The organism is Nocardia vaccinii NBRC 15922 (genome assembly GCF_001613305.1).
Lineage (GTDB): Bacteria > Actinomycetota > Actinomycetes > Mycobacteriales > Mycobacteriaceae > Nocardia > Nocardia vaccinii.
Window position 1 is genome coordinate 1 of record NZ_BDCC01000064.1, and the last position, 57,671, is coordinate 57,671.

The 57,671-nt window shown below is 66.8% G+C and carries 56 protein-coding genes and 1 pseudogene (1 of these 57 running past the window's edge); 30 read left to right on the top strand and 27 right to left on the bottom strand.

The window, feature by feature from the left end; genetic code table 11:
- A partial coding sequence (locus tag NV1_RS33235; protein ID WP_169813470.1) for an FAD-dependent oxidoreductase occupies positions 1-598 on the bottom strand: 598 nt, incomplete at its 3' end.
- Between the two features lie 237 nt (positions 599-835).
- Positions 836-2,125, bottom strand: a complete 1,290-nt coding sequence (locus NV1_RS33240; RefSeq protein ID WP_067900894.1) for an MFS transporter — start codon at positions 2,123-2,125, stop codon at positions 836-838.
- 119 nt (positions 2,126-2,244) lie between these two features.
- Here NV1_RS33240 and NV1_RS33245 point away from each other — a divergent pair, with 119 nt between their 5' ends.
- On the top strand, positions 2,245-2,913 hold the full coding sequence (locus NV1_RS33245; RefSeq protein ID WP_067900696.1) for a FadR/GntR family transcriptional regulator: 669 nt from the start codon (positions 2,245-2,247) through the stop codon (positions 2,911-2,913).
- A 110-nt stretch (positions 2,914-3,023) separates the two neighbouring features.
- Here NV1_RS33245 and NV1_RS33250 read toward each other — a convergent pair whose 3' ends face one another.
- From NV1_RS33250 to NV1_RS33260, 3 genes are all read right to left on the bottom strand, one after another.
- Positions 3,024-3,875 carry a TIGR02569 family protein gene (locus NV1_RS33250; protein WP_067900699.1) on the bottom strand — a complete coding sequence of 284 codons (852 nt, stop codon included), beginning with the start codon at positions 3,873-3,875 and terminating at the stop codon, positions 3,024-3,026.
- Between the two features lie 376 nt (positions 3,876-4,251).
- Positions 4,252-5,436 carry an adenylyltransferase/sulfurtransferase MoeZ gene (gene moeZ, locus NV1_RS33255; RefSeq protein WP_067900704.1) on the bottom strand — a complete coding sequence of 395 codons (1,185 nt, stop codon included), beginning with the start codon at positions 5,434-5,436 and terminating at the stop codon, positions 4,252-4,254.
- 88 nt (positions 5,437-5,524) lie between these two features.
- The gene (locus NV1_RS33260) at positions 5,525-6,559 is read right to left on the bottom strand and encodes a DUF3152 domain-containing protein (protein ID WP_157117535.1); all 1,035 of its coding nucleotides are present in this window, start codon (positions 6,557-6,559) and stop codon (positions 5,525-5,527) included.
- A gap of 314 nt (positions 6,560-6,873) precedes the next feature.
- Between NV1_RS33260 and fasR the strand changes: the two genes are divergently transcribed.
- The gene (fasR, locus tag NV1_RS33265) at positions 6,874-7,533 is read left to right on the top strand and encodes an HTH-type transcriptional activator FasR (RefSeq protein ID WP_067900707.1); all 660 of its coding nucleotides are present in this window, start codon (positions 6,874-6,876) and stop codon (positions 7,531-7,533) included.
- A gap of 95 nt (positions 7,534-7,628) precedes the next feature.
- Here the strand turns inward: fasR and NV1_RS33270 are convergent, their stop codons facing one another.
- From NV1_RS33270 to NV1_RS33280, 3 genes are all read right to left on the bottom strand, one after another.
- On the bottom strand, positions 7,629-7,856 hold the full coding sequence (locus NV1_RS33270) for a DUF3107 domain-containing protein (RefSeq protein ID WP_067900709.1): 228 nt from the start codon (positions 7,854-7,856) through the stop codon (positions 7,629-7,631).
- 168 nt (positions 7,857-8,024) lie between these two features.
- Entirely contained in the window at positions 8,025-8,723 is a 699-nt protein-coding gene (locus tag NV1_RS33275; RefSeq protein ID WP_067900714.1) for a ferritin-like fold-containing protein, read from the bottom strand.
- 74 nt (positions 8,724-8,797) lie between these two features.
- Positions 8,798-9,859, bottom strand: a complete 1,062-nt coding sequence (locus tag NV1_RS33280; protein ID WP_067900899.1) for a polyhydroxyalkanoate synthase family protein — start codon at positions 9,857-9,859, stop codon at positions 8,798-8,800.
- Positions 9,860-10,308: 449 nt separating this feature from the next.
- Between NV1_RS33280 and NV1_RS33285 the strand changes: the two genes are divergently transcribed.
- Together NV1_RS33285 and NV1_RS33290 are read left to right on the top strand one after the other, a co-directional pair.
- Positions 10,309-12,048 carry a DEAD/DEAH box helicase gene (locus NV1_RS33285; protein WP_067900903.1) on the top strand — a complete coding sequence of 580 codons (1,740 nt, stop codon included), beginning with the start codon at positions 10,309-10,311 and terminating at the stop codon, positions 12,046-12,048.
- 414 nt (positions 12,049-12,462) lie between these two features.
- Positions 12,463-13,683, top strand: coding sequence for an Rv3212 family protein (locus NV1_RS33290; RefSeq protein ID WP_067900717.1), 1,221 nt, complete (start codon positions 12,463-12,465; stop codon positions 13,681-13,683).
- A gap of 195 nt (positions 13,684-13,878) precedes the next feature.
- On the opposite strand, the gene NV1_RS33295 is transcribed toward NV1_RS33290, so the two are convergent.
- Positions 13,879-14,568 (bottom strand): class I SAM-dependent methyltransferase, encoded by a 690-nt coding sequence (locus tag NV1_RS33295; RefSeq protein WP_174557507.1) that lies wholly within the window; start codon positions 14,566-14,568, stop codon positions 13,879-13,881.
- A gap of 38 nt (positions 14,569-14,606) precedes the next feature.
- On the opposite strand from NV1_RS33295, the gene NV1_RS33300 reads away from it, so the two are divergent.
- Together NV1_RS33300 and NV1_RS33305 are read left to right on the top strand one after the other, a co-directional pair.
- The gene (locus tag NV1_RS33300) at positions 14,607-15,032 is read left to right on the top strand and encodes a MarR family winged helix-turn-helix transcriptional regulator (protein WP_373864681.1); all 426 of its coding nucleotides are present in this window, start codon (positions 14,607-14,609) and stop codon (positions 15,030-15,032) included.
- Positions 15,033-15,193: 161 nt separating this feature from the next.
- Positions 15,194-15,457 (top strand): hypothetical protein, encoded by a 264-nt coding sequence (locus tag NV1_RS33305; protein WP_067900727.1) that lies wholly within the window; start codon positions 15,194-15,196, stop codon positions 15,455-15,457.
- Between the two features lie 49 nt (positions 15,458-15,506).
- Here the strand turns inward: NV1_RS33305 and NV1_RS44065 are convergent, their stop codons facing one another.
- The gene (locus NV1_RS44065; RefSeq protein ID WP_157117528.1) at positions 15,507-15,698 is read right to left on the bottom strand and encodes a hypothetical protein; all 192 of its coding nucleotides are present in this window, start codon (positions 15,696-15,698) and stop codon (positions 15,507-15,509) included.
- 220 nt (positions 15,699-15,918) lie between these two features.
- Here NV1_RS44065 and NV1_RS33310 point away from each other — a divergent pair, with 220 nt between their 5' ends.
- Positions 15,919-16,566 (top strand): nucleotidyltransferase domain-containing protein, encoded by a 648-nt coding sequence (locus NV1_RS33310; protein WP_084526148.1) that lies wholly within the window; start codon positions 15,919-15,921, stop codon positions 16,564-16,566.
- Positions 16,567-16,693: 127 nt separating this feature from the next.
- Here the strand turns inward: NV1_RS33310 and NV1_RS33315 are convergent, their stop codons facing one another.
- Positions 16,694-17,140, bottom strand: coding sequence for a hypothetical protein (locus NV1_RS33315; protein WP_067900730.1), 447 nt, complete (start codon positions 17,138-17,140; stop codon positions 16,694-16,696).
- A gap of 378 nt (positions 17,141-17,518) precedes the next feature.
- Between NV1_RS33315 and cutA the strand changes: the two genes are divergently transcribed.
- From cutA to NV1_RS33350, 6 genes are all read left to right on the top strand, one after another.
- Complete coding sequence (gene cutA, locus NV1_RS33325) at positions 17,519-17,842, top strand: divalent-cation tolerance protein CutA (RefSeq protein ID WP_067900737.1); 324 nt, start codon at positions 17,519-17,521, stop codon at positions 17,840-17,842.
- A gap of 114 nt (positions 17,843-17,956) precedes the next feature.
- A complete protein-coding gene (locus tag NV1_RS33330) occupies positions 17,957-18,568 on the top strand; it encodes an acid phosphatase (protein ID WP_245714061.1) in 612 nt (203 codons plus the stop codon).
- The gene (locus NV1_RS33335) at positions 18,565-19,041 is read left to right on the top strand and encodes a GNAT family N-acetyltransferase (RefSeq protein WP_067900743.1); all 477 of its coding nucleotides are present in this window, start codon (positions 18,565-18,567) and stop codon (positions 19,039-19,041) included. Before NV1_RS33330 ends, NV1_RS33335 begins: the two co-directional genes overlap by 4 nt.
- A gap of 109 nt (positions 19,042-19,150) precedes the next feature.
- On the top strand, positions 19,151-19,492 hold the full coding sequence (locus tag NV1_RS33340; RefSeq protein WP_067900746.1) for a YciI family protein: 342 nt from the start codon (positions 19,151-19,153) through the stop codon (positions 19,490-19,492).
- A 69-nt stretch (positions 19,493-19,561) separates the two neighbouring features.
- Positions 19,562-20,848: an RNA polymerase sigma factor gene (locus tag NV1_RS33345; RefSeq protein ID WP_067900748.1), complete on the top strand. Its 1,287-nt coding sequence runs from the start codon at positions 19,562-19,564 to the stop codon at positions 20,846-20,848.
- Between the two features lie 72 nt (positions 20,849-20,920).
- A complete protein-coding gene (locus NV1_RS33350; RefSeq protein WP_067900752.1) occupies positions 20,921-21,529 on the top strand; it encodes a GNAT family N-acetyltransferase in 609 nt (202 codons plus the stop codon).
- 3 nt (positions 21,530-21,532) lie between these two features.
- Here NV1_RS33350 and NV1_RS33355 read toward each other — a convergent pair whose 3' ends face one another.
- Positions 21,533-21,916 (bottom strand): hypothetical protein, encoded by a 384-nt coding sequence (locus NV1_RS33355; protein ID WP_067900909.1) that lies wholly within the window; start codon positions 21,914-21,916, stop codon positions 21,533-21,535.
- A 184-nt stretch (positions 21,917-22,100) separates the two neighbouring features.
- Here NV1_RS33355 and NV1_RS33360 point away from each other — a divergent pair, with 184 nt between their 5' ends.
- Both NV1_RS33360 and NV1_RS33365 read left to right on the top strand, forming a co-directional pair.
- Positions 22,101-23,060: a diacylglycerol/lipid kinase family protein gene (locus tag NV1_RS33360; protein ID WP_067900756.1), complete on the top strand. Its 960-nt coding sequence runs from the start codon at positions 22,101-22,103 to the stop codon at positions 23,058-23,060.
- Positions 23,061-23,291: 231 nt separating this feature from the next.
- Positions 23,292-23,546 (top strand): WhiB family transcriptional regulator, encoded by a 255-nt coding sequence (locus tag NV1_RS33365; RefSeq protein ID WP_040827274.1) that lies wholly within the window; start codon positions 23,292-23,294, stop codon positions 23,544-23,546.
- A gap of 1,300 nt (positions 23,547-24,846) precedes the next feature.
- On the opposite strand, the gene NV1_RS33370 is transcribed toward NV1_RS33365, so the two are convergent.
- Both NV1_RS33370 and NV1_RS33375 read right to left on the bottom strand, forming a co-directional pair.
- Entirely contained in the window at positions 24,847-26,358 is a 1,512-nt protein-coding gene (locus NV1_RS33370; RefSeq protein ID WP_067900759.1) for a sensor histidine kinase, read from the bottom strand.
- A gap of 179 nt (positions 26,359-26,537) precedes the next feature.
- Positions 26,538-26,753: a biotin/lipoyl-binding carrier protein gene (locus tag NV1_RS33375; protein ID WP_067900912.1), complete on the bottom strand. Its 216-nt coding sequence runs from the start codon at positions 26,751-26,753 to the stop codon at positions 26,538-26,540.
- Positions 26,754-26,843: 90 nt separating this feature from the next.
- On the opposite strand from NV1_RS33375, the gene NV1_RS47025 reads away from it, so the two are divergent.
- Entirely contained in the window at positions 26,844-26,918 is a 75-nt protein-coding gene (locus NV1_RS47025; RefSeq protein ID WP_110293457.1) for a 50S ribosomal protein bL37, read from the top strand.
- Between the two features lie 146 nt (positions 26,919-27,064).
- On the opposite strand, the gene rsrA is transcribed toward NV1_RS47025, so the two are convergent.
- A complete protein-coding gene (gene rsrA / locus NV1_RS33380; RefSeq protein WP_067900761.1) occupies positions 27,065-27,325 on the bottom strand; it encodes a mycothiol system anti-sigma-R factor in 261 nt (86 codons plus the stop codon).
- 44 nt (positions 27,326-27,369) lie between these two features.
- Positions 27,370-28,077 (bottom strand): sigma-70 family RNA polymerase sigma factor, encoded by a 708-nt coding sequence (locus NV1_RS33385; RefSeq protein ID WP_084526161.1) that lies wholly within the window; start codon positions 28,075-28,077, stop codon positions 27,370-27,372.
- 267 nt (positions 28,078-28,344) lie between these two features.
- On the opposite strand from NV1_RS33385, the gene ybaK reads away from it, so the two are divergent.
- The 3 genes from ybaK (at position 28,345) to NV1_RS33400 (ending at position 29,967) form a co-directional block, all read left to right on the top strand.
- A complete protein-coding gene (gene ybaK / locus NV1_RS33390) occupies positions 28,345-28,848 on the top strand; it encodes a Cys-tRNA(Pro) deacylase (RefSeq protein WP_067900764.1) in 504 nt (167 codons plus the stop codon).
- A gap of 179 nt (positions 28,849-29,027) precedes the next feature.
- A complete protein-coding gene (locus tag NV1_RS33395; protein ID WP_067900766.1) occupies positions 29,028-29,543 on the top strand; it encodes a MarR family winged helix-turn-helix transcriptional regulator in 516 nt (171 codons plus the stop codon).
- A 136-nt stretch (positions 29,544-29,679) separates the two neighbouring features.
- Entirely contained in the window at positions 29,680-29,967 is a 288-nt protein-coding gene (locus NV1_RS33400; RefSeq protein ID WP_157117529.1) for a hypothetical protein, read from the top strand.
- A 19-nt stretch (positions 29,968-29,986) separates the two neighbouring features.
- Here NV1_RS33400 and NV1_RS33405 read toward each other — a convergent pair whose 3' ends face one another.
- Positions 29,987-30,757, bottom strand: coding sequence for an SOS response-associated peptidase (locus NV1_RS33405; RefSeq protein ID WP_067900772.1), 771 nt, complete (start codon positions 30,755-30,757; stop codon positions 29,987-29,989).
- Positions 30,758-30,919: 162 nt separating this feature from the next.
- On the opposite strand from NV1_RS33405, the gene NV1_RS33410 reads away from it, so the two are divergent.
- The 4 genes from NV1_RS33410 to rsgA all read left to right on the top strand — a co-directional run bounded on the left by NV1_RS33410 (position 30,920) and on the right by rsgA (position 35,564).
- Positions 30,920-32,425, top strand: a complete 1,506-nt coding sequence (locus NV1_RS33410; RefSeq protein WP_067900776.1) for an aldehyde dehydrogenase family protein — start codon at positions 30,920-30,922, stop codon at positions 32,423-32,425.
- A 60-nt stretch (positions 32,426-32,485) separates the two neighbouring features.
- Complete coding sequence (locus tag NV1_RS33415; protein WP_067900778.1) at positions 32,486-33,136, top strand: Uma2 family endonuclease; 651 nt, start codon at positions 32,486-32,488, stop codon at positions 33,134-33,136.
- Positions 33,137-33,225: 89 nt separating this feature from the next.
- The gene (aroA, locus tag NV1_RS33420; RefSeq protein ID WP_067900918.1) at positions 33,226-34,566 is read left to right on the top strand and encodes a 3-phosphoshikimate 1-carboxyvinyltransferase; all 1,341 of its coding nucleotides are present in this window, start codon (positions 33,226-33,228) and stop codon (positions 34,564-34,566) included.
- Positions 34,563-35,564, top strand: coding sequence for a ribosome small subunit-dependent GTPase A (gene rsgA / locus NV1_RS33425; protein ID WP_067900781.1), 1,002 nt, complete (start codon positions 34,563-34,565; stop codon positions 35,562-35,564). Before aroA ends, rsgA begins: the two co-directional genes overlap by 4 nt.
- Before the next feature lie 188 nt (positions 35,565-35,752).
- Here the strand turns inward: rsgA and NV1_RS33430 are convergent, their stop codons facing one another.
- From NV1_RS33430 to NV1_RS44075, 3 genes are all read right to left on the bottom strand, one after another.
- Positions 35,753-37,324, bottom strand: a complete 1,572-nt coding sequence (locus NV1_RS33430) for an alpha/beta hydrolase (RefSeq protein WP_157117530.1) — start codon at positions 37,322-37,324, stop codon at positions 35,753-35,755.
- A gap of 190 nt (positions 37,325-37,514) precedes the next feature.
- Positions 37,515-40,472, bottom strand: a complete 2,958-nt coding sequence (gene secA, locus NV1_RS33435) for a preprotein translocase subunit SecA (RefSeq protein WP_067900786.1) — start codon at positions 40,470-40,472, stop codon at positions 37,515-37,517.
- Positions 40,473-40,681: 209 nt separating this feature from the next.
- Complete coding sequence (locus NV1_RS44075) at positions 40,682-41,011, bottom strand: Rv3235 family protein (RefSeq protein ID WP_157117531.1); 330 nt, start codon at positions 41,009-41,011, stop codon at positions 40,682-40,684.
- A gap of 388 nt (positions 41,012-41,399) precedes the next feature.
- Here NV1_RS44075 and NV1_RS33445 point away from each other — a divergent pair, with 388 nt between their 5' ends.
- The 6 genes from NV1_RS33445 (at position 41,400) to bluB (ending at position 48,422) form a co-directional block, all read left to right on the top strand.
- A complete protein-coding gene (locus NV1_RS33445) occupies positions 41,400-42,812 on the top strand; it encodes a WS/DGAT/MGAT family O-acyltransferase (RefSeq protein WP_157117532.1) in 1,413 nt (470 codons plus the stop codon).
- Positions 42,813-42,864: 52 nt separating this feature from the next.
- Positions 42,865-43,425 carry a DUF6912 family protein gene (locus NV1_RS33450; protein ID WP_174557510.1) on the top strand — a complete coding sequence of 187 codons (561 nt, stop codon included), beginning with the start codon at positions 42,865-42,867 and terminating at the stop codon, positions 43,423-43,425.
- A 134-nt stretch (positions 43,426-43,559) separates the two neighbouring features.
- On the top strand, positions 43,560-44,726 hold the full coding sequence (locus NV1_RS33455; RefSeq protein ID WP_373864683.1) for a ferredoxin reductase: 1,167 nt from the start codon (positions 43,560-43,562) through the stop codon (positions 44,724-44,726).
- Positions 44,727-44,834: 108 nt separating this feature from the next.
- Complete coding sequence (locus tag NV1_RS33460) at positions 44,835-46,277, top strand: fatty acid desaturase (protein ID WP_067900794.1); 1,443 nt, start codon at positions 44,835-44,837, stop codon at positions 46,275-46,277.
- Between the two features lie 97 nt (positions 46,278-46,374).
- Positions 46,375-47,628 carry a fatty acid desaturase family protein gene (locus NV1_RS33465; protein WP_067900796.1) on the top strand — a complete coding sequence of 418 codons (1,254 nt, stop codon included), beginning with the start codon at positions 46,375-46,377 and terminating at the stop codon, positions 47,626-47,628.
- Between the two features lie 161 nt (positions 47,629-47,789).
- Positions 47,790-48,422 carry a 5,6-dimethylbenzimidazole synthase gene (gene bluB, locus NV1_RS33470; RefSeq protein WP_067900927.1) on the top strand — a complete coding sequence of 211 codons (633 nt, stop codon included), beginning with the start codon at positions 47,790-47,792 and terminating at the stop codon, positions 48,420-48,422.
- A gap of 90 nt (positions 48,423-48,512) precedes the next feature.
- On the opposite strand, the gene hpf is transcribed toward bluB, so the two are convergent.
- Positions 48,513-49,112 carry a ribosome hibernation-promoting factor, HPF/YfiA family gene (gene hpf, locus NV1_RS33475; RefSeq protein WP_373864686.1) on the bottom strand — a complete coding sequence of 200 codons (600 nt, stop codon included), beginning with the start codon at positions 49,110-49,112 and terminating at the stop codon, positions 48,513-48,515.
- A 379-nt stretch (positions 49,113-49,491) separates the two neighbouring features.
- Positions 49,492-50,136: a ComF family protein gene (locus tag NV1_RS33480; RefSeq protein ID WP_067900801.1), complete on the bottom strand. Its 645-nt coding sequence runs from the start codon at positions 50,134-50,136 to the stop codon at positions 49,492-49,494.
- A 386-nt stretch (positions 50,137-50,522) separates the two neighbouring features.
- Here NV1_RS33480 and NV1_RS33485 point away from each other — a divergent pair, with 386 nt between their 5' ends.
- Positions 50,523-50,771: a hypothetical protein gene (locus tag NV1_RS33485; protein ID WP_157117533.1), complete on the top strand. Its 249-nt coding sequence runs from the start codon at positions 50,523-50,525 to the stop codon at positions 50,769-50,771.
- Between the two features lie 171 nt (positions 50,772-50,942).
- On the opposite strand, the gene lpqB is transcribed toward NV1_RS33485, so the two are convergent.
- The 5 genes and pseudogenes from lpqB to ahcY form a co-directional block, all read right to left on the bottom strand.
- Entirely contained in the window at positions 50,943-52,784 is a 1,842-nt protein-coding gene (lpqB, locus tag NV1_RS33490; protein ID WP_174557508.1) for an MtrAB system accessory lipoprotein LpqB, read from the bottom strand.
- Between the two features lie 455 nt (positions 52,785-53,239).
- Positions 53,240-54,988, bottom strand: a pseudogene (mtrB, locus tag NV1_RS33495) (MtrAB system histidine kinase MtrB); the annotation flags it as partial.
- Positions 54,985-55,662 carry an MtrAB system response regulator MtrA gene (mtrA, locus tag NV1_RS33500; protein ID WP_067675951.1) on the bottom strand — a complete coding sequence of 226 codons (678 nt, stop codon included), beginning with the start codon at positions 55,660-55,662 and terminating at the stop codon, positions 54,985-54,987. The pseudogene mtrB and the gene mtrA, both read right to left, overlap by 4 nt.
- Positions 55,663-55,740: 78 nt before the next feature.
- The gene (locus NV1_RS33505; RefSeq protein ID WP_067900810.1) at positions 55,741-56,388 is read right to left on the bottom strand and encodes a dTMP kinase; all 648 of its coding nucleotides are present in this window, start codon (positions 56,386-56,388) and stop codon (positions 55,741-55,743) included.
- A gap of 570 nt (positions 56,389-56,958) precedes the next feature.
- Positions 56,959-57,671, bottom strand: the final stretch of a protein-coding gene (gene ahcY / locus NV1_RS33510; protein ID WP_067900814.1) for an adenosylhomocysteinase. The gene runs 778 nt beyond the window's last position; the window shows 713 of its 1,491 coding nt (coding positions 779-1,491); its start codon lies off the right edge, out of view; its stop codon occupies positions 56,959-56,961.

Sequence of the window (57,671 nt, forward strand, 5' to 3'; positions counted from 1 at the left end):
GGATCGCGCCACCACCCTGATCGACCTGCACCGGCATCAGCCGAGGCGCGAACTCGACCACATGCGGGGTCACACCCATCAGACGCAGCGCGTTGGCCGCCTCGAGGCCCAGCAGGCCGCCGCCGACCACGACACCGACGGCCCCCGGCCCGGCCCCCTGCGCCGCCGCCCGGATGCCGTCGAGATCCTCGATGGTGCGATACACGAAACATTCCGGCCGATCGTGTCCCGGCACCGGCGGGACGAAGGCGTACGAGCCGGTCGCCAGCACCACCGCGTCGTAGGCGATGGCATCGCCGTCGGAGGTGAAGACCTTGCCCGCGCCGCGATCGATCGACTCGGCACGCACGCCCAGCCGCAGATCCACCTGCTCGTCACCGGCGTACTCGTTACCGGGCAACGCCAGTGCCGCCGGATCCCATACGCCCACGTAGGAGGACAGGGCCACGCGATCGTACGCGGCACGCGACTCCTCGCTCAGCACGACGATCTGCCACCGGTTCTCGGTATCACGCGACCGCAGCGCCTCGACGAAGCGGTGGCCGACCATGCCATGGCCGACGACCACAACGGTGCGCTGGGCAGAGATGCGCGGCATGCTCACGGGGGAACCTCCTGAATTCCGGATGACCCCACGGTAGGAAACGGGTATTGCGGCGATGCTGCGCGAAATGACCGTCAAATCAACGGTTGCTCACGTGCGTGGCGATCATCCCGTGAGATACCGGCCCGCGCCCTGCTTACCGGGCGTGCCGCCGCGAATGCGTTCGGGCCGAGGTGTTCCCGGCCACAGCGTCATCGAAACGCATGTGCCCCGCCGGCGCAACCGGCCCGATCAGCTCCAGGTGTCCTCGAGCATCCGCGGCCTGCACGCCTGCCAGGCGCCGGCCAGCATCACCAGCACCGCCACGTCCAGCAGGGCGAACGGCACGGTCCAGCCGCCGGTCACGGTGTGCAGGACGCCGAACAACAGCGGCCCCACGCAGGCGGCGGTATATCCGACGCCCTGGCTGAATCCGGACAACGCCGCCGAACCGGCCTGGGTGCGACTGCGCAGATTGATCAACGTCAGCGACATCGGGAACGTGCTGGGCCCGAGCCCGAGCAGCAGCACCCACAGCACCGGCGCGCTCATCGGCGCCCACAGCAAACCCTCGAACGCCACGAAATAGCAGATGGCACAACCGATCACGATCGGGAACGGATTGCGCACCCGAGCGGTCACACTCGGTGCGGCCAGCGCCGCACCCAGCCCGATGAAGGAGAACACCGCGACCATGGTGCCGCCGAAGGCCGGACTCGCCCCGGCCTCGGTGAAGATCTTCGGCAGCCAGGTGAACATGGCATAGGTGGTCAGCGAGGTCATGCCGAACATTCCGGCCATCCCCCACGCCACCGGCGACTTCCACGCTTTGCCCGCCGCCGCCCGGTCGGGCAGGGCGGTCCGGGCAGCGTTGACCGGCCGTGCTTCCGAGGGCCCTACGTGGTAACGCTCCGCTGCCGTCTCCGGGCCCGCCGGGCGCACAGCGACATCGCGACCACGGCGATCGAGCAGCACCCACAGCCACGGCAACGCCGCGACCAGGGGAAGCAACGCCCACACGCCCAGCGAGACGCGCCAACCGTCGGCGTCGGCGAGCGGCACCGCGATCAGTGCGGGCAGCACGGTACCCAACTGCACCATCGTGATGTAGAGCGCGCTGAGCGTCGCGAGGCGGTCGGCGAAATACCGTTTCACCAGCGGCGGCACGACGACGTTGCCGATACCCATGCCGACCAGCGCCAGCGCCGAGAACACCAGCAGCTCCCAGGTCGCCGGAACCAGCGCGCGCACCACCTGCCCGATCGCGGCCGCCAGCATGGCCAGCAGCGCCGTGCGCTCGAGCCCGAGCCGCCGCACCAGAAGCGGGGTGAGCACGCCGGCGGCGGCGAACATCACGGTCGGGATCATGCCGAAGACGCCGACGACGGTCGCCGAATAACCGACATCCGCGCCGATCCGCTCGGCCAGCGGGGTGAACGCCGTGACCGCCAGGCGCAGAGTGAACGCCGAGACGATGATCGCGGCGAAGACCAGCAGCCGCCCTTGCAGCAGGGAACGCTGACGGTCGGCGCCGGCGCGCACGTCCGCATCCGGTGATGCGGTGGACAGGCGGTCGAGGCGAGCGGTCGAAGACACGGATAAATCATAGGATGACCGGATGATGGGAGGCAACGGAATATCCCGGGGGTACGCTGTTGTGCGTGCAACACGTCCGGCGCACCAGCCTCATCGCTCAGGTCACCGACCAGCTTCGTGCCGAGATTCGGTCCGGCCGGTGGCCCGTCGGTTCCCGCATCCCCACCGAGCCGGAGTTGACCGAACTCACCGGCACCGGTCGCAACACCGTGCGCGAGGCGGTGCAGGCGCTGGTGCACGCCGGAATGCTGGAGCGCCGGCAGGGATCCGGCACCTATGTGATCGCGATCTCCGATCTCGGCGGCACCCTGGCGAAGTACTTCGCCGACGCAGTGGAACGCGACATCCTCGAGCTGCGCCAGGCCCTGGACACCCAGGCCGCGCGCCTGGCCGCACAACGCCGCGACGACAACGACATCGCCACCCTGCGGCATCTGCTCGACGAACGCCGGAAGGCTTGGGACGACGACGATCCCGGCGCCATCCACGCCGATGTCCAACTGCATCGCGGCATCGTGGTCGCCAGCCACAACGCGGTCTACCTCGAGTTCTACGATTCGCTGCTACCGGTGATGGAACAGGGAATCCGTTCCCGCACATCCAAATCCGGCGGTTCCTATCACACCGAACACGCCGAGTTGGTGAACGCGGTGATCGCGGGCGACTCCGAACGCGCGGCGCGAGCGGCCAACTGCTTTCTCGGCTCGCTCATCGCCGAGTATCCGGGTCGCTGACGGTCCGCGCTCGCGGTACCCCGGCAGCTGGGGTGGCATACACGACTCATGTTGTGTCGCAACGATATTCATCGACGACACGGCTCCCGCCGATGTGGCCGGGTGCGAGTTCAGAGCAGTAGCCGGACCATATCCGCGGTGTGGGCCAGCCCGGGGAACGCCTCGGGTGTCGAGCGCGGGTGCAGGGCGTGCACGGCGAGCCGGAACATGACCGCGCGCAACATCATCTGCGGCCATTCCGGCAGATCCGCCCACCGATGCAGTAGGCCCTCGTCCGCACCGCCCCACGACAACGCGTCGACCACGATCACTCCGGCCGCCCAGGACGCGGGCCGCCAGTAGGGGGTGATATCGGTCAGGCCCGGGGTTGCTGTACCGGAGAACAGCACCGTGCCGAACAGGTCGCCGTGCACGAGCTGCGCCGGCGACTGCACCGGTTTGCGCAGGGTGGACAGCTGGGTCAGGATTTCGAGGCTGCGTTGCCCGTCCGGTGAGGTCACCGGCGCCATACCGCCGGCCTTGAGACTGCGCAGCGGCACCGCTTCCCAGGCGGCCCGGTCGGCGGCGACGAAGACGTCCACATCCATCCACGGTGCGATCGGCTGTTGGGCCAGGAACCTCGGACGTTCGAGCTTGGCGGTGGCCCGGTGCAGCCGCAGCGATACCGATACCACCTCGTCGTGCCGAGGCTCGGGGGTGCCCTCGAGGAATGTGTCCGCGCGCCAACCGGATACGACGTACCGTCCATCGGTCGCGCGGACCGGATGCGCCAGGCGCAGCCCGTCCACCGACAACGTCTCGCGCACGTTCGCCGACCACGCGGCGCGGGCGTGATCGGCGATCGGTGACAGCACCACATCCCCGCACCGCCAGCCGCCGTCCCAGTCCCCCAACGCGATCGGCGTCACCTCGCGAAGACCGAATGTGGCCCGCACATGCTCGGGAGGTTCCACAGAAGTCACGGCCGTACCGTACTCCCGCCGGATGAACCACCCAGCGCGCCGCGCCGGGCAGTTTCCGCGTAGAGATCTCCCAGGCAGAACCACAGATCTGCCGACACCCAGCCGCCAACTCGCGCCACCGGAAACCCATCCTCTTGCCGACTGGACAACTGATCTCACAAGGACGTCGGAATTCGACGATCGGGACCGCAACCCGGGTACGGTCCCAACCCTCGGTCCGAAGTGCGGATCTCCGGACCCTCGGACGGCTCGCCGAAGTGGCGGCGAGGCGGGTGAGCACACGGGTACGCGCGCAAGTCCTGCGACCTACTCGCACACCCGGCCGGATGCCAACACTGGAACGCCCCGACCTCGACATCGAGGGAGGGCGCGGAACCTAGTAGACCGGCAGGGAAGGATCGATCTGCTTGGCCCAGGCGATGATTCCGCCCTGTAGGTGGGTGGCGTCGGCGAATCCGGCCTGTTTCAGGGCGGCCAGGGCCTCGGCCGACCGGATACCGGTCTTGCAGTGCAGGACGATCGGGCGGTTCTGCGGCAGCTCGGACAGCGCCTCACCGGACAGGATGCGGTCCTTGGGAATCAGCTGCGCGCCCTCGATCCGGACGATGTCCCACTCGACGGGCTCGCGCACGTCCACGATGGCGACGTCCTTACCGGCGTCGAGCATGTCCTTGAGCTCGTGTGCGGTGATCGTCGAGCCCGCGGCCGCCGCCTGGCCCTCCTCGGACACCACACCACAGAACGCGTCGTAGTCGATCAGCTCGGTGATCGGCTGACGCTCGGGATCGCGACGCAGTTTGATGGTCCGGTAGTTCATATCCAGTGCGTCGTACACCATGAGCCGGCCCAGCAGCGGATCGCCGATACCGGTGATCAGCTTGACGGCCTCGGTGACCATGATCGAGCCGATCGACGCGCACAGCACACCCAGCACGCCGCCCTCGGCGCAGGAGGGGACCATGCCCGGCGGCGGGGCCTCGGGGTACAGGTCGCGGTAGTTGATGCCGCGCCCGTCGGGAGCGTCCTCCCAGAACACCGACACCTGACCCTCGAACCGGTAGATCGAACCCCACACGTACGGCTTACCGGCCAGCACCGCCGCGTCGTTGACGAGGTAGCGGGTGGCGAAATTGTCGGTGCCGTCGACGATCAGGTCGTATTCGGAGAACAGCTCGACCGCATTGTCGTTGTCGAGCCGGAACTTGTGCAGCACCACGTTGATTCCGGAATTGATCTCCAGAATCGAATCGCGGGCGCTGTCGGCCTTGCTGCGGCCGATATCGGATTCACCATGAATGATCTGCCGCTGCAGATTCGACGAATCCACCTCGTCGAATTCCACTATGCCCAATGTGCCGACCCCCGCGGCGGCCAGATAGAGCAGCGCCGGGGAACCCAGCCCGCCCGCACCGATCACCAGCACCTTGGCGTTGCGCAGCCGTTTCTGCCCGTCCACACCCAGATCCGGAATGATCAGGTGGCGGCTGTAGCGGGCAACCTCCTCCCGGCTCAGCTCACCGGTCGGCTCGACCAGCGGCGGCAGGGGCTTCGGTGATGACACGTCCTGGACTCCTCGCATCGAATTCGCAGTGTCGCAAGGGTGCAACACCGCGAATCGGGTCATTCTTCCCCGCGATCACCGTACAGGCTCACCCGCGGGGGTACGGCCAGGGATTGAAGCGGCACGTCTTGCCGTCCTTGGGGACGACTCCCTGCGGGTCGAGGGCGGCGATGTCGTCGTTGCGGGTACCGAAGGTCTGCTGCATCATCACCGGGGCGAGACCGCCGTCGACGGCACAGGGCTGATGTTCGTGATAGCCGATGGCGTGGCCGACCTCGTGATTGATCTGGTACTGCCGGTACGAGCCGATATCGCCGTCGAACGCCGGTGCGCCGCGCACCCAGCGCACCTCCGAGAGGATCACACGGCCCAGATCGCTGTTGAAGCAGGACGAATCTATCGGGATGTCGAATCCGCAGTCGGCCTCGGTGGTCTTGCGCGAGGTCACGGAGATGCGGAAATCCGGTTCGCCCGAATCGATCCGGCGGAATCCGAAGCGGGCGTCGTGAATCCAGCTCTTCGGATTGCCCAGCGTCGCGTCGACCATGTGCGCCACCGATTCGTCGCCGCCGTAACCGGCGGTGTCCACCCCGTCCTCGATCTCGACGGTGTAGGTGAACAGATGTCCCTGGGCCGCGCCCACCTTCGCCGATGTGCCGGACACGATATGCCAGGCGCCCGACCCCGCCTCGGTGAACCGGCCTCCGGCGGGCAACGCACCGGTCGGCAGATCGGCGGCGAATTTCCCGTCGCCCTTGGGCGGAACGCCGATGATGCCGCCCCGGTCCGATCGCGGACTCAGCCGCCCGACTCCGGGCAGTCCGGCCCCACCGGAGCTCCCGCTGTCGCGCACCGCGTTCACCACGACCAGAACCGTCACCACGATCAGCACCGGCAGTGCGTAGGCACGCCAGCCGTAGGTGCAGACGAAGCGGCGCGCGGCGGCGCGTTTGCCGTTCGCGCGAGCGGACCGGGACACGGCGTCCGATATCCCGTCGGCCTCCCGTTGCCGGGAATTGTGATCCGGAGAATTCGTCGGATCCCACCGCGCCCGCAATGGTTGCCGATCACGGTCCACGCCGGAAATATCCGCATCGTCCGCGATATCCGGATCGGGCCCCACCGTGCCGACACGACCCCGCTCGGCACTGCCGTCGAATGATCCGTCCTGTTGGTCGGTCACGACATCAGACTCTCACAACCGCGACGCGCGCTGTGCAGTACCGGGAACAGCGGATCGGTTGCGAGATATCTCACCACTGTGCGAGATTGCTTACGAAGACCATTTACTGACAAGTTGCCAATAGCTACCGGGATCGGCTGCGCGTACCGAGCTCCGAGTTGGCCCGAGCTCAGCGCGGGACATGTGGAGCGAGTATCGTTCGGGGGATACCCGTGCACACCTTTTCCGCCGGGAATCGATTGGGAGATGCCGAAATGACAGACCTCGTGGACCGGATGACGTCGTCTCGACTGTCGTCCGAGACCATGGTGCCGAACAAGCGTGGAACTCGCCTGCCCCGCGACGCCCGCCGGGCGCAACTACTCGCGGCGGCGAGCGAGGTCTTCGTGCTACGCGGATATCACGCGGCGGGCATGGACGAGATCTCCCAATGCGCGGGTGTCTCCAAACCCGTTCTCTACCAGCACTTCTCGAGCAAGCTAGAGCTGTATCTGGCAGTGCTGCAGAACTACATCGACGCGCTGGTGTCGAGTGTGCGCCAGGCGCTGCGCTCCACTACCGACAACAAGCAGCGCGTGCGCGCGGCGGTCGCCGCCTACTTCGACTTCGTCGACCACGACACCCAGGGCTTCCGCCTGGTCTTCGAATCCGATCTGACCAGTGAGCCGCAGGTGCAGCGCCGGGTCGAGCAGGCCACCGAGGCGTGCGTGGACGCGGTGTTCGACCTGGTCGCACACGACTCCGGCCTCGACCCGTACCGCGCCCGCATCCTGGCCGTCGGCCTGGTCGGCGCCAGTCAGATCACCGCCCGCTACTGGCTCGAGGCCGACCGCCCCATCCCCAAGGAAGAGGCCGTCGACACCACCGTCTCGCTGTGCTGGGGTGGTCTCAAGCACGTGCCGACCCGCCAGTGACCGCCTCTCCGCGACTTCAGCGGGTCGTCGGGTAACTGGGAGCGCGATACGAATCGGGCCCCGGCGAAATCGCCGGGGCCCGAATTTCGTGATACTCAGACCGCGGCGAAGCCCACGCGGCCGGTGCCGGAGGTGCCGATCTCCACGTAGGCCACCTTGGCCGCCTGGATCAGGTATTTGCGGCCCTTCTCGTCGGTCAGCGATACCACGCCGCCCTTGCCGGTAAGCGCATCGGAGACCAGCGCCTCGACCTCTTCCGGGGTCTGCGAGCTGCTGATCACGAGCTCACGCGGGCTATCCGAGATACCGATCTTGACCTCCACGGCCAACCTCCTCGAGTTTTTGGCTCCCCCGCCTCTCCGAGCCTTCAGTGTGCCGTTGAGCGCGGACAGGCGCCCGCTTCGGGCCGACGGTCGGGTGCCAGGTTACCTTGTGGACGTACCCCGGTGAGTTACCGATGTACGTGCGAAATCAGTTGTTACGCTGGGATTTCATCCTAGACCAAGCACGCGCATGCGCTCTGCGTGGGAGTTCTGCATGTGCTCGAACAGCGCGGCAACGCCGTTGAGATCACCGGTGGCTGCGAGAACCAGTTCGGTCAGCTCGTCGCGCTGGGCCATCACCCACTGCGCCTGGGTGATCGCCTCGCCGAGCAGCCGGCGACCCCACAGCATCAGCCGGTCGCGCTCGGAACGGCTCTCGGCGACCGCGCGGCGGACCTCCTCCACGACGAACTGCGAATGGTCCGTCTCGGCCAGCACATCGCGCACGACCGCGGCGACCTCCGGGGCCAGCGCGGTGGCCAGCACGGTGTAGAAGTCCGCGGCGATACCGTCGCCGACGTAGAACTTCACCATCGACTCGAGCCACGTCGAAGGGTCGGTCGAATTGTGATAGGCGTCCAGCGCACGCACGAACGGCGCCATCGCGTCGAACACCTCGACTCCGCGATCGGCCAGGGCCTGGTTCAACGTCTCGAAATGGCCCATCTCGGCGGCCGCCATCGTCGCGACGGACACCTTGCCCCGCAGCGAGGGCGACAGCTTCGCCTCCTCGGCCAGCCGGTAGAACGCCGAGATCTCGCCGTAGGCGAGCACGGCGAACAGGTCGGTGACGCCGGGGTGATCGGCGGGAATGCGAACAGTGGATTCGGTCGAATCATCCAGCGCGGCAGACGGGTTTACTCCCATACCTACACCCTAGTATCGCGATCGGCGCAATCGTGACCAGGTCACCGCGATTTCACGGTGTCGTGCCCCACCGCTCACGATGCGGCGTCCACGAGGAACTTCTCCAAGTACATCCATGTCGAGGTGCGCGCCGCCGGACCGGCGAGAATGCCGAGATGGCTGCCCGGCGCGGTCTCGAAGCGGACCTCCGTGGCGCCGGTGAGGGTTCGAGTGCCGTGTTCGACGGCCGCGGCCGGGGTGATCACGTCGTCGGGGCCGCCCACCAGCAGCACCGGCGCGGTCACCTCGGACAGCGCGATACGGCGCCGGCCGAGCCGGAATTCACCTCTGCCGAGGTCGTTGGCCAGCATGCAGCGGCCCCACAGCTGGTTGTAGAGCCGTCCCGGATAGCCCGGCATGTCGGCCTGGAAGCGATCGATGGTCTCCATCCGCCCGAGCGTGGCGGCATCGGTGAGGTGCGTGGCGACGAACATCGGCCGCCGCAGCTCGCGCTCCCAGGACGTCGCGCGGTAGGCCAGCCGGGTCAGCGGCGCGGGGACGCCGCCCGCCAGCCGGACGAGTGTGGACGCACCGATCCCGCCGGTCAACCGGGCCACCGCGCGCACCTGCGGCACGAACGGCACTCGGTCGTAGTCCAGCGGCGCGCCGATCGCGGTGATCGAACGGATCGGCAGGGCCACGTCGGCGGCCGCGGTGAGCAGCGCGAGCACACCGCCCAGCGACCAACCCACGAGATCCACCGGCGCACCGTCACGATCCGCGGACACCCGCCGGATCGCCTCGGGCAGGATGTCGTCGATCCAGTCCTCGAATCCCATCCGCCGGTCGGCGAAGGTGATCTCGCCGTAGTCGACCAGGTACGGCCGATGCCCACAGTCGAGCAGAAAGCGCGCCAGGCTCTGATCGGGCCGCAGGTCGAAGCAGTTGGCCGGGGCGGCCAGCGGCGGAACGAGCAGCACCGCGGAACTCACGTCCGCCGCGCCCGTTTCGCCGATGCGCTCGAAGCGCTGCAGCCGTCGGTGCGCCTGGTCCCACAGCACCGTGTACGGCGTCGGGGCGGGCTGCTCGATCCCGTCGCCGAGGGTCAGCGCCCAGGCGTTGCGCGCGGCGAGGGTCACGGTGTCTGCCAAACTCACAGGCTTCAAGATATCGTGTGACACGGTGTCACACATATGTGGGATAGGCCACTCTCCCGGGACCGGAGTTCGATCAAGGCGACGGTACGGCAATTCGACAGGATTCGTGAATTTCGCTGTGCCACACCGCACGCCACGTGATTGGACAATATATCCGGCGAACTCCACGCCGACCCGAGCACGTATTTACCACGGCACATCCCGAGCGGCGGAAGATATCACGCTACAATCGGCGTGGGTAACGGAAATTTCGGCTCGCGACATCACACGTGACCGAGCAGAAGTACCGCAGCCCAATGGAAAATGTGCGCGCACCAGATCCGCAACACCGATGCGCCGCGCCAGGTTGATGCCGCCACCGGTATCCCGCAGCGGCCGAGGTGGGACACACCGCCGGATTTGTGGTCGTCGCGGACCACCGGGTCCGCCCCACACCTCGTGCGCGCGAGATGCGATACCGCGAGGAAGGCAAGAACCTGAGCAAGATCACCGTGGAACAGGAACCCGGGTTGAGCGATAACCTGCTGACAGCAGAGCTCGACCCCACACACATCGCCCCGACATTCACCGAATTGGCAGTTCGCGAGGAAATCGTCCGCGCACTCGCCGAGATCGGAATCGAACGTACTTTCGCCATCCAGGAACTCACCCTGCCGCTCGCACTGGCCGGTGAAGACCTGATCGGCCAGGCGCGCACCGGTATGGGTAAGACCTTCGGATTCGGCGTGCCGCTGCTGCACCGAATTTCCAGCGGCGATTCGGGCACCACCGCCCTGGACGGCACACCGCGCGCACTGGTCATCGTGCCGACGCGGGAATTGTGCATCCAGGTCACCAAGGACCTGGAAAACGCGAGTAAATATCTGACCAATCACCAGGGCCCGCTGAAGGTCACCTCGATCTACGGCGGCCGACCCTACGAAACCCAGATCGCAGCGCTGCGCGCGGGGGTCGACGTGGTCGTCGGCACGCCGGGCCGCCTGCTGGATCTGGCCGAACAGCAGCATCTGATCCTGGGCAAGGTCGGCGTGCTGGTGCTCGACGAGGCCGACGAAATGCTCGACCTGGGCTTCCTGCCCGATATCGAGCGCATTCTGAACATGGTGCCGGACAAGCGTCAGACGATGCTGTTCTCGGCGACCATGCCGGGCCCGATCATCACCCTGGCGCGCACGTTCCTGCACAAGCCGACTCATATCCGAGCCGAGGAGCCGCACGATTCGGCGGTGCACGACCGCACCGCCCAGTTCGTCTACCGGGCGCACGCGCTGGACAAGAGCGAGTTGGTGGCCCGCATACTGCAGGCCTCCGGACGCGGCGCGACCATGATCTTCACCCGCACCAAGCGGACCGCGCAGAAGGTCTCGGACGATCTGGCCGAGCGCGGATTCGCCGTCGGCGCGGTGCACGGCGATCTGGGGCAGGTGCAGCGCGAGAAGGCCCTGGACAAGTTCCGCAAGGGCAGGATCGACGTACTGGTCGCCACCGACGTCGCCGCCCGCGGTATCGATATCGACGATGTCACCCACGTCGTCAACTACCAGTGCCCCGAGGACGAGAAGACCTACGTGCACCGTATCGGCCGCACCGGTCGCGCGGGCCGCACCGGCGTCGCGGTCACCCTGGTGGACTGGGACGAGCTGAAGCGCTGGTCCGCCATCGATTCCGCACTGGGACTGGGGATTCCGGAACCGGTCGAGACGTATTCTCGGTCCTCGCACCTGTTTTCGGACCTGGACATCCCGGAGGATGTGACAGGTACGTTGCGCCGCAAGGTGGAACGCGACGAGGATGCCGTCGTGGTCGAGCGCGCCCCGCGCAGCCCGCGCAAGCGCAACCGTCGCCGCACCCGAGGCGGTCAGCCGGTCGACGGCATCGAAAGTGCCGAGGTGGCAACCGAAGCCGGTGACGAGTCCGCTGATTCCGCTGCGGAAGCACAGGATTCGACCGAGTCGGACGGCACCGCGCAGCCCGCGCGTCGCCGTCGCCGCCGGTCCCCCGGTTCCAGCGCCGCTACCGATGACGAGGCGCAGGGCACACCGGCGGAGCCGACCGGCTCCGCCGACGAACCGGCGGCCGAATCGGACGATCAGGCCGATAAACCGGCCCGCCGCCGTCGCCGCCGCCGCAGGACCGCCAACGCGGACTCCGCCGAGGCCGTCGACGCGCCGATCTCCGTGACGGCCTGAGCGTCGTAGCGATACCGACCGGCCGAGGGGTCCCGTACCTGCCAGACAGGTACGGGACCCCTCGGTCGTAGCGATACCCACCGGCCGTCCGGGCACCGCACCCGCGCACGGGTCCGGACCGCCACCGCGCGGCCGCACATCTTCGCGGCACCACCGAAACCGTCTGCGGGCATGTTCTCACGTCAGCCGCACGCATTCTTCACCTCAGCCATACGCATACCGTCGCCGCACGACGCAGCCGCACACCGCACATGCCGTATGGCACGGACCGTCGCCGCACGACCTGCGCCGTCACCGCATGCCGACGATCAGCCCGGCCGAAATGCGTAGTCGCCGAAAGAGAATCCGGTAGTCGCGCCGCGCGCCGCGACGTCACCATCGGGCGAGTGCGGCGGATCGACTACGCTCGCTGACGTGCTCGCACCCGAGCGGCGGACGCGCGCCGATCTCCTTGCCGCAGTCGCGATCGCCATCGTAGTGGTGATCGCGATAGTCGTCGTGTGGTGGATCAGCGATGCGCGCGGCACGATTTCCGAGCCCGCCGCCCATGCCGCCGAACAGCCCGCCGCCGCCGACCAGTTGCCGCAATCCCTGCACGAGTTGTGGCACGCGCCCGACGGGGCCGCACTGCGGGCACTGACCGCGTCCGGCGTGGCAGTGGCCGGTGACGGCGGCACCGTCACCGGATACGACCCGGTGACCGGTAAGCAGGTGTGGAAATACCAGCGCGATATGCCGCTGTGCGGTGTGGAGGCGCAGTACGGCACGGTCGTGGGCACCTATCGCGATCAGCGCGGCTGCAGCCAGACCACGATGCTCTCGGCCGACACCGGCGCCCGGCGCACCGCGCGCAGCAGTTATATGGACCACGCGATCACGTTGACCGCGGACGGCACCTATTTTCTCGCCCAGGGTTCGGACCGGCTCGAGATGTGGCGTTCGGATCTGGTGCGCACTCTCGAATACGGCTACGTGGACGCGCCGGTGAACATCAAGACCCAGCCGCGCCCGGGTTGCACCCTGCTGTCCTCGGTCTCCAGCAGCAGCCGTCTGGCGGTGCTCGAACACTGCCCCGGCGATGGCGCGGACCGGCTGAGTGTGCTCAATCCGGCTCCCAAGGACAGCACCGTGCCCGAGGAGTACGGCTCACACGTGCTGACCGAGCCCGGCGCGAATGTGGACGGCGCGCGCGTGCTCGCGGTGTCGGACAACCGAATTCTGCTGTATCTGCCCGGAACCGGCACCACCGCACCGGAATTGGCGATTTTCGACGGCACCGCGAACCTGCTGTCGGTCGAGCGCCTGAACGCCCCCCTCCCGCCGGACACTGCCACCACCCGTATCGGCTCGGCCTACCTGGTCTTCTCCGGCAACAGCGTGATCGCGTTGAACGCCAGCACATTCGACCCACTCTGGACCGCTCCGGACGCGCTCGGCTCCCCCGTTCTCATGGCCGGTCGGATCCTCATCCCGGTCGACGGCGCGATCGCCGCGCTCGACCCCGAAACCGGCGCGGAAATTACTCGAATCCCCTTGCAGCGCAGCAACTACCACAACGACCCCATCTCTCTCGCCGTTGTCGGGAACACTCTCCTGGAACAGCGCGGCGGCCGCATCTACGGTATCGGCCCGTAGCAACGAGGCGCACGCAGGGCCTCATCCGCGGTCGGTGAGAATTCGCGTGCACGGGCTCGGCAAGTCGTCACGATGGCAGCCGAAACCGCTGCACAGCAACTCCGCGGAGCCGCCCGTACAGCCCGAAAGCCCGCGTACCCTCGGGAAGCCGGCACGCGGGCCTTCGAAACTCGTTGTACCGGAACGACTCTCCGGTCAGCCCAGGTGAGCCGACAACAGCCAGGCCGGTACCGACTTACGGCCCGGGGCCTCGTCCTCGATGTCGACTCCGGCGAATTGGGCGAAGCCGGCGAAGTTGTCGGGCACGTTGGCGTGGATACGAGCGGGGCGGATCTCGTCGATGGTCCAGTACGCGCCGACGGCCTCGCGCAACTCGTCCTCGCTCACGGCGTTGACCGGGCCGCCCTCGGGCATGGTCGCGCGATCGAAGACGAGGACGAAGTAGGAGGCGCCCGGCGCGGCGGCGCGCACGATCGACTCCTGGTAGCCCTTGCGCAATTCCACCGGCATCGAGTGGAACAGGGTGCTGTCGACGATGGTGCCGAACCGGCCGTCATAGCCGGTGAACGAGCTGATATCGGCGACCTCGAAGCCGGCGGTGGTCAGGCCGCGCTCGGCGGCCGCGGCTCGGGCGAGGTCGATCGCGGTGGGTGACTGGTCCAGGCCGACGGTGGTGAAACCTCGTTCCGCGAGATACAGCGAGGTCGCGGCCTCACCACATCCGGCGTCGAGGACTTCGCCGTGGAATTTGCCGGCGTCGATGAGTGCGGCGATCTCGGGCTGCGGCTCGCCGATACTCCACGGCGGCCGATTTCCCTGCCCCATCTCGGGGGCCTCACCACGGTAAGCGGATTCGAACATCGCGTCATTCGATGAACTCGTCATGACCCCATTTTATGTCAACTTAGTTGATATGTGTCAATATGGTTGATATGGAAGGTCTCGAGGACAGGCCTCTCGGTTACCTTCTGCACCGGGTTGCCGCGGCGTTGCGCTCCGAAGTGGCGGCGACCGCACTGGAACCGCTGAAACTTACGTTCCCGCAATATCTCTGCCTGCGCCTGCTGTCCCAATCGCCCGGTAAGTCCAACGCGGAACTGGCCCGCGACGCCACCGTCTCGCCGCAGGCGATGAACAAGGTGATCCGCGAATTGCAGGACCGCGGTTTGGTGACGCGCCCGGCCTCAGTGCCGACGGGCCGCTCGCTACCCGCCACCCTGTCGCGGGAGGGCGTGGCCCTGCTCGAGCGACTCGACCCATTGGTGCTCGCGGCCGAATCCCATGTGCTCGCCAAACTCGGCGTCGGCGATCGCCGCGAGCTCCGTCGTCTGCTCGCCGCGATCGGCTGATCGGCACGGAGTACAGAGCGGCACAGAGTACAGAGCCGAGGGCTTCCCTCTGTGCGAGATATGAGTCTGCTGTGTATCGGCTCCAAGTCGTTGCGTCCCGAACGGCCAAGGCATGCAATGGCATCCGAGGTCGGGAACCCACTCCTCAACGAGAGGTCATAATGCACAGGACACTGTCCGCATCGTTCGTCGCCATCGCCGCGGGCGCCCTGCTCGCCGGACCCGTCATCGGTTCGGCAGCCGCCAACCCGCCGTACCCGACGCCGTCGCACCAGGACGACAACTGGGGTGGATTCAACCGCCCCGGCTGGCACGATCCGCGGGATCCGTTCCGCAACGACTGGCACTGCGACCAGCACGGCAACTGGCACAACAACGAGCACGACCGCAACGGGCACCGCGACCAGCGCTGCCGCGCCTGGTAAATACTCGGCATCCCCGGTTCCGGCTGGTACGCCGGAACCGGGGGCGTTGTCAGTGCGCTCCGCCACCCGCCGAGATGAGGAGCAGGCGACGACGACGGCGAGCACGCTGCACCGCCTTGTCGGCCGAGACATTCGCATCCTCGTGCGACGCTCCCGCACTCACGGCCTTGTCGTAGGCCGCGGCCCTGACCTTCTCGTCCCGTGCATCTCGACGTCGCCGACGTCCATCGAGAAATCCCACAACACCCTCCTGTTCAGCCGAAAAGCTCCGACCCCCGGCTATTCAGCCTGCCGGAGAGCACATTCGCGGCACATCGCCCCGCAGGATGATTCCCCCACCACCCGCATACCACTCGCGGCCGACCCGAGTCATCCTCGGGCGCACCCCCCGCGCGAACCACCGATCGGGTCAATCCCACCGGTTCCGCTCCGAACGAGCCCATCCGGCCTATGGTCCGAGGATGAAAACCTTTCCGCCACAACGCCCCACGGATCCGGAAAAGATCGAATTCCACCGACTGTACGGAGCGTGGGCGACGGTCACCCCGCCCGACGTCCCCGACATACTCGGCGATTTCGGCGCACCGTGGTGGATAGCCGGAGGCTGGGCATTGGACGCGTTCACCGGAACCGAACGCCCGCACGCCGATATCGACGTCGCCATATTCCGCCGCGACCTGCCCGAATTGCAGCGCGCCGTCGCCGACCGCCTGCACATCTGGTCGGCTGCCTCCGGAGCCCTGCGCCCCGTCGACGACCAGTATCCCGACCTGCTCGACGACTCCAACCAGGTCTGGCTGCGCGAACAGGCGGGCGCCCCTTGGCTGTTGGACGTCCTGCTCAATCCCGGCCGGGACGGCCGATGGGTCAACCGCCGAAGCCCCTCGGTCACCGCACCCCTGGACACCGTCACGTGGATTGCCGCCGACGGTATCCGCTATCTCAACCCGGAAATCGTCCTGGTCTACAAGGCGAAACTCGCCCGCCCCAAGGACCACGACGATCTGCAACGAACCTGGCCTGCCCTGACCGAACCCCAACGCCGCACCCTCCGAGATCACGTCCGCGCTCATCATCCCGGCCACGAATGGGAAGCTCGAATGCAGTGATACCCAACGGAACTCGATCTGCCATCGGCGGAGCGCACTCCCGCACCGGCCCGCTCGTCGGCAGGCCGATGAATATCCTGATGGCGCAACGGATTCAGATCCGCGAGTACCGACACGCCGAAAGCGACTACAGGACGGCGACGGCGGCCGAGACGAGTTCGGAGAGCAGTGGGAGGGATTCGTCGCGGCGGGGTGGGCGCGCCCACCAGCGGCCCTCGGGAGTGTGGCGGCCGAAACCGGTGGGTAGCACGACATTTCCGCGATGCGGGCCGATATCGATACCGCGACGTTCCAGGCGGGCCAGATCGTCGGGGCTCGGGTGGCGGTCGGCGACCACGAGGAAGGTGCGCCGGGGTGGGCGGGCGCGCACCAGGACCGGGCCGGGAATACCGCGGTCGATCAGTTCGTCCAGAATCGAAACCCCCAGTGGCTCAGGCGTATTGACCGCTGCGATGGAGTCGGTGAGCGGTAGTACGACGAAGCCCGGTGCGGTGACGTGCACTCGGGGCAGGCCGAACAGCGATCGATAGGACGCGGCCCAATCCTGCGGTGTCGCAACCTCTTCCGCGGTCACGGCGCGAGATCCGGATCGGGTGGGAGGCCACGCGAACGGCAAGGCAACCCCATATCCCCCGGGCCGCTCACGACGCCCGCGTTCGGTCGCCGTTCCGCCGCACCGTGCCCGGAACGCGCCGCCCGCAGTCCGGTCACGACCGTGCCGCATACACTCCCGGATCTGCCGATCACCGGCGCAGCACAGACGAACTCGTAGATCCGCACACATCTGTCCACCTCGGCACCCCAACCTTCGCGAGATTTCACGAGACATACACGTCTGAACAGACTTCGAAGTCCGATCGTATGTCGCCCGATACCCTCGTGGTAAGGATTCGGGCGAACAGACCGCAGGACCGATCGGCACGCCGATCGAAACCGGAGGACAGCTGAAGGCATGGCCGACGAAGAGTTGGTGGACGTCACGATCACCGCGGACGACGCGGACTGGCTGGCGGAATTCACCCGGGCACTGGTGGCCGACCGACTTGCCGCGTGCGGCAACATCATTCCCGCGATCCGGTCCATCTTCAGCTGGGAAGGCCAGGTCCGGGACGACACGGAGGCCCTGGTCGTCCTGCACACCCGAAGCTCGTTGGTCCCAGCGATCATCGCCCGCGCCGACCGAGATCACCCCTACGACACTCCCCAGGTGCTGGCCGTCCCGGTCACCGACGCCCACCCCGGCTACCGCCAGTGGGTCCTGGACTCCACCGGATGACGTTCGTCCACAAGGACGGCAACGTTCGGAGTATGACCGAGCTGTCCAGCGCACCCCCGGCGCCGAATCGCCCATCGCACGCACCGACCTACCCGGTCCGGCATGATCGAGCCCATGAGTGGTTCCGCGAGTGAGTTCCGGTTGGTGGTGCTGCGGCATGGGGAGACCGAATGGTCCAAGGCGCACAAGCACACGGGGCGGACCGATATCGCGCTGACGGCAGCCGGGGAACGACAGGCCAGGGGGGCGCGGCAGGTGCTCGGGGGGCTCGGGCTGGGGGTTCCGCTGGTGTTGTGCAGTCCGCGGCAGCGGGCGGTGCGGACCGCCGAACTGGCCGGGCTGGCGGATGTGCGGATCGATGACGACCTGGTGGAGTGGGATTACGGCGACTACGAGGGGCTGACCACGCCGCAGATCCGGGAGTCCGTGCCGGGCTGGACGATCTTCACCGATCCGGTGCCGGGCGGTGAATCGGCCACGCAGGTGCAGGCCAGGGCCGATCGGGTGCTGGCGAAGGTGGCGCCGGAATTGCAGGTACGCGATGTCGTGCTGGTGGGGCACGGGCATTTCTCGCGATGCCTGGTCGCGCGGTGGGCCGAATTCGAGGTGTGCGAGGCACGCCGGTTCTACCTGTCCACCGCCGGGGTCAGCGTGCTGGGGCAGGAGCACGGCACGCGCGCGATTCTCGCGCACAACCTCCGCCCGAACGCCGAGGAGGCCCGATGATCCGCCGCGCCACCCCCGAGGACGTGCCCGCACTGGTCGGACTCGTCTATGCCCTGGCCGAGTACGAGAAGTCGCGGCCCGAGTGCACCCTCACCGGCGAGCAACTGCACACCTCCCTGTTCGGCCCCGATCCGAAGGTGTTCGCCCATGTGGCACAACGCGATTCGGGAGGCGAAGTGCTCGGTTGCGCGATCTGGTTCCTGAACTACAGCACCTGGACGGGCACCCACGGGATCTACCTCGAGGACCTCTTCGTCGAACCGGAGGCGCGCGGTCTGGGTCTGGGCAAGGCCCTGCTGGCCGCGCTCGCCCGTGAGGCCGTCGCCAACGGCTACCGACGCGTGGACTGGTCGGTGCTCGACTGGAACACCCCCTCGATCGAGTTCTACGAAGCCCTGGGTGCGCGCGCCCAGGACGAATGGACCGGTTACCGCCTGACCGGCGAGGCGCTCACCCGGCTCGCCGCGCGCTGAAATTTTCTCGGCGACTTCTTTGCGCGGCATTGTCGATTTCGCCGGAGGTCGTCCGTCGAAGAGTTGAATGGTCCGAAAGGCGGGCCACACTGTTCGAAGGACGATCACCATGTCGCAATACCTGGTCCTGATCTACCAGGACGAACGTCAGCTGTCCGAGCCGGCGGCCGGCAGCCCGATGATGCACGCCCATCTGGAATTCCAGCAGGCCAATCAATCGGCGCTGCGCGGCGGTAACGCACTCGAGCACAGCCACAGCGCCACCAGCATCCGCCCCGACGGCGCGGGTGGCTTCACCGTCACCGACGGGCCGTTCGCCGAGACCAAGGAACAACTCGGCGGCTACTACCTGATCGAGGCGGATGATCTGGACGCCGCGCTCGAGATCGCGAAGCAGGTTCCGATGGCCGAGGGCGGCGTCGAGGTGCGCCCCTTGCTCACACTGAGCTGATTCGGCACATCGCTCACCAATTGTGCTTCCCTGCAACATGTTTCAACGCACACCCGGGAGGTCCCGCAAGTGACGCACTCGCGGGACCGATCCGCGGCCGATTCGCCCGCATCGCACACCGAGGTCGCGGCGGCGGTGGCCGACGCGCATCGGCGCGAGTGGGCCTTCGTCCTCGCGACGACGGTCCGGATCACCAGGGATCTGGATCTGGCCGAGGAGTGCGTGCAGGACGCCTATGCCCAGGCCCTCGGTCACTGGACACGACACGGCGTCCCGGCGTGCCCGACGGCCTGGCTCACGACGGTGGCGCGCAACCGGGCACTCGATCTGCTGCGTCACCACTCGACGATGCGCCGGACGCTGCCGCTGCTGGTCGAGGACGACCACACCGAGGACGTCGCCGATTCCGCTATCACGGCATTGACGCAGATCCCCGACGACCGATTGCGGCTGATCTGCACCTGTTGTCATCCAGCCCTGTCCCTCGAGGCACAGGTGGCCTTGACCCTGCGACTGGTCTGCGGCCTGAGCACCGCCGAGGTCGCCCGCGCCTTCCTGGTCGCCGAGCCGACCATGGCCGCCCGCATCACCCGGGCCAAGAAGAAGATCGCCGCGGCCCGCATCCCCTATCGAGTGCCCGGCCCGGCCGAACTTCCCGACCGCGTCGATGCGGTGCTCGCGGTGGTCCATCTGCTGTTCACCACCGGGCACACCGCACCTGCGGGCGCGGAACTGATCCGCCGCGACCTGACCGAACGAGCCACCGACCTGGCCCGCATGCTGCACGCGCTGCTGCCCGGAAATCCCGATGTGACAGGACTTCTCGCACTCGTCCTGCTCACCGACGCACGCCGCGCGGCGCGCGTCGGAGCGGACGGGGTGATGCTCCGGTTGTCCGAACAGGACCGCACCCGATGGAATCGCGCGCAGATCGCCGAGGGCATCGCGCTGGTGCGGTCCGCGTTGAACGGCAATCCGGGCCGTTATGCGCTGCAGGCCGCCATCGCGGCGGTGCACGCCGAGGCGGCGGGTTATGCGGATACCGATTGGCCCGAGATCGCCGGACTGTACGACGTACTCATCCAGGTGTGGCCCTCACCGGTGGTGGCGCTGAACCGGGCGGTGGCCGTCGGGATGGCCGAGGGGCCCGCGGCGGGGCTGACCGCGCTGGCCGAGTTGGCCACCGAACCGCAGCTGGCGGGGTATGGCTACCTGCCCGCCGCCCGCGCGCACTTCCTGGCGGAACTGGGCCGCACCCGCGAGGCGCGACTGGCCTACGACGAGGCGCTCCTGCTCACCGAGAACGCCGCCGAGCGCGCCTTCCTCACCGCCCGCGCAGCTGAACTAGACCAGTGACCAAGAGTGCGCCCACGAGGCGTTCAGGGTTCGTTACGGGTGCACTGGACGGCGCGGTCCTATCGTTGACGGATGACGATCACCGTTCGCCAGGCGACCACGTCGGACGTGCCGGAACTGGCGCGCGTCCTGGGGGCCGCATTCGCCGACGATCCGATCATCGGCTGGCTCATTCCGGATTCGGGCGCCCGGCCCCGGCGAGCGGGATACCTGTTCGCCACCATGGTCCGGCACCAATTCCTGCCCGGGGGCGGTGTGGACGCGGCATTCGACGAGTCCGGCCGGATGCTCGGGGCGGCGGTGTGGGCGCCGCCGGGCGGCTGGCAGACCTCCGGAGCCGCCCAGCTGCGCATGCTGCCCGGAATCGTGCGCGCGTTCCGCGGGCGGCTGCGCGTGGCCGGCGACATGGCCGAGCAGATGACCCGGCATCACCCCACCGAACCGCACTGGTACCTGGCGTTCATCGGCACCCATCCCGACGCCCGCGGGCGCGGTTTCGGCCACGCCCTGATCGCCCCGCGCCTGGCGCACTGCGACGAGACCGCCTGTCCCGCGTACCTGGAATCGAGCAAACCCGAGAACATCGGCTACTACGAGCGTTTCGGCTACGACCTCACCGGCGAACTGAACGTCACCGACGGCGGTCCGCCGATGTGGCCCATGTGGCGCACCCCGCGCTGAGGATCAGTCCGCCGAGCCGATCGAGGAGTCGTACCCCTGCGCCATCCAGCGCGTGGACGACGGCGCGAACAGCAGCACCAGTCCGGCCAGCGCGACCAATCCCAGCGGGATACCGAATTGCGGCTGATGACCTTTGATCATGTACCAGGACACCGGCAGCAGCAGGATCTGCGCGATCACCGCGATCGCCCGGCCCCAGCGACGTCCGAGGAACAGCCCGATCCCCGCCGCCAGCACCGCGCCGCCCAGAATCAGGAACCACGCCGCGGTCCCGTACGCACTCACCTTGCTCTGATCCGCACCCGACAGACCGCGCACGACCAGCACGACCGCGACGATCACGCCGACCGTGCCCTCCAGCGCCGCCAAGGCGCCCGCGCCGCGCACCGTCCCCGGCGCCCCCGCTCGCGCGCCGCCCTGCTCGACGACCGGGTCGTCGTCGTGCCCGTCCGAGTTCTGCTTCGCCACGCGCCCAGCCTACGACCCGGCCCAGACGGATCACGACCAGGGAATCCGACCGGACGCACGGCCGGGGCACGGATTTCGGACAAGCGGTCAGTAGGCTCTTCGCGTGCGGACGTTGCTGATCGTGAATCCGAATGCCACCTCCACCACATCGGCCACCCGCGATCTGCTGGCCCATGCGCTGGAGAGCCGGACCCAGTTGACCGTCGCGCATACTCAGCACCGCGGCCACGCCGCCGAACTGGCGCAGTGGGCCGCGACCAACGAGATGGACCTGATCGTCGTGCACGGCGGTGACGGCACGGTCAACGAGACGATCAACGGATTCCTGCCGCTGCCGCAGATCGATGACGGCCAGGCGTGGAAACCGCGCCTGGGCGTCATCCCGGGCGGGTCCGCCAACGTGTTCGCGCGCTCGCTGGGCATCAAACCCGATCCGGTCGCGGCGACCAACCAGCTCATCGATCTGGTGTCGCTGAACAAGGATCGCCGGATCGGCCTGGGCCTGGCCGATGATCGCTGGTTCACCTTCACCTCGGGCGTCGGCTTGGACGCCGACGTCTGCGAGGCGATCGATGCGAGCCGCGCCAAGGGCCACGCGGCGACTCCGGCCCGCTACGTCCGCACGACCGTGCGGGAGTTCTTCCGCCACCGGCGGGCCGAACCGTCGGTGACGTTGCACGTTCCCGGGCACGAACCCGCCCGCGGGGTCTACTACGCGTTCGTGACGAACACGACTCCGTGGACCTATCTCGATTCCACCCCGGTACACACCAATCCGGGCACGGCGTTCGAAACCGGTCTCGGAGTGTTTGCCATGCGGACCATGGGGGTATTGCCCACTCTGCTGATCACCCGGCAGTTGTTGGCCGCCGAGGGAAACCCGCAGGCCCGCAGCTTATTTCGGGACGACGACGTCCCGTCGGTGCGGATCGAGGCCGACACGCCCATCGGCTTGCAAATCGATGGCGATTTCATCGGCCGCCGCAACGTGGTGGATTTCACGGCGGTGCCGCAGGTCCTCGATGTGGTCGCGCCGCAGCCGGGTGTGAGCCGACACAACTGAGAAACCTCCCAGTTGTGCTGCGAAAACCGACTCGAGCGGGTAGAAAGGACCCCGCAGTCCCCGTTAGCGGGGTCTTAGGCGTGAGCTTCCCCACGGTGCACCACAAAGCTATTGACATCTACGGTGTTCGTGAAAGCATTCACAAGCAACCGTGCGGAAACATTCGAGTCGCACAAGTGAACGAACCACAAACTCACGGCGCCTTGCGGCGCCCAGCAAAGGAGCAGAGGAATGGACTGGCGCCACAAGGCCATCTGTCGCGATGAGGACCCCGAGCTGTTCTTCCCGGTGGGTAACAGCGGTCCTGCACTCGCGCAGATTGCCGATGCCAAGCTGGTCTGCGCCCGCTGCCCCGTCACTGCTGACTGCCTGTCCTGGGCCCTTCAGTCCGGGCAGGACGCCGGCGTATGGGGCGGTATGAGCGAAGACGAGCGGCGCGCGCTCAAGCGTCGTAATGCGCGGACGCGCACCCGGGCCGTCGTCTAGGACGACGGTCGGCGTTACGGCCACCGCGAACGCTCGCAGCAGCCCCGGCGCGTAACGCACTTCGGCCCGGCACCCGTGAGGTGCCGGGCTTCATTGTCTCCGAGGCATTGTCTCCGAGGCCGGATATCGCCGGTCCGGACAGCACTTCCCAGTGGATCTCGGTCGCACCGCCACTCCCCGTCGCGGCACAGGCATATCCGTCACCCGCGTCACATTCGACGGACCGCAGTGGCACAGTCCAATCCGTACATTTCGGCCTCGGTATGCACCGGAATGGCAGATACCGTGCCGCACAAAAGGACCGGACGGAAATTCCGGGCAGCAATCCAATGCACCAGCGGAAATGCTCGTGCTTTGCGCCGCACGACAAGTCCCGTAAACGCGAAATGCCCGGTAAGGACCGCAAGCGCACGCCGAGCAATCACACGACGTGCCCGACACACCCGGCACCGGGGCGATCCTCAGCCCGACCGCACCTTGGCAACGCCGACACCGAACGCGGGCGGTGGTGCGGGGGCTGGGCCCGCATCCCGTCCTGGCCGCCCGCACCGGCCGCTCCCCGACTGCCAGCGACAAGCCGGTGCACACCTCCCGCCCCGTGTGCCCATCGCGCGACGGATCCGTCGGCAAGCACCTCTCGGTCCGCCGGATCATCAGGTAAGTAGCCCAGCGGCAAAGGTTTTCGGCACGCGCCGCAACAAAGCCCCACCCAAGCGCAGCACCCCGAAGACCGCCGCACCCAGCGTCGAAACCTCCCCATCACACCCGAAGCCGCCCGCGAAGCAAAGGCTCAACAAGGCCAGCCCAAGACTTCCAGCGCGAGCCGCACCGAAGCGAAGCGAAGCGAAACAAGGCGAGGCGAAACGAAACGAGGCAAGGCGAGGCAAGGCGAGGACTGACGCGCCCAGCGGCGAAGCGTCCCTGTCCCGCTGGTAGTCGCCCGCGAAGCGAAAGGCTCAGCAAGACCAGCCCAAGGCTTCCAGCGCGAGCCGCACTGAAGCGAAGCGAAGCGAAACAAGGCGGCGAGGCGAAACGAAACGAGGCAAGGCGAAGCGAGGCGAGGACTGACGCGCCCAGCGGCGAAGCGTCTCCGTCCCGCTGGAAATCGCCCGCGAAGCGAAAGGCTCAGCAACGCCGCCCCAAGGTTTTCGGCGCGGGCTCGTCGTTCAGCCCTCGAAGCGCATGGCCGAAGGCCGAGTCTCGAGGGCTGAACGACGAGCCTTACAGCGCCGAAAACCCCGCCGCAGCGAAGCGGAGGCCGAAAGTACAGCAGCGAAGCGGAGGCCGAAAAAACACAGCATTACCGCGTGCGGCGGCCCAGTGGGACCCGCAGGACCGCGTCGGTGCCCACGTCGGCGCCCGGATGCAGGCCGATGGAACCGCCCAATTCAGCGGTGACGAGCGTGCGGACGATCTGCAGTCCCAGCCGGTCCGACCCCTCCAGGCTGAAACCGTCCGGCAATCCGCGGCCGTCGTCGCCGATGATCACGTCCAACCAGCGGGCCGAACGTTCCGAGCGGATCGTCACCGTACCGTTCTCCCCGGCGTCGAAGGCGTGCTCGATGGCGTTCTGCACCAACTCGGTCAGCACCATCACCAGCGGCGTCGCGCGTTCGGCGGAGAACACACCGAGCGAACCTTCCCGGCGCACCTTGATCCGTGCGGTGTTGACCGTCGCGACGTCGGCCATGATCGGCAGCAGACGGTCCACGACCTCGTCGAGATCGACTTCCTCGTCCACCGACATGGACAACATCTCGTGCACCGAGGCGATCGAGGTGACCCGGCGCACCGATTCGGTCAGCGCGAGGCGCGCCTCCTCGTTCTCGGTGCGACGCGCCTGCAGCCGCAGCAGCGCGGCCACCGTCTGCAGATTGTTCTTCACCCGGTGGTGGATCTCACGAATCGTGGCGTCCTTGGACAGCAGCGCGCGATCGCGGCGCTTGACCTCGGTGACGTCCCGCACCAGCACCGCGGCCCCGGCCAGCTCACCGTGCGGGCGCAGCACCAGGGTGCGCAGCAGAACCGTCGCCCCGCGCGCCTCGACCTCCATCCGGCGTCCGGACTTACCCGCCAGCGCGGCCTGGATATCGCTGACGACCTCCTGAGCGTCGAACGGGTCGGTGATCAGCGAACGTGTCGTCTGGGCCAGATCCTGACCGTCCAGATCGGCCTGCAGCCCCATCCGGTGATAGGCCGACAGCGCGTTCGGGCTGGCGTACCGCACGATGCCGTCGGTATCGAGCCGGATGAAGCCGTCCCCGGCGCGCGGGCTCGAATGCGAACCGGTGCGATCCTCCAGAGTCGGGAAGGTGCCGTCGGCCATCATCTGGCACAGATCGTCCGCACACGCCATGTACGCGATCTCGAGATTGCCGCGAAACTTGGTGCGCTGCATCTCGATATCGCGGCCGAGCACCGCGATGACATCCTCGCCGACGCGCACCGGAATCGCCTCCAGGATCACGTGCGCCGGATTCGGGTGGTAGACACCGGTCTGTTCGTCGTCGGTGTCGACGCGGACGATCGCACCGGTGCGCAGCGCCTGGAAGATGTGCGGATGATCGGCCCGAGAGGCCAGCGAGCCGACCAGATCCTCCGGATGCACGGTGGTCGCGGTGGTCGGGCGGCACTGGGCAACGCACACCACGTCGGCGCCGTCGGCGACCGGACCCACACCCACCCACAGTTGCAGGTCCGCGAACGACAGATCCGCCAGCAGCTGCCAGTCGCCCACGACGCGTTGCAGATGGTCGACGGCCGCACCCGGCAGGTCCGTGTGCTCGGCGAGCAGATCACTCAGAGTGGACATGGGCTAGACCGCCTCCCCGCAACATTTGCGTGCCGTCGTGCACGACGAAACCCGCGCGTCGGGCCGACGGTTGAGCATGCACTCATCCATTGGGCGTTCCCCGTGAGTTACCCATGTACTTACGAAATCGGTTATCACGCGGCCAGCCCTTCGCGCTCAGGAAGTCTGTCGACCACGAACTAGGAGATGACCGCGATCAAGTCGCCCTTCTGCAGGACATCACCCGGCTTGACATTGATCGAGGTGACCGTGCCGGGCCCCTCGGCGACAACGGGGATCTCCATCTTCATCGACTCCAGCAGGACAAGAGTGTCGCCCTCGGCCACGGCGGCGCCCTCTCGCGCGACGATCTCGAAGACGGTGGAGACCATCTCCGCGAGCACTTCCTCAGCCATGGCGCCCTTCCGAAGTTCGACGTGATCGACCAGCTGACGATATAGCCAACCACACATGGAACAATGTCTTTCGATCAGAAGGGAGAAATCATGGGAAAGCGTGGTCGTAAGAAGCGCAGCCGCAAGGGAAACGCGGCCAACCACGGCAAGCGTCCGAACAGCTGAGCTGCAAATTCGGCGTCGTTCAGCACTCGGGACTCGGGCTCCGCCCATGCGCTTCGAGTGCTGAACGACGAGTCGGCCGCGAACGTCGCTGGTGAGACGCGCCCTCGTGTAGCTCTGTGATTCGTCAGTTGTTCACTGACGAAGACTCAGGACTCGGTGGTGGTCTCGGTGACGCTGATCGAGCGGCGGATCTCCACGGTCAGGCGTTCGCGCAGCGAATCGGGCGCGCGGTCGCCGCCACACTTGCGGTTGAGCAGCCGCTTGAGCTTCTCCTCCAGGCCGTACGCGTCGATGCACGGCGAGCAGGTCTCCAGATGGTGCTGCAAGCGCTCGCGGGTGGCCTGATCACATTCGCCGTCGAGCATCAGCCAGACATCGGCGAGGACCGCCGTACAGTCCAGCTTCATATCCGCATCCCCCTCGGTACCCTGCTCGCTGTGCTCCTGCCCACTCACTGGGTGACCTCCTGACGCGCCCCGTCCCCCGCCTGGTTTCGATCGAACCCCCGCTCGTGGGCCACACCGGCGAGCAGCCCCTTGAGCTGCTTGCGACCGCGATGCAGCCGGGACATGACCGTGCCGATCGGAGTGCCCATGATCTCCGCGATCTCCTTGTAGGGGAAGCCCTCCACGTCGGCGTAGTACACCGCCATCCGGAACTCCTCGGGAAGTTCCTGCAGCGCGGCCTTGATGTCATCGTCGGGCAGCGCCTCGAGCGCCTCCATCTCCGCCGAACGCAGACCCGTCGAGGTGTGCTCGGCCGTGGCGGCCAGCTGCCAGTCGGTGATCTCCTCGGTCGGGTATTGGGCGGGCTGCCGCTGCTTCTTGCGGTAGGAGTTGATGTAGGTGTTGGTCAGGATCCGGTACAGCCAGGCGCGCAGGTTGGTGCCCTCGCGGAAGGACCGGAAGCCCTGGTAAGCCTTGGCGAAGGTCTCCTGCACCAGATCCTCGGCGTCGGCGGGGTTGCGAGTCATCCGCAGCGCCGCGCCGTAGAGCTGGTCGAGCAACGGGAGCGCGTCGCGCTCGAACCGCTGCGCCAGGTCGGCGGGGTCCGCGGGCGCGGGCGACTCCTGCGCCGCGGCATCACCGCCCGAATTGCGAGTCTCGGCCGCACCGTCCAGGCGATCGGCCGCCAAATCGTCGTCGCTCGTCACGCCCATCCCTTCGATCGCCGTAGTCACAGAATCTACCGTGAGCGATGTGGGCAGCGAGAATCCGGTGACGGGAAGCACCGGTATCTCGGTGAGCTCCGCGGACGACGCGGTGCGCACGGGGCGTTCGTCGATCAGAACCGTCACCGGCAGACTCCTTCGGTTCTCACGGAATGGGATGCGTATGGCTTGCAACATGCGCGGGAGTCACTGTGTTCCCGCGACGTCGGGCACACCACTCGGCCGGCTCGGACGCCCCATCCTAGAGTGACCGGCATGGCAGCCCCGACCCCCGCGATCCGCGCAGTGACCCAGGCCGAGGTGGCCCATCGCGTGCATACCTATCCACACGACCCACGCAATGATTCGTTCGGAGCCGAGGCGGTTTCGGCCCTGGCCGAACGGCTGGGTGTGCAGGCCGGACAGATCTTCAAGACGCTGGTGATCGAATTGTCCGGCGGCTCGGGCGCATCCGGGTTGGCGGTCGCGGTGCTGCCGGTCCCGTCGACGCTCTCGCTCAAGGCCGCGGCGGCGGCGCTGGGCGCCTCGAAGGCGGCCATGGCCGACAAGGCCAAGGCCGAGCGCACCACCGGTTACGTTCTGGGCGGGATCTCGCCGCTGGGGCAGAAGCGGGCGCTGCCGACGGTGGTGGATATTTCCGCCCTGGAGTGGGATCGGATGCTGTGCAGCGCCGGACGACGCGGTCTGGAGATCGAACTCGCTCCCCGAGATCTGGTTCGACTCACCGCGGCGATCACCGCGCCGGTCACCGCGACCTGAGCCGCCGCAATCCGGACAACTCGGACGGCGTGGCCGTTCTACCTGGGCCGATGGAATGTCGCATCACTCGCCTTGCGAATCCGCCGCACTCTGACACATACTTGCTAAGTACAACTAGTTGGGAGATTCAAGCAATTGACTGTTTCAACCAGCGTTGCGGCTCCCCGAGGAGGGCGTCCATGGAACACGACGAGGCGATCGACGTCATCGCCCTGCAACTGATCCGCCTGGGCCGAATCCGGGAGCGCACCAACGCTCAGATCGCGGCCGCATCCGGAGGTGAGATCGAGGCCGCATCTTACTCGATCATCTTCCGGCTGCTCTACGACGGCCCGATGCGCTCGGGTGCGCTGGCCGAGTTGCTGTATTCCGACGCCTCCACGATCAGCCGCCAAGCCGCCGCGCTGGTCAAACGCGGACTCATCGAGCGTCGCGCCGATCCGGCCGACGGCCGCGCCAGCGTCCTGGCCGTCACCGACGCCGGCCGAGAATTGGCCGCGGCGCTGCGGCAGCGTCGCAACGCGATGCTGGACAACGTCCTGAAAGACTGGAGCGATGAGGAACGCACGGTCCTCGGACAGATGATGCGGCGCTTCGTCGACGACTACGAACAGGCGCGCGAGAGCATCCTCACCCTGCATCCGAAAGATGCCGTACCGGACAAAATGGCGGGCGACCGCACCGGAGACGCATAGCGCCGGCCCACCCTGCGGCGCTGAGCCCCCGAGAACACGCACGGCCACGGTGACGAATCGCGTCAATCACGGGCGGCGCCGCTCGCAGTGCGTTTACTCGAAGGGCCCGTTCCGCCGATCCGAGGATGTGATGCGCATGTTCCACCGACAGTCCGTTCGTACCCTGATCATCGCCCTGTCCGGCGGTGTGATCCTCACTCTCGGCGCCGCCGCCAACGCCGCCGCGGCGCCGCAGGGGAATCCCGACTATCCCCTCGGCGCACAGAACGAGACCCCCGGACACCCGGACACCGGTGATCTCAACGACCAGGCCAAGAGAGCCGAGGACCTCGGCGGGGATATCGTCACGCAGATGATCGATATGAGCGCGCATCTCACCAAATGCGGCCTGAACCTGATCGTGCCGAGCGTCCGCTGCGACTGATTCCGGCGGACCCGGCGAATCACAGCAGGCTGGTCTGACCGGGTTGATCCTCGACCCTGCTCAGCAGTTCGGGCCCGTTGTTGCGAACGCTGTTCACCAGAGGTGACACCTCCCGCACCACGATATCCGAAACCCGTTCCAGCCCAGGGGTTTCCAGCAGTTCATGCGGTGCGGGACGGTCCGGGTCGAGCCAGGCGGACCACTGTTCGCGTGGCATTATCAGCGGCATCCGGTCGTGGATCGCGGCCAGATCGCCGACCGCGTCGGTGGTCAGGATCGTGCAGGACAGCAGCGGATCCATCGTCTCCTCGGCGCGATCACGCCAGATCGACCACAGACCGGCCATATACAGCGGCGAACCGTCGGCCCGGGACATGTAGTAGGGCCGTTTGACGGCCTTGCCCCTGACCGTCGGGTCACTGTCCACGACCCACTCGTACCAGCCGTCCATCGGCACCAGGCAGCGGCGTTTCTTCACCGCGTCCCGGAAGGAGGGCGCCTCGGCGGCGCGGTCCGCGCGTGCGTTGAACAGCGGCTTCCCCTTCGCGGGCACGCCGGGCTCGGCCGCCTTGGTCCACACCGGGATCAGGCCCCAGCGCATGCGCCGGATACGCAACCGCGCGGCGTCGTCGGGATGGTCGTGATCGTGCCGCTCGACCACTGTCAGCACCTGGTTCGTCGGCGCGACGTTGTAATCGGGCGCGGCGGGCGCATCGCCCGTCTCATCGATCGCATCGAGTTCGGCCGCCAGACGGCCCGGATTCACCGTGGTCGCATATCTGCCGCACATGTGGTCAATGGTACTGAGGCGCAAATCCCACCGGAGCGGAGCGGAGGCCAATACAGTTGGCCGGAATTCCATGTGATGGCGGGTGACTTCATATCTAAGCTGTTCATATCTAAGCTATGAGAACTTCATGCAATCACTTTCTCACTAGGGGTCGCCGAAACCATGTCCACCACCGAGCCGACAACCGCCCGACGGACCGTGCTGACCTCGGTCAACCCGGCCACGGGCGAGGTCATCGACACGCATCCGATCGCCGACGAGCAGGCCGTGGCCGCGGCGGTCGCCAAGGCCCGCACCGCCGCCGGGAGCTGGGGTGCGCTGAGTTACGCCGACCGCAAGCGGTATCTGCTGCGATGGGCCACCCGGCTGGTCGAGAAATCCGACGAGCTCTGCGATCTGATCCACGCGGAAAACGGCAAGACCCGTGACGACGCGTTCCTGGAATTGATGCTCACCCTCGAGCACATCTCCTGGGCCGCCAAGAACGCCGAGAAGGTGCTGAAGACCAAGAAGGTCTCCCCCGGCGCGCTGATGTCCAACTTTGGCGCGTACATCGAGCAGCGTCCGCTCGGCGTGATCGGCGTGATCGGCCCCTGGAACTACCCGATCTACACCCCCAACGGCTCGATCGCCTACGCCCTGGCCGCGGGTAACGCCGTGGTCTACAAGCCGAGCGAATTCTCCACCGGCATCGGCAATTTCGTCGCCCAGGCCTTCGCAGAGGCCAATCCCGAACTGCCGGACGGGGTCTTCACCACCATCAACGGCTACGGCGAGACCGGCGCGGAGCTGGTGCGCGCCGATATCGACAAGATCGCGTTCACCGGATCGGCGGCCACCGGCAAGAAGATCATGGCCGCGGCGGCCGAACGGCTGACCCCGGTGCTGCTCGAATGCGGCGGTAAGGACGCGGTGATCGTCGCGGCCGACGCCGACGTCACCGCCGCCGCCGACGCGGTCGCCTACGGCGCGACCATGAACAGCGGCCAGACCTGCGCGGGCGTCGAGCGCGTCTACGTGGACGCCTCGATCCGCGACAAGTTCGTCGCCGAGGTCAAGCGGATCCTGTCCGACGTGCACCCCGGCTCGGACGGCAAGGCCAGCTACGGCCCGATGACCATGCCCAGCCAGATCGATATCGTGCGCCGCCACATCGAGGACGCGCTGAACAACGGCGGCACCGCGGTTCTCGGCGGCCTCGACTCGATCAAGGGCCCGTTCATCGAACCGGTGGTGCTGGTCGACGTGAACGAGGACTCCGCGGCCGTGCGCGAGGAGACCTTCGGCCCGACAGTCACCATCCGCACCGTGAACAACATCGACGAGGCGATCGAGTTGACCAACAACTCGACCTATTCGCTGGGTTCGACCGTATTCTCCCGCAAGCACGGTCTCGAGATCGCCCGCCGGATCAAGGCCGGGGCCACCTCGGTCAACGCGGTGCTCGGTTTCGCGGCGATCTCGGCGCTGCCCTTCGGCGGCGGCCGGGACTCGGGTCTGGGCCGCATCCACGGCGCGCCCGGCCTGCTGGAGTTCACCGCGCCGCATTCGATCGCGGTGCAGCGCTTCACGATTCCGGGTATGGCGCTGCTGAGCTACTCGCGCACGCAGAGCACCATGAAGCTGTTGCGCCGGGTCGTGCCGCTCCTGCACGGACGCAACAAGTAGCCGCGTCCGGGTGGCCGGTGGAAAACACCGGCCACCTGCGGTCCGGGCTATCATTTCGGCATGTCAGTGCCATCCGTCGAACCCGACCTCCCCGAGACCATGACCTGGGAGGAACTGGAGCGTCTTCCGGAAGAGATCGCCTCGCAGATCGAGCTGTGGAATGGTCATGTGGTGTGGGCGCGGCGGGGGCCCGGGGAGCATCAGATCTTTACCGGTCGTCTGTGGAGCGGCCTCGAACGCTGTGCACGCAAAGACATGTCGACCCAGAAGGAACATTGCTGGCGTGCCACTTTCGAGACCAACGTCTTCTTCGGTCGAACGGGGAAATCCGACTTCATGACCCCTGACTTCCTGGTACACCGATGTCTCGACGCCCCGTACCAGGATGTCCGCTCCGGCGATGTGGTGCTGGTCGGAGAGGTGCTGTCCCCTTCCAACACTATCGCGGACATCCAATCGAAGAAGGTTCGCTACGCCGACGGTGGAATCCCCTGGTATTGGGAGGTCGAGCTCGCACACGAGGACAGCGCGATCAATACAGTGCGCGCCTTCGCCCTCGAGACCCGCCCCGGCCAGCTCCCGGAAGGCGTCCAAGCGCTGCATCAGGCCAACTACATCCTCGTCGGCGAATGGACCCACGCCCACGAGAACGGCGTGGAGATCAACCATCCGTTCCCCATTTCCATCCCGTGGTCCGAACTCGAGTTCTGATCCAGGCCACGATCGGTGAACTCTCATAGGCCCGCGACGATTTCCTCGTCGTGGGTTTGTGCGTTTACTGCGAGTTCGTGACCATGCGCATGCCGAATCGGCCGATAGGCGAAGATGGTGGGGTGAGTCTCTGGCCAGCGCCCCATACCGAGCACCCCGTCCACGCGACCGTGACCCTGCCCGGGTCCAAATCCATCACCAACCGGGCCCTGATCCTCGCCGCGCTCGCCGATCGGCCCTCGACCATCACCGGGGCGCTGCGCAGTCGCGACACCAACCTCATGATCGCGGCGCTGTGCGCGATGGGGGCCGAGATCATCGGGGACGCCGACACTCTCGCCGTCACCCCCGCCGAGTTGACCGGTGCGACCGTCGACTGCGGACTCGCCGGGACCGTCATGCGCTTCCTGCCTCCGGTGGCGGCGCTGGCCCACGGTGACGTCGCGTTCCACGGCGACGACCAGGCCGCGCTGCGGCCGCTGCGCACCATTCTGGATGCGCTGCGCGGGCTCGGCGTCGCCATCGACGGCGACACCCTGCCGTTCACGGTGCACGGCGCGGGCGGACTGCGCGGCGGATCGGTGACCATCGATGCGTCGGGCTCCTCGCAGTTCGTCTCCGGACTGCTGCTGTCCGCGGCCCGCTTCACCGAGGGGCTGACGGTGCATCACGAGGGTGCGCCGCTGCCCTCGATGCCGCATATCGAGATGACCGTGCAGATGTTGCGGCAGGCCGACGTCGAAGTCACCGCGCCCACCGACCCGCGCCGCGAACAGGTCTGGACGGTCGCGCCCGGACCGATCCACGGCGTGGACTGGGAGGTCGAACCGGATCTGTCCAATGCGACGCCGTTCCTGGCCGCGGCCGCGGTGACCGGCGGTGAGGTGACGATTCCGCACTGGCCGCAGCTGACCACGCAGCCCGGGGACGTCATCCGGGAGATCCTGGTCCGGATGGGCGCCGAGGCGCGCCGCGCGCACGGCAAGCTCATCGTGCGCGGACCCGATCGGCTGGCCGGGATCGATATCGATCTGCACGACGTCGGCGAGCTCACCCCGACGGTGGCCGCCCTTGCGGCGCTTGCCGATTCGCCGTCTCGGTTGCGCGGGATCGCACATCTGCGCGGCCACGAGACCGACCGGCTGGCGGCGCTGTGCACCGAGATCAACCGGCTCGGCGGCAAGGTCACCGAGACCGATGACGGGCTGACCATCGAGCCCACACCGCTGCAGGGCGGGCCCTGGCACTCCTACGCGGACCATCGGATGGCCACCGCCGGGGCGATTCTGGGGCTGCGTGTACCCGGTGTCCGTGTCGAGGATGTCGGCACCACCGCCAAAACCCTGCCGGATTTCGTAACCTTGTGGGAGACAATGCTTTCCGATGAGGGCGCGAAGCCTGCCGGCGACGCGGCGGGGTCGGCGCACTGAAGCGGCGCGAGTACGACGAGTCCGATGTCCGGGTACGTCCGGGCCGGGGCTCGCGGCCGCGCACCAAGAATCGGCCCGAACATCGGGACGCGCGCACGGCGATGGTCACCTCCGTCGATCGCGGGCGCTGGAGCTGCGTGCTGGACGGAGATCCGGATCAACCCATCATCGCGATGCGGGCGCGCGAACTGGGCCGCACGCCGATCGTGGTGGGCGATCAGGTCGACGTGGTGGGCGATCTGTCCGGTAAACCCGACACCCTGGCCCGCATCGTGCGGGTCGCCGATCGCGCGACGGTGTTGCGGCGCACCGCCGATGACACCGATCCGTACGAGCGGATCGTGGTCGCCAACGCCGAACAACTGTTCATCGTCGTCGCTCTGGCCGATCCCCCGCCGCGCACCGGATTCGTCGAGCGCGCCATGGCCGCGGCGTATGCCGGTGGGCTGGAACCGATCCTGTGCCTGACCAAACATGATCTGGCCGCCGAATCCGAATTCGCCTCCGCCTTCGACGATCTGGATCTCACCATCGTCTACGGCGGTCGCGACGACCCCCTCGACGCGGTGCACGACCTGTTGCACGACAAACTCACCTGCCTGCTCGGCCATTCCGGCGTCGGCAAGTCCACGCTCGTCAACCGTGTTGTCCCCCAGGCGGATCGAGCCGTCGGCGACGTATCCGGCGTCGGCAAGGGCCGCCACACGTCCACTCAGTCCCTGGCCCTGCCGCTCACCGGCGGCGGCTGGATCATCGACACCCCCGGCATCCGTTCCTTCGGCCTCGCCCACATCACCCCCGACGACGTCATCCAGGCCTTCGCCGATCTCGCCGAGGCCATCGAAGACTGTCCCCGAGGCTGCACCCACCTGGGCCCACCCGCCGACCCCGAATGCGCTCTGGATGAACTCCCGGGCAAGGAACGCCGAGTAGCCGCCATCCGCCTACTGTTGGTCGCCCTCAACTCCAACGACCCGTGGGTGGTGGGCAACGGCTGACCGACCGGCGAGCACGCCCCCGGGAATCCGCCGGCTCGGGCGACAGCTCACAGCCCGATTCCATGTCGGCCCAATTCCATGCCGGGTGCAGCTTCCATGCCGGTGCAGCACATTCCGTCAGTGCCACACCGGCACTCCCGGCTGCGGCCACGCCGCACCGCATCAGCGCTCGCGCCGCACTGCCTTCCTCATGCTGCGAACGGGGTGATGTCCGGGGCGCAGTGCGCTGCGGAGCTCGGAAGTTGGCCTGACGCAAGGTAATCCGATACGGCCCGAACTGCGCAGGTTGAGCGGTCGGTTGCGATATGGCCCCAGCCTTCGGTGATCAGGAGGCGACTGCCGGGTAGGTGTGCGGCCAGGTCGATCGCGCCGGGGAGTGGGGTCGCGGGATCGAAGCGGTTGTTGAGCAAGAGGACCGGATTCGCGGTGTGGATATCCCAGGGGCCGGTGTAGCGGTCGGTGGATGATGCCGGCCAGAAGGCGCAGGGGCTGGTCTCGTAGGCGCGTAGTGTCGCGAAATCCGGTGCCGGCCCTGCTCGTCGCGCGCTCGCCGCCCACCAGGCCGGCGCGAAGTGAGGCAGCGCGGTGTCGTTGCAGGTGAAAGCGTAGAAAGGCGGTGCGACGCTCCCTGCGTAGGGGCTGTTGAAATCAGCCTCGGCAGCCGTGCGGACGAGGTCGATGTGCGCCGTCGCGGGCCCGCTGGACAGCTGCGCCTGGTAGATCCGGTGCAGCGCGACGGCGAGTAGCGGCCAGTTCACCGGCTGATAAAGGAAACCGCCGAGCGAGTAGATGAACTGCTCGTAGGTCATCGAGAAGGGGACTCCGTTCGGACCGCTCAGGGTGACTGGTTTCGCGCGCAACGAGGCCAGCAGTGCCGGGTACGCCTTCCACGGGTCGTCGGAGGCGAAGGCGCAAGTCTTTCCCTGGGCGCACAGCCGAAGAAATTCGTGCACGACCTCTTGGCTCCCCACGTCGGAGCCCATTCGTTCGGAGAGCGTCGAACCGGCCGCGGCACTGGTGGTCCGCACCGGATCCTCGACGCTGTCCAATACGAAGGACCCCACGCGTTGCGGGAACATCGCGGCATAGACCGCACCGAGCGCGGTGCCGTAGGACTGCCCGAGATAGTTGAGCCGTGACTCGCCCAGCGCGGCTCGCACGGAATCCAGGTCACGGGCGACCGTGGCCGTCGAGAGATGGTCGAGCAGACTGCCGCTGTGCCGTCGGCAGCCGACGGCGAATTCCGCATCCTCGGCCGCTCGCTGCGCGATCTCCACCGGACTCTCCGGCACCAGCGGCACCCCGGCCCCGAACGCGGCGGCGGCCTGATCGGAATCGAAACACCGGACCGCGGTCGCGGCCCTGCCGACACCTCGCTGATCCACCGCGACGATGTCGTACCGGTCCCGGACCCGCTCGTCCCAAGGAGCCCGAAGCTGCCCGGCCACAATCGAATTCAGGTAATCGATCGAGGAGTACCCCGGCCCGCCCCGATTGATCACCAGCGTCCCGAGCCGCTCTCCCGGCCTGCGGGCCGAAACCTTCGCCAGCGCGATCCCAACTCGCGGACCACCCGGATCGCCGTAGTCGAGCGGAACCTCCATCGTGGCACATTCGATTCGCGAGTCCGCCACGCACTGCTGCCATTTCACCGCCGACACCGGCCCGGCGACGGCCGTCACAGCCGATACGACCGACCAGAAGAACATCGCGACAACGGCAATACACGCACTACGGTGCGCCCCCCTGAACTTCGACACCTCGCGGAGCCTACCGCAATCCGAGCCATCGACGAGGTTACCGCGTCGAGATGAGCGCTCCCCCAGCTCGTTTCACGATCACATCTCGCTCAGTGCCACACAACAGGAACCTCCGGGGTTTCCGCTACGCACGAGAGAACGAGAACGCCCGCTCCGGTACGGAGCGGGCGTTTTCGCGAAATCCGCGAAACTACCGGCGGCGCTTGGACTTCGGGGAGCGTTCGCCTCGGGCCTCGTTGCGGGCGGCCTCGCGGCGTTCGCGACGGGTCATGCCGGTGTCCTCGGCGGTGCCGTATTCCTGGGCATCGCTGCGGCGGGCGGCGTGACCGTCCTCGTCCGGGCCGGAATAACTCAGGCCGCGCGGACTGGAGGTGTCGATTCCCTTGGCGCGCAAGGGGGCCGGAGCCGCGGTGCCGTTGGTCTGGGGGGCGTCGACGAGAGCGCCCACCGGGGAGCGCAGGCCCTGATCGATCGCACTGCCCTGCGGCTGCTGCGGCGCCTCGAACTCGAACTTGGCGTTGAACAGGTAGTGGACCGACTCCTCTTTCAGACCCTCGAGCATCTGGGAGAACATGTCGTATCCCTCACGCTGATACTCCACGAGTGGATCGCGCTGGGCCATCGCGCGCAGGCCGATGCCCTCCTTGAGATAGTCCATCTCGTAGAGATGTTCGCGCCACTTGCGGTCGAGCACCTGCAGCAGCACCTGATGCTCGAGGGTGCGGGTACTGCCCTCGCCGACCAGGTCGTCGATCTCCTTCTCGCGCTGCTCGTAGGCGGCGTGAGCATCCTCGAGCACGGCGTCGAGCAGCTCCTCGCGGCTCAGCTCGCCGATCTCGTCGTGGTCGTTCTCGCCGGTCAGATCCTTGTAGTCGATGGTGATCGGGTACAGCGACTTCAGCGCCGTCCACAGCTTGTCCAGATCCCAGTCCTCGACGTAGCCATCGGCGGTGGCGGCGTTGACGTAGGCGGTGACCACGTCGGTGATCATCTCCTGCACCTGGCCGTCCATATCCTCGTCGCTCAGAATGCGCTGACGCTCGTCGTAAATGATCGTGCGCTGCTGATTCATCACCTCGTCGTACTTCAGCACGTTCTTGCGGATCTCGAAGTTCTGCTGCTCGACCTGGGTCTGCGCGCTCTTGATGGCCCGCGAGACCATCTTGGCCTCGATCGGCACGTCGTCGGGCAGATTCAGGCGGGTCATGATCGATTCGAGGGTCGCGCCGTTGAAGCGCCGCATCAACTCGTCGCCCAGCGACAGATAGAACCGCGACTCACCCGGGTCGCCCTGGCGGCCGGACCGGCCACGGAGCTGATTGTCGATACGCCGCGACTCGTGCCGCTCGGTGCCCAGCACGTACAGGCCGCCCGCCTCGCGCACCGCCTCGGCGTCCTCGTCGACCTCCTGTTTGACCTGCTCGAGGGCCGAGTGCCAGTGCGACTCGTACTCCTGCGGGGTCTCCACCGGGTCCAGCCCCTGCCGGCGCAACAGCAGGTCGGCCAGGATGTCCGGGTTGCCGCCGAGCACGATGTCGGTACCGCGACCGGCCATATTCGTCGCGACGGTGACCGCGCCGGGCCGCCCCGCCTCGGCGACGATCTCCGCCTCCTTCTCGTGGAACTTGGCGTTGAGCACGTTGTGCGGGATACCGCGCTTGGTCAGCAGTCCGGACAGGTATTCCGAACGCTCCACCGAGGTGGTACCGATCAGGACCGGCTGGCCCCGCTCGTACCGCTCGGTGATGTCGTCGGCGACCGCGGAGAACTTGCCCTCCTCGGTCTTGTAGATCAGATCCGCCTGATCCTTGCGGATCATCGGCTTGTTGGTCGGAATCGGCACCACACCGAGCGAATAGGTCTGATGCAGCTCGGCCGCCTCGGTCTCGGCGGTACCGGTCATACCGGCCAGCTTGTCGTAGAGGCGGAAGTAGTTCTGCAGCGTGATGGTGGCCAGCGTCTGGTTCTCGGGCTGGATCTCCACGCCCTCCTTGGCCTCGATGGCCTGGTGCATGCCCTCGTTGTAGCGACGGCCCACCAGAATGCGGCCGGTGAACTCGTCGACGATGATGACTTCGCCATTGCGGACGATGTAGTCCTTGTCCCGGACGAACAACTCCTTGGCCTTGATGGCGTTGTTCAGGTAGCTGATCAGGGGCGAGTTCGCCGCCTCGTACAGATTGTCGATGCCCAGCTGATCCTCGACGTACGCGACGCCCGTCGTGCTCACGCCGACGGTGCGCTTCTTCAGGTCGAATTCGTAGTGGAACCGGCCATCGATCTCCGACGTCCGCTGCTGACGCTCCTGGCTGGTCATCGAGGTGGTGTCGATGCCCTTCATCTCCGGCGCCATCCGCGCGAACTCGGTGTACCACTTGGACGCGGTGACATCGGCCGGGCCGGAGATGATCAGCGGCGTGCGGGCCTCGTCGATGAGGATGGAGTCGACCTCGTCGACGATGGCGAAATAGTGCCCGCGCTGGACCAGGTCGTCCTTCGAGTGCGTCATATTGTCGCGCAGGTAGTCGAAGCCGAACTCGTTGTTGGTGCCGTAGGTGATGTCGGCCGCGTAGGCCTCCTTGCGCTCGGCCGGGGTCATACCGGACAGGATCACCCCGACCTCGAGGCCGAGGAACCGGTGCACGCGGCCCATCCACTCCGAGTCACGCTTGGCCAGATAGTCGTTGACGGTGACGACGTGCACGCCGTCGCCGACGAGAGCGTTGAGGTAGGCGGGCAGCACACAGGTCAGGGTCTTGCCCTCACCGGTCTTCATCTCCGCGACGTTGCCGATGTGCAGGGCGGCACCGCCCATCACCTGCACCTTGTAGTGCTTCTGGTTCAGCACCCGCGAGGACGCCTCGCGGGCCACCGCGAACGCCTCCAGCAGAGTTTGATCCAGGAAATCCCGCTTGACCTGCTCGACGATGCGTTCCTGCTGCTCCTCGTCCTCGATGCCCTCGAGCGCCTCGGTGATGTCGTCGGCGAGACGGTCGCGGAACTCGTCCGTCTTGGCCTGCAACTCGGCATCGCTGAGATCGACGAACTCGTCCTCCAGGGCCAGGACCTCGTCTGCCAGCTTGGAGAGCCGCTTGACGGTGCGGCCCTCACCAAAACGTAGCAACCTCGTCAGTGTCAGCGCAGGCACGGGTCTCGTCAGTCCTCTGGTCGGTGTTGTCGTCTTGCGTTGCTTACATCCTGTAGTACCCCGCACGGGCGGGATCCCCGATGCGCGGATGCGCAGCAAGGTTCATGGTAATGCGCAGCCCATGGTATGCGTCGCGCGGCGGAGCGAGCTGGACGCGGGCCCGCGATGTGTATGGAAAGGAGGATGTGGACGGAAACGAGTGCGAGACCTCAGCGCAGGCGCAGTGCGCTCACACGCCAATCGCCGCGTTTCACGGCGATGCGGGCCGCGACCGCGAATCTGCGGCCCCCACGCTCGTACCCGCCGAAAACCTCCGCCGCACCCGTTCCGGCGGCTGCGACGCGCACGCTGACCAGCACAGCCGAACCCAGGCGGCGCTCGCCGCCGCCGGTGCGCACCAGCGTCTGCACCGCCGCGACCACGGCGGGTTCGGCCAGCGGACGCAGCTGCGCCGCACTGCGGCGCCCGTCCAGCACCTCGAGTACCAGCCGTAGCGCTCGCTCGGCGAATTGCTTTGCGGCCGAATGGTTTTCATCCACATGAACCGGCGATGCCGACCGCCCGTCGTGCGGAGAGCGACGAGACGTTCCATACCGCCGCACCCCGCCCGCACACGGCGCGCCCACCGGTCGCATCGCACTGCCCGGCCGCGCCGGAATGCCCCCTGCGCACTCCAGCGGCGGCTCGAAAGCCGGCGCATCCACCAGTGACCGGTCCGAACCGGACGTGCCGGTATCGTTCCGAGGTCCGAACATTCCGTCTTCCCCCTGCTTGTCGGGTCCCCTGGACACGGACCGAAATAGCATGCCATGTGCTCGACCGGCGGTACGGGATTTCCCCCAGCTATCGCGACATGTCCCATACACAGCTCCGAAAGTTTTGGTGCGGATCACAATGGAGCGAGTATCGAAAGGGGCACCGGTCAGCGTGATCATGAGACTGTCACCGCAGGATGCGTCGTTCTACCGGCTCGAGACGAGCAGCAACCCGATGCACATCGGCTCGCTGGCGATCCTGCGCGCGACCGACGGGCCCTGCGGACCACTGGACTACGACCGCCTGCTCGACCTGGTGTCCAGCCGCCTGCCGCTGGTGCCGCGCTACCGCCGCAAGGTACGCGAGGTCCCCTTCGAACTCGGTCGTCCGGTCTGGGTGCAGGACAGCCGGTTCGACCCGACCTACCACGTGCGCCGCGCGACGCTGCCCGAGCCGGGTTCGGATGAACAACTGCGGGAGCTGGTCGCCCGGCTGTCCTCACGCCCGCTGGACCAGACCCGTCCGCTGTGGGAGATGTACCTGATCGAGGGCCTCTCCGAGGATCGCTGCGCCATTTTCACCAAAACGCATTCGGCACTGGTGGACGGCAGTTCGTCCTTCGAAATCGGTCATGTGATCTTGGACAACTCTCCGTCCCCGCGAGAGATCGCGGCCGAGGCCTGGGTCACCCGGCACGAGCCGGGCGAGGCGGAACTGCTGGCCATGGCTGTGATCGATCTGGCCACCCAGCCCGCCGAGGCGCTGGACGTGCTGCGCCGCGCCGGGGCCGATGCCTTCTCGTTCGTCGACGCCGCGGGCAAGGCGGCCGGGCGGGTGGTCACCGCCGTGCGCACCGCCGCGAGCGGAACGCCCGTCAGCCTGTTCAACGCGCCCACGTCCCGCGATCGGCGTTTCGAGGTGGTGGCCACCGATCTCGACGACTACCGCACTATCCGCAGGGCCTTCGACTGTTCCATCAACGATGCCATCCTGTCCGTGGTGACCGGCGCGCTGCGCATCTTCATCCAGTCCCGCGGCGAGGTGCTGACCGAGTCGGCGGCGCTGCGGGCGGTGGTGCCGATGTCGGTCTATGTCGAAGGGCGGTACGGGGATCGGCCGCGGCCGACCAGCGAGGTCTCCTCGTTCCTGGTCGATCTGCCGGTGGGTGAGCCGAATCCGGTGATCCGCCTGTCACACATCGCGCATGCCACCGAGGCCAATTCCCGGAATCATCGCGGAGTCCGGGCGCGTACGCTCGTGCACATGGCTGGCTTCGCCCCGGCGAGCCTGCACGCGATGAGCGTGCGCGCGGCGAGTACGTTCGCCGAGCACACGTTCAATCTGGTGATCACCAACGCACCGGGTCCGCAGCAGCCGATGTACATCGGCGGCGCGCGGATGCTGGAGATGTATCCGGTGTCGCCACTGCTGCGCAACCAGGCCACGAGTATCGGAATCACTTCGTACGACGGACGGGTGTTCTACGGTCTCAATGCCGATCGCGATGCGATGGCCGACATCGGCGTACTGTCCGCGGCGGTGCACGAATCCATGGAGGAGATGCTCGGTGCCTGCGTCCAGTGAAGCCGCGGCCGGAAAAGGCAAACTGCGGGTCTACATCCCGGCGACCGTCCCGATGCTGCGGGAACTGGTGGCCGATCGCGAGATCCGGGCGATCAACGACACCGCGTTCGCCGTCACACCGGCGTTGCGCGAGGCCTACGCCTCGGGTGACGACGAGGAACTGGCAGAGGTCGCGATGATCGAGGCGGGGCGGGCCGCACTGCGCCTGCTCGCCCAGGAGCGCGAGGCCGCACTGCTGGCCGACGAGTCCGCCTCCGACCCGGACGACGCGGGTGCGTCGAGTCCGGGCGACGCGGCAGCGGACGCCGCGGACGACTATTCCGCCCCCGTCTACCGCCGCGCGGTGATCGCCGCCGACGTCACCGGCGCCACCCTGCGCGCCGACCTGGACGACGCCGTGGTTCGTCTTTCCGCACCCGTCGCCTACAACCAGATCGCCTCGGTGCACGTCGATCTGGCCGAGGCCGAACCGGCGATCGCCAAGGCGGTGGACGTCATCGACGCCGCCGACATCGGCGACGAGGACGCCGAATTCGTCCTCGGCGACGCCGAGGACCACCAGCTCGCCTGGTACGCCGCCCAGGAACTCCCGTTCCTGCTCGAGCTGCTGTGAGAGACAGCTGTGACCAGCCACGGAACGGTGTGCGAACTTCGGTGAAACCTACCGCGCGCCGGGAATGGCAGCCCTAACCTACGATGCCGTAACCTTGGGCTCGTCAAGTGCGTCACCACCACGATCACAGGGAAATGAGCATTCGCACGATGGTCTCGAAATCGGTACAGGGCGTTCGGGCATGGTTGGAGGCCCCGGTCGCCGAGGCGAAGATGGCCGGTCGCACCCGGCTCAACGCGTTGCGCGGCGTGGCCGCCCGGGTCACCACGCCGCTGCTGCCGGACGACTATCTGCATCTGATCAACCCGCTGTGGTCGGCGCGCGAGCTGCGCGGCCGCATCGTGGACATCCGCAAGGAGACCGCGGATTCGGTCACGCTGGTGATCAAGCCGGGCTGGGGCTTCGATTTCAAATTCACTCCGGGCCAGTACATCGGCATCGGGGTACTGGTCGAGGGCCGCTGGCACTGGCGTTCCTACTCGCTGACCTGCCCGCCCGACTGGAGCGACGCCCCGGCCGACTCCCGGCAGCGGCTGATCTCCATCGCCGTCAAAGCGATGCCCGAGGGCTTCCTGTCCAGCCATCTGGTCAATGGCGTTCCCGAGGGCACGATCGTGCGGCTGGCCGCACCCCAGGGCGGCTTCGTGCTGCCCGAGCCACTCCCGCCGAAGGTGTTGTTCCTCACCGCGGGCAGTGGCATCACCCCGGTCATGGCGATGTTGCGCACGATGGACCGGCGCGGCGCCGTGCCCGATGTGGTGCACATCCATTCCGCGCGCACCGCCGATGACGTGATGTTCGGCGAGGAACTGCGCCGGATGCACGACCAGCACCCGAGCTTCACCTCGCATGTGAACCTTTCCGGTAAACAGGGCAAATTCGATCTGGCCACCCTGGACGAGCTGTATCCGGACTGGCGTGAGCGGCAGACCTGGGCGTGCGGGCCGCTGCAGATGCTCAACGACATCGAAACCCATTGGGCGACAGCGGGTGTCAGCGATAATCTGCACGTCGAACGGTTCGAGGTGGCACGGTCCGCGGTCGGCGAGGGCGGCACGGTCACCTTCGCGCGCACCGGTCGCACCGTCGCGGTCGACGGTGCCACCACCCTGATGCAAGCCGGTGAGGACGCCGGTGTGCGGATGCCGTTCGGCTGCCGGATGGGCATCTGCCAGACCTGTGTGGTCACCATTACCGACGGCCACGCCCGCGATCTGCGCAACGGCACCGAGCACCAGGCCGGGGAGAAAATCCAGACTTGTATTTCCGCAGCGGCGGGCGACTGCACACTCGACGTATAAACACTATTCACCAAAACCCGATATCCTCGGTGACGACATCCCATTGCAGCGCGTCCCGCTATCACTCCCATCCACGACGCGCTCAGCGAAGCGAGGCAACCCAGCACAGTGGCAATCACCGACATCAAGGCGTTCGCCCATCTGACCGAGACGGATATCGAGACCCTCGGACAGGAGCTCGACGCTATCCGGCGCACCGTCGAATCATCGCTGGGCGAGAACGACGCGAAGTACATCCGGCGGTCGATTCGCGCGCAGCGCATCCTGGAGGCCGCGGGACGAGTCACACTGTTCGCCGGTAGGCGGCGCACGGCGTGGCTGGCCGGTACGGCCATGCTGGCGATTGCCAAGATCATCGAGAACATGGAACTCGGGCACAACATCAGCCACGGGCAGTGGGACTGGATGAACGACCCGGAGATCCACTCCACCACCTGGGAGTGGGATATGACGGGCACCTCCGGGCAGTGGAAGCGCGCGCACAACTATTCCCACCACACCTACACCAATGTGCTGGGCCGCGACGACGATCTGGGTTTCGGCATCCTGCGGATGACCCGCGATGAGCAGTGGCGTCCGATCCATCTCATCCAGCCGCTGGCGAATCTGCTGCTGGCCGCCACTTTCGAATGGGGTATCGCCCTGCACGATTTGGGGGCGGAGAAAGATCAGCTGGGCGTCCCGCCCATGCAGTTGCTCTCCGAGCCGAACAAGGCGTTCGCACGCAAGGCCGGCCGACAGGTCGCCAAGGATTTCGTGATCCATCCCGCGCTGACCGGCCGGGGATGGAAACGCACCCTGCAAGCGAATGCGACCGCGAATCTGATTCGCAACCTGTGGGCGTACGCGGTGATCTTCTGCGGTCACTTCCCGGACGGCGCGGAGAAATTCACCGAGGAGCAGTTCGACAACGAGACCCGCGGCGAATGGTATCTGCGGCAGATGCTGGGCAGCGCGAATTTCACCGCGGGCCCGGCAATGGCGTTCATGAGCGGCAATCTCTGCTACCAGATCGAGCATCATCTGTTCCCGGACATTCCCAGCAGCCGCTATCCGGAGATCTCGGCGCAGGTACGCGAACTCTGCGACAAATACGATCTGCCCTATACGACCGGCTCGCTGGGCAAACAGTATCTGCTTGCATTCCGGACCATTCACAAGCTGGCACTGCCGGACCGGTATCTGCGCCGCACCGCGGACGACGCACCGGAAACCTCGTCCGAGCGCAGATTCGCCGCCTTGTCCCTGCACTGGCCGAGCGCCGAAACCCTCGTCGATCCCGAGACGGGCGAGCGTCGCGGTCTGCGATCGGCGATGGCCGAGGCGAAGGTGGCATTGCGCGAGCGGGCCCGCCAGGAGAAAGAGGCCCTGCGTGAGGCCAAGCTGGCCCTGCAGGAAAAGGCCCGGCAGGAACAGCAGGCGTTGCGGGAGGCCACCCAGGCGCTGCAGGACAAGGCGCGCGAGGAACAGCAGCAGTTGCGGCGACGGGCGTTGCGGGAGCGGGCGCTGTGGCGGGTGCGTCGCCGCCAGCGGTCGCGGCAGGTTCGATAGGCATATCCTGGTCACATTCACAATGCGGCGTACGCCACAGTTGTGAATCGATCCGGAGATAACCTACGGAGCCGTAACCTACGGTAGTGTAACCAGCATGGCGATCTCGGATGTCAAGGAATACGCGCACCTCACCCCGGAGGACGTAGAAGCGATCGGTGTCGAGCTGGATACCATCCGGCGTGAAATCGAAGCCTCCCGTGGACAGCGCGATGCCCGCTACATCCGCAATGTGATCCGGCTCCAGCGCGCGCTCGAGATCAGCGGGCGTGCGGTGCTGTTCGCGAGTTTTCTCCCGCCCGCATGGCTGGCCGGCGTCGCTCTGCTGAGCACGGCCAAGATCATCGAGAACATGGAAATCGGGCACAACGTCATGCACGGCCAGTGGGACTGGATGAACGATCCGGAAATCCACTCCGCGTCGTGGGAGTGGGACAACGTCGGCCCGTCCGAACACTGGAAGATCACGCACAATTTCCTGCACCACAAGTACACCAATGTCCTGGGTATGGACGATGACATCGGCTACGGCCTGCTGCGCGTCACGCGCGATCAGCGCTGGTCTCCGTTCTATCTCGGCCAGCCGGTGTACAACCTGCTGCTGCAGATGTTCTTCGAATACGGTGTGGCGATTCAGCATCTGGAACTGGGCAAGGTCGCCAAGAAGAAATGGGCACCCGACAGCCCGGAGCGCAAGCAGTTCGAAGAGGACCGCCGCCTGGTGCTGAAGAAGATCGGCAAGCAGGTCGCCAAGGATTATGCGATCTTCCCGCTGCTGACCGGTCCGGCATTCCTGACCACGCTCTCGGCCAACGTCGCGGCCAACATCATCCGCAATGTGTGGACCAACGCGGTGATCTTCTGCGGCCACTTCCCCGACGGCGCCGAGAAATTCACCAAGGCCGATATCGACGGCGAGACCCAGGGCGAGTGGTACCTGCGCCAGATGTTGGGCAGCGCCAATATCTCCGGTGGCCGCGTGTTGCATTTCATGACCGGCAACCTCTCGCACCAGATCGAGCACCACCTGTTCCCGGATCTGCCGAGCAACCGGCTCGCCTCGATCGCGGTGCGAGTGCGTGCGCTGTGCGATAAGTACGATCTGCCCTACACCACCGGTTCGATGCCGGTGCAGTACGGCAAGGCGTGGCGCACCATCATCAAGCTCTCGCTGCCGAACAAATACCTGCGTCGTTCCACCGACGACGCACCCGAGACCAGGTCCGAACGCGCCTTCGGCGGTGCTCCCGACATCGATCCGGTCACCGGACGCCGCCGTGGCCTGCGCACCGCCCTGAAGCAGGGCCGCAAGCGCATCGCGGAGGCAAGGCGCGCCGTGCCGATCGGCTGACGCCGCCGCTGCGAGAATTCGAACGCACCCCGTCCGACATCGGCCGGGGTGCGTTCGTCTACCGGCACAGGCGCCTCGGGCAAGGGTTCGACGCTGCCTGATTATTTTGCTCTGGTTGACTGGTGCCGATTCGGTCGGATGCGGGCAAGATTGGCGATGGTGTGGTTACTGAGCACGACATTTACGAAGTGATCCGGCGGCGGCGCGATGTGCGCGCCGAATTCACCGGCGAACTCCTGGACGACGCCACCCTGCTGCGGATCCTCGATGCGGCACACCGCGCGCCGAGCGTCGGCAATTCGCAGCCGTGGGATTTCATCGTCGTGCGCGACCCGGCCACGCTGACGCGCTTCGCCGCGCATGTCGCGGACAAGCGCATCGAGTTCGGTGAATCGCTGCCGCCCGAACGGGCCCGGACCTTCGAACCGATCAAGATCGAGGGCATCACCGAGAGCGGCACCGGCATCGTGGTGACCCACGACGACAGCCGGGGCGGCCCGCACATCCTGGGCCGGGCCACCGTGCCCGAAACCGGGCTCTACTCGACCATTCTCGCGATCCAGAACATGTGGCTCGCCGCGACCGCCGAAGGGGTGGGCGTCGGCTGGGTCAGCTTCTACGACGCCCCCTTCCTCACCGATCTGATGCACCTGCCGCCCGGCATCCGCCCGGTCGCCTGGTTGTGCGTGGGCCCGGTACACGAGTTCCAGGAGACGCCCGATCTCGAGAGGTTCGGCTGGCGCGAACGCCGACCGCTGAGCGAGGCCGTGCACTGGGAGAGATTCCCCAGCTGACCCTGCCTGTCGGCCTACACCCGCTCGCCGACCGACATGCCGAGGGGCCGACGACTCGATGCCGTCGGCCCCGGAGTGGCGCGAATCCTGCTAAGCCAGTCTGATCAGGCCGTAGTCGAAGGCGTGACGGCGGTACACCACCGAGGGACGGTCGGATTCTCGGTCGTGGAACAGGAAGAAATCGTGGCCGACGAGCTCCATCTGATAGAGCGCGTCGTCCACGGACATCGGGGCCGCGGAGTGCACCTTGGTCCGCACGATATGGCCGGGACCGGCGTAATCAGCCTCCACCTCCTGATCGCGCGCCGGGGCGCCGTTCACGGCGGCGCGGCTCAGCGATTCATCGACGAGGTCCGCGGTCGCCTCGGCCACCGAGACCGGGGTCTTCTCGCCGTAGTGCACCCGACGACGGTCCTTGCTGCGCCGCAGACGACTCTCCAGCTTTTCCGCCGCCTGTTCCAGGGCAGCGTAGAAGCTGTCCGCACACGCTTCCGCGCGCACGATCGGCCCCTTGCCGCGTGCGGTGATCTCGAGGCGCTGGCAACTCTTGCGCTGTCTGCGATTGCGTTCGTGGAACAGCTCCACGTCGAACAGGTAGATCGACGGGTCGAAACGCTCGAGCCGGGAGAGTCTGTCCGCCACGTGAATTCGGAAATGATCGGGAACCTCGACGTTGCGGCCCTTCACCACGACGTCGGCACTGGGGACTTTGGGCTGCGTCTCGGGTTCGGCTCGGTCGAAAGCGGTGGAATCAGCTGTCGCGCCGAAGCGGGCCGAGGCGTCTGCTTCTTTCACTGAAGGTCGTGAAGTCGTCACGCGTACCTCCCGGATCTGGCCACACACACGAGTCGTGTGCGGCGGGTTCAACTCGTGTCGAGAGGTGTGTGCGGCAGGCGATCAGCTGACACAGGCGGCGCTCGCGAAACTGGTTGCGCACACCGGAGAACTCGACACGAAAGTCGCTCGAGGCGCCACCTCCAACCTCTGGTATCGGGGTGTCAGATCGCTCTGATCGCCACGCTATTACGCCAGCGACTAGTCCGCCAGTATTCACGCAAATTTCGCCCGCTCATACGGCGCAAGTCACCATGACAGCCCGTACCCCGATGCCCGCGGCCGCCAGCGCACGAACCGACTCGCCCGCCGTCGCTCCCGTCGTGAGGACGTCGTCAACCAGCACTACCTCGGCATTCATCGCCGACAGGGCAGCACGCAACGGCCCGGCGCGGGCCGTGATCCGCCCCTGGAGATTGGCTCTGCGCTCCCTCGGGCCCAGCCCCACCGAATCCCGTACCGCACGGTGCATTCGCAGCGCCGAAGCCACCCCGCAATCAGGCAGCAAACCCGCAGCGATCCGGGCCACCCGGGCCACCGGATCGCCCCCGCGACGGCGCGCGGCCGACCGTTTGGTCGGTGCCGGAACAAGGACCAGCGACCGTCGTGGATCACGAAGTGTAGCCAGTCCCCCGGCCAATGCCAACCCCAACGGCGCCGCCAGATCCCGGCGTCCATGCTCCTTGACTGCGATCACCGCCCGGCGCGCCGCGCCGGCATACCCGCCCAGCGCCCAGCACGGCACACCCGGATCGGTGCGGGGACGCACCCGCACCGGCGTACCGGACAGACTCCGCGCGCATCCGGCGCACCACACATCCCCGTGGGCCCCACATCCCCCGCACGTTCGCGGCAGGATCAGATCCAGCAGCATCCGCATCGGCCCAGTGTGCCGGGCATCTCGGGCATCGCCAACAGGCTCGGCGTTCGCCCATGTGCAACGGGTGCGGGCGAGGCGATCCGACGCAGGCATGGACATCGCGGAATGCCTGGTACCAAAACCGGTGGCCGGACCGGACATCCGCGCCGGTGGGCGCAATCGCCCGATGCCGATTCCTCGATTCCGGCAGAACCAGGTACGTCCACATGCGGTGTTGCTATTCGGCTTTCGACCATTCGGGCAGCACCGGGAGTCGGATTCGTGCCGCGGCCCGGTACCTCGCGAGCTAGCGGGGCAGGCGGTTCTGGACACATGCCTGTAGGATTCGCGGCGTAGGGGGGAGGCTGGATCCTTCCCAAATATCCATTCCGGGAAGGGAATTCAGAATGCGCAACCTGCTCAACCGAACTACGGTCACTCGCGTGCTGGCCATCGCGCTCGCTGCGGGCGCATCAACTATCGCGCTGGTCACACCGGCGCTTGCTGCCGCTCGCCCGGCAGTCGTCACGACGTTCCCGCTCCAGTTCTGCGGCCCGGACAAGGAAGGCCTGGAGGTCACCACCCAAGGCCCCCCGCCCAATTATTGGATTTGCCTGAAGAACGGAACGGGAGAGTGGGTGTGGGTTCCGAGGTAGTCGGTTCTGTCTCTGGACGAGATGAACGCGGGTTGAAGGTCCACATCCGCAACTGATCGACTACCGCTATGAACCGATCGATCTCCTTGAAGGGTCCGACCTTCAAGGAGATCGTCGGTGTCTCGAATCCCTTCGGCCATTCGCCGAAGAAGATCGGCCGCGTTTCGACATTCAGCCGGGCAATACAGGTACCACATTGGCGCCCAACCCTTGCACCTCGCGCCAGAACCGTTCCCTGCTGGGCTGGTCGGACTGCAGTTGCATCATGGCACGCGAATCCGCGACGTAAAACGTGTTCGAAGCGACGCTGACCAACCGTACGGGTGGTGTCAGATTCTGGCTCGACAACGGGTTCAGCTCCGAACCGTCGATGTATACCGACTGCACCGGGTTCACATCGCCCTCCCGAGCCACGACCAGCGTTTCGGGGCTGGACCAGTCGATGGACACCGCGGTGGTACTCAGATCGACCGCGACCGGTTGCGGCGAAACCAGCGCGTATTTGCCGTCCGGACGCACAACCACGATCGCGACGTACACCTTGCCCCCGGCGATGATCGCGGCACGAGCGCCGTCGCGGGAGAGGCGCAGATCGGTGATGGGCAGACGTGGCACGGGATCGGTGCTGTTCGGCTCGGCTATCGTCAGCGTGGAACTGTCGACGTCTTGCCGCGAAACATTGCCGGTGGCGCGATCGTGAACCACCCGGACGACCCTGGTGCCGTCGATGACGGTCCACACCGCCCCGCCGTCGGATGTCCAAGACGGGCGGGTGAAGGTGTCGCCCTGGACCACCGAGAAGGTGGTGGAGCCGTCGTAACTGCCGATCACCAGGGTATGCCTGGGCTTGGGCGCGGGCTCGCCGCTGTCGGCGACCGCGGCGACCAACTGCCCGTCATCGGATAATCCGACCGACTGCAAATTGTGCGTGGTACCGAAATATCCGGGGGTGGGAGTGCTGCGCCCCTTGGCGGTGTCCACCGTGACCAGCGTGCCGTCCCGCAGGGCATGCAGACCCGTGCGATCGGCGGTGGGCGCCCTCGGATTCAACGCATTGACATCGTCCAGCGACCAGCCGGTGCTCGCGTACCGGTCGTCGAGCGGCTTGCCGTCAGCGAGCAGGACGTACGGACCGAGGATCTCCGCCCACGCGAGCGTCAGCACCACCTGCGCGGCCAGTAGCTCCCTACTTCGCGCATCGAGCGTCGAGGCGCCCGCGAAGTCGATCCGCACCCCGCCCAGGCCCACACCCACCCCGTCGGCGGCACCATTGGCCTTGGTGATGCCCCCACGCAAACTGATCGGCGCGGCCAGCACATTGCGCACGGCGGGCGCCAGAGATGGCTGTGCCCCTTCGGACAGCAACGCGAGCAACCACTGTGTGAGCTGATCCTTACCCGTGGCGACCCAGCGCAGATCCGGAACCATGCTGGTGCCGGCGCTGTTCGCGAAGTACAGCGAATAGCGGTGATAAGCCTTGTGGAACGCGTCGCTGTCCACGACGACGCCCGGTTCCACCTGGTTGATCCGCCACTCGTCGCGGACCTTGGTCAGCTCGACCCTGGTCTCGTAGGTATTGTCCTGGGCCCGGAACGACCCGTCCGCGCCCAGCTCGCCGAGTTTGCGCGCCCGAATCCGATAGGTGGCGGTATCGCCCGTGAGGGATTCGCGCAGCGTATCCGGCGACTCCACGATCGCGGTCCCGGCGCTGTCGTCCCAGTTCAACGCCGCGGTCGGGGACAGATACTCCCGCGCCTGCTGATGCCGGTCGGCCGGATTCGCGGTCGCGGTCAGGAAATTGCGCACCAGCAGATCCGGGTCGTGCCCCGCGACCGGCGTGACGGGACCGGCGCTGGTGGGCGCGTGATCGATGGTCCCCAATGCCTGCGGCGCCGAGGAATCGGGCAGATTCGCACAGCCGCTCAGCGCCAGTACCGATACCAGTAGCTGACCGATCACCACACGTAATCGGCTCACCCCGGCCCGCTGCCAGGTGCGAGAACCTCGACTCATTTCGTTCCGTCTCCGGTATCGCTCAGTACGGTCTTCTCCCCCGCCCCCGAGCTCCCACCGGCCCCCTGCGACGGCCGCTCATCCGAATCCTGGCTCGCCCCAGCCACATTCGACTCATCACCGGACGAGTCCGCCGCCCCTTCCGCCGCGGCGGACTTCTTCTCCGCCACCGGCGCAATCACCTCGGATACGGACGCATCGGCCGCGGCGGGCCCGGGTACGTCCGTCCCCGCCGCTGCGGAATCCGCATCGCCCGCAGGCGTATCCGTCCCGGCTGCGGGCGAACCGCTCTCGCCCTCGGACTCGTCTGCCGGCACGACCTCGACACTCGCTCCGCCCGTGCTCGGCTCGACCTCGGACATTTCCGCCTCGGCGGCGGACAGCTCCTCCTCGGTAACGGGTGCATCCGCTTCGATCACAACGGAATCCGTCTCGATGGCCGGCGTATTCGCCTCGCTTGCAGCCGAATCGGTTTCAGCGGCGGTTTCAGAGGCGGTTTCCGCCCACGCCACGGCCTCGGACGAAGCAGGGGCGACCTCGTCTGCGCCCGGCTCCTTCTGCGCCGAATCCGATGGCGCGGCGGGCAGTTCGGGCGGTCCGCCGCGCCGCCTGGGCGGCTCCAGGGACAACGGGCTCGGCCCGAGTTTGCGCCCGCGCACCAGCGGCAAGGTCAGCCGGAAGCTGGCGCCGACGCCGAGTTCACCCCATGCCTCGAGCTTGCCGTCGTGCAGATTCGCATCCTCGACGCTGATCGACAGGCCCAGACCGGTCCCGCCCGAACGCCGCATCCGCGAGGGATCCGAGCGCCAGAACCGGTTGAACACCAGCTTCTCCTCGCCCGGCCGCAAGCCGACGCCCTGATCGCGCACCACGATGCCGACGGCATTGGCCTCGACGTCGCCGCGCATCCGGATCAACACCGGTTTGCCCTCGCTGTGGTCGATGGCGTTGGCGAGCAGGTTGCGCAGCACCCGTTCCACGCGTCGCGGATCGACCTCGGCGACCAGCGGCTCCTCCGGTAGATCCACGACCAGCTCGACGCTGGATTCCTTGGCCAGATGCCGCACCGTGGAGATCGCCGCCCGCGCACACATCCGCACGTCCAGCGATTCGACCTGCAATTCGGCCACGCCGGCATCGTGACGGCTGATCTCCAGCAGATCGTTGAGCAGACCCTCGAATCGGTCCAGCTCGGTGACCAGCAGCTCGGCGCTGCGGGCCAGCGCGGGATCCAGTTCGTCACTGGAACCGTGAATCAGATCCGCGGCCATGCGCACGGTCGTCAGTGGCGTGCGCAGCTCGTGGCTGACGTCGGAGGTGAAGCGGCGCTGCAGATTACCGAATTCCTCCAGCTGGGTGATCTGGTTCGACAGGCTTTCGGCCATCGCGTTGAACGATATGGCCAGCTTCGCCATATCGTCCTCACCCCGTACGAGCATGCGTTCCCGGAGCCGCCCGTCGGCGAATCGGCCCGCGATCCGGGCCGCCGACCGGATCGGCAGCACGACTTGCCTGGTCACCAGGGCGGTGATCGCCGCGAGCAGCACCAGCAGTACGGCGCCGCCGATGAACATGGTTCCGCGCATCAGCCCGAGGCTGCGGTCCTCGTTGGTCAGCGGGAAGATCAGATAGACCTCGAGCGTCGGCACCTGTGTGCTGGGGCTGCCGATCACCAGCGCCCGGCCGCGATAACCGTCCGGGTCCGACACCGTGGCGAACTGATAGCTGACCTGATTCTGCTGGACGAATCGGCGCAGCTCGCCCGGCACCTCCTGCACCGGCCCGACCGAGATGTCCTGCATATTCTCGCCGACCATCTCCAGCGCGGAATTGAAATTGCCCGCCGTGCCGCCGGCCTGGCCGCTGTTACCGCTCGACAGCGCGTTGCGCGCGGCCTGCAGACTGGTCAGCTGGGTGCCCGGATCATGCGCACCCGCCAGCTGATTCTCCACCGTCGCCCGAGCACGACCCATTTCCTCGACGGCCGCGGCGATCTTGCCGTCGAGGAGTCGGTCGGTGATCTGACTGGTCAGTACCACCCCGAGAATGGTGATCACGATCAGCGACAGGGTGAGCGTGGATACGACGACACGCAATTGGAGCGAACGCCGCCACACGTGTCCCAGCGACTCGCCGACGGATTTGAACCACGCCACCATCGCTGCCAGCAACCGCTCGATGCGGTTTCTGGAGCGATCGATCACGGCGGTCCGGCCTTGTAACCCACACCGCGGACGGTCAGGACGATCTCGGGGTTCTCCGGATCCTTCTCGACCTTGGCCCGCAAACGCTGCACATGCACGTTGACCAGGCGGGTGTCGGCCGCGTGCCGGTAACCCCAGACCTGCTCCAGGAGAACCTCACGGGTGAACACCTGACGCGGCTTGCGGGCCAGCGCCACCAGCAGGTCGAATTCGAGCGGGGTCAGCGAGATCTGCTGCCCGGCCCGGGTGACCTTGTGCGCCGGGACATCGATGACGATGTCGGCGATGGAGAGCAGCTCCGCGGGCTCCTCCTCGGTGCGCCGCAGCCGGGCGCGCACCCGGGCGACGAGCTCCTTCGGCTTGAAGGGCTTGACGATGTAGTCGTCCGCACCGGACTCCAACCCCAGCACGACGTCGACCGTGTCGGTCTTCGCCGTCAGCATGACGATCGGCACGCCGGAATCGGCCCGCAACACACGGCATACGTCGATGCCGTTCATGCCGGGCAGCATCAGATCCAGCAACACCAGATCCGGGCGTAGCTCCCGGACCGCGGTGAGCGCCTGCGTGCCGTCGCCGACGGTGTGAGGGTCGAAACCCTCGCCGCGCAAGACGATCGTGAGCATCTCCGCGAGCGCCATATCATCGTCGACGACCAGAATCTTCGGCTTCATAACTACTATGGTGTCATCTCTCCGGCTCGGGACGGGCAACCACGCCAACACTGGTACGTATCCGACGCCCATCCAACCCTATCGGGCAATAATTTTCGACAGACGCGCGGTCAGCGTCGCCGGATCTTCGTGCGGTGTGTGGCGCCACCACGGACCGTGCCAGTGCGTTTCGGCCATCACACGATAGACCTCGCCGGTGCGTTCCTGCAGCCCTTTGTCGCGCTCGTACGCATCCAGGGCGCGGGCGCCGTCGATTTCACCGCGACGGCGGGCACGTTCGACGGCGAGCTCGACCGGCACGGCGAGCAGCACATGTTCGTCGGGCACAGGCAGTTCGAAGCGACCGAACTCCAATTCCTCGATCCAGGTGGCGATCTCACCGTCCACAGATTGCCCGGTCCGGGCCGCGCTGTAGGCGATATTCGAGGCGACGTACCGATCGAGCAGCACGATATCGTTGTCCGCCAACAATTTCGACAACTCCTCGCGCGCCCCGGCCCGATCGAGCGCGAACAACAAAGCCATCGCGTTCACCGACGCGGCGACGTCACCGTGCCGCCCCCGCAACGCCTCCGCCGCCAAATCCGCGTGCACCGATTTCCCGTACCGCGGAAAGGCCATAGTGCCCACCCGAACCCCGCGCCCGGTCAACTCACCGACCACCGCATCGATGAGCGTGCGTTTTCCGGCCCCATCCAGGCCCTCCATCGCCACCAGAACACCCATGCGCAGCAGGTTACCCCGCCTGTCCGCCGGAAGATCCGCGCCCCACGCCAAGCGCCTCAGCGGGTCAGCTCGTCCGGCCGCTCCCACTCGATCTTGATCGTTATGGGCGCTGCGACCACCGTGACCACATCAGCACGGTCGTGCTTCTTGCGGGTCTTCCCGCGCCAAATCGAGCAGTACGGACAACGTGCGCTCCCGGCGATAGCTGGACTACGAGTCGATCCTATCCGGGCGCTGCGACACAACGACCACACAACAGGCTCGGATAACCACAGCACAACCGCGCCAGCGGCGCAGCCTCGCCGCATGCAGGCTGCCTCGGCCACCCCAAACTCCCGAATGGACTGACATATCAACCTGCCCACCACCAACCCGCCCAGCGGCGAAGCGTCTCCGTCCCGCTGGGAGTCGCCCGCGAAGCGAAAGGCTCAGCAACACCAACCCCAAGGTTTTCGGCGCGGGCTCGTCGTTCAGCCCTCGAAGCGCATGGCCGAAGGCCGAGTCTCGAGGGCTGAACGACGAGCCTTACAGCGCCGAAAACCCCGCCGCAGCGAAGCGGAGGCCAATGGCTCAGTAGCGGTAGTGCTCGGGCTTGTACGGGCCCTCCACGTCGACGCCGATGTATTCGGCCTGGTCCTTGGTGAGCTTGGTCAGGTGACCGCCGAGAGCCTCTACGTGGATGCGGGCCACCTTCTCGTCCAGGTGCTTGGGCAGGCGGTAGACCTCGTTGTCGTACTGCTCGGGCTTGGTCCACAGCTCGATCTGGGCGATGACCTGGTTGGAGAAGCTGTTCGACATGACGAACGAGGGGTGGCCGGTGGCGTTGCCCAGGTTCAGCAGACGGCCCTCGGACAGCACGATGATGGACTTGCCCGAATCGCCGAACGTCCACTGGTCGACCTGCGGCTTGATGTTCAGGCGGGTCGCGCCCGAGCGCTCCAGGGCGGCCATATCGATCTCGTTGTCGAAGTGGCCGATATTGCCCAGGATGGCCTGGTCCTTCATGGCCTTCATGTGGTCGAGCAGGATGATGTCCTTGTTGCCCGTGGAGGTGATGACGATATCGGCCTGGCCGATCGCATCCTCCACGGTGACCACGTCGAAACCGTCCATCAGCGCCTGCAGCGCGTTGATCGGGTCGATCTCGGTGACCTGCACGCGCGCGCCCTGGCCGGCCAGCGACTCCGCGCAACCCTTGCCGACGTCGCCGTAACCGCAGATCAGCACCTTCTTACCGCCGATGAGCACATCGGTGCCGCGGTTGATGCCGTCGATCAGCGAGT

What these genes read in the sequence shown, in the direction of transcription:
- NV1_RS33365 (WP_040827274.1), top strand. Translation starts at nt 23,292, where the DNA reads ATGGACTGGCGCCACAAGGCCATCTGTCGCGATGAGGACCCCGAGCTG.
- fasR (WP_067900707.1), top strand. Translation starts at nt 6,874, where the DNA reads ATGACAGACCTCGTGGACCGGATGACGTCGTCTCGACTGTCGTCCGAG.
- NV1_RS33330 (WP_245714061.1), top strand. Translation starts at nt 17,957, where the DNA reads ATGAGTGGTTCCGCGAGTGAGTTCCGGTTGGTGGTGCTGCGGCATGGG.
- NV1_RS33400 (WP_157117529.1), top strand. Translation starts at nt 29,680, where the DNA reads ATGTTCCACCGACAGTCCGTTCGTACCCTGATCATCGCCCTGTCCGGC.
- ybaK (WP_067900764.1), top strand. Translation starts at nt 28,345, where the DNA reads ATGGCAGCCCCGACCCCCGCGATCCGCGCAGTGACCCAGGCCGAGGTG.
- NV1_RS33300 (WP_373864681.1), top strand. Translation starts at nt 14,607, where the DNA reads ATGGTTGATATGGAAGGTCTCGAGGACAGGCCTCTCGGTTACCTTCTG.
- aroA (WP_067900918.1), top strand. Translation starts at nt 33,226, where the DNA reads ATGCCGAATCGGCCGATAGGCGAAGATGGTGGGGTGAGTCTCTGGCCA.
- cutA (WP_067900737.1), top strand. Translation starts at nt 17,519, where the DNA reads ATGGCCGACGAAGAGTTGGTGGACGTCACGATCACCGCGGACGACGCG.
- NV1_RS33335 (WP_067900743.1), top strand. Translation starts at nt 18,565, where the DNA reads ATGATCCGCCGCGCCACCCCCGAGGACGTGCCCGCACTGGTCGGACTC.
- NV1_RS33410 (WP_067900776.1), top strand. Translation starts at nt 30,920, where the DNA reads ATGTCCACCACCGAGCCGACAACCGCCCGACGGACCGTGCTGACCTCG.
- NV1_RS33395 (WP_067900766.1), top strand. Translation starts at nt 29,028, where the DNA reads ATGGAACACGACGAGGCGATCGACGTCATCGCCCTGCAACTGATCCGC.
- NV1_RS33375 (WP_067900912.1), bottom strand. Translation starts at nt 26,753, where the DNA reads ATGGCTGAGGAAGTGCTCGCGGAGATGGTCTCCACCGTCTTCGAGATC.
- NV1_RS33385 (WP_084526161.1), bottom strand. Translation starts at nt 28,077, where the DNA reads ATGGGCGTGACGAGCGACGACGATTTGGCGGCCGATCGCCTGGACGGT.
- NV1_RS33415 (WP_067900778.1), top strand. Translation starts at nt 32,486, where the DNA reads ATGTCAGTGCCATCCGTCGAACCCGACCTCCCCGAGACCATGACCTGG.
- rsrA (WP_067900761.1), bottom strand. Translation starts at nt 27,325, where the DNA reads ATGAAGCTGGACTGTACGGCGGTCCTCGCCGATGTCTGGCTGATGCTC.
- NV1_RS33455 (WP_373864683.1), top strand. Translation starts at nt 43,560, where the DNA reads ATGAGCATTCGCACGATGGTCTCGAAATCGGTACAGGGCGTTCGGGCA.
- NV1_RS33285 (WP_067900903.1), top strand. Translation starts at nt 10,309, where the DNA reads ATGCGATACCGCGAGGAAGGCAAGAACCTGAGCAAGATCACCGTGGAA.
- NV1_RS33465 (WP_067900796.1), top strand. Translation starts at nt 46,375, where the DNA reads ATGGCGATCTCGGATGTCAAGGAATACGCGCACCTCACCCCGGAGGAC.
- mtrA (WP_067675951.1), bottom strand. Translation starts at nt 55,662, where the DNA reads ATGAAGCCGAAGATTCTGGTCGTCGACGATGATATGGCGCTCGCGGAG.
- NV1_RS33370 (WP_067900759.1), bottom strand. Translation starts at nt 26,358, where the DNA reads ATGTCCACTCTGAGTGATCTGCTCGCCGAGCACACGGACCTGCCGGGT.
- NV1_RS33310 (WP_084526148.1), top strand. Translation starts at nt 15,919, where the DNA reads ATGAAAACCTTTCCGCCACAACGCCCCACGGATCCGGAAAAGATCGAA.
- NV1_RS33450 (WP_174557510.1), top strand. Translation starts at nt 42,865, where the DNA reads ATGCTGCGGGAACTGGTGGCCGATCGCGAGATCCGGGCGATCAACGAC.
- NV1_RS33275 (WP_067900714.1), bottom strand. Translation starts at nt 8,723, where the DNA reads ATGGGAGTAAACCCGTCTGCCGCGCTGGATGATTCGACCGAATCCACT.
- NV1_RS33295 (WP_174557507.1), bottom strand. Translation starts at nt 14,568, where the DNA reads ATGACGAGTTCATCGAATGACGCGATGTTCGAATCCGCTTACCGTGGT.
- NV1_RS33305 (WP_067900727.1), top strand. Translation starts at nt 15,194, where the DNA reads ATGCACAGGACACTGTCCGCATCGTTCGTCGCCATCGCCGCGGGCGCC.
- NV1_RS33485 (WP_157117533.1), top strand. Translation starts at nt 50,523, where the DNA reads ATGCGCAACCTGCTCAACCGAACTACGGTCACTCGCGTGCTGGCCATC.
- NV1_RS33405 (WP_067900772.1), bottom strand. Translation starts at nt 30,757, where the DNA reads ATGTGCGGCAGATATGCGACCACGGTGAATCCGGGCCGTCTGGCGGCC.
- lpqB (WP_174557508.1), bottom strand. Translation starts at nt 52,784, where the DNA reads ATGAGTCGAGGTTCTCGCACCTGGCAGCGGGCCGGGGTGAGCCGATTA.
- NV1_RS33340 (WP_067900746.1), top strand. Translation starts at nt 19,151, where the DNA reads ATGTCGCAATACCTGGTCCTGATCTACCAGGACGAACGTCAGCTGTCC.
- NV1_RS33480 (WP_067900801.1), bottom strand. Translation starts at nt 50,136, where the DNA reads ATGCGGATGCTGCTGGATCTGATCCTGCCGCGAACGTGCGGGGGATGT.
- NV1_RS33350 (WP_067900752.1), top strand. Translation starts at nt 20,921, where the DNA reads ATGACGATCACCGTTCGCCAGGCGACCACGTCGGACGTGCCGGAACTG.
- NV1_RS33505 (WP_067900810.1), bottom strand. Translation starts at nt 56,388, where the DNA reads ATGGGTGTTCTGGTGGCGATGGAGGGCCTGGATGGGGCCGGAAAACGC.